Raw genomic sequence first — 57,671 nt, forward strand, 5'->3', positions numbered from 1 at the left:
TTCCCTTATCACAAGGAAGGCCTGCAATAAAATTGCCCGTCTACACAGGATTACCCCCTAAGCTGAATTTATCTCGGCACACTGATAGTTCGTTATTAGCTGATATTTTATCCATTAATAAAACCTTGATCCAGGATTCATTTTGGTCGGCCCAGATAAGCCAGGTGTCAGTTACTCCCTTGAATGAATTTGAAATGGTACCATTAATAGGGGACCATATAATACTCTTTGGGGATGGGAAGGAAAGTGATAAAAAGTTTCGGCAACTGGAAATATTTTACAGGAATGTGATGGTTAAAACAGGATTCAATTATTACAGTGAAATCAATGTGAAATATGATCAACAGGTAATTGGTAAAAGACGAAATGCAATATCCACATCCGTGGATAAAAAAAGATGGATGGTTAATGTTAGTGCAGCACCTTTAGCGGTTAGTAGTAATGCGCAGGCCGCAGAAACTACTGCAGCCAACCTATCCCATCCCCATAGAAAAACTATTCCGGCCCAATCCGCATTGAAACCTGTTGCAATTCACAAGGCGATAATGAATAAACAAAACAACTAAAAACAACATAGCATGAATTACGAACAGCCCATTATTGTTGGACTCGATATTGGAACGACAAAGATCGCTGCCATTGCGGGTCGCAAAAATGAGTTTGGCAAACTGGAGATTCTGGGATTTGGTCGTGCAAACAGCAACGGCGTAAAACATGGCCAGGTATTAAATATTGATGAAACAATAAAAGCTATAGCTGCGGCACTTGAAAATTGTTACGCATCTAATCCTAATCTTGAAATAAGTGAAGTGTATGTTGGTATTGCAGGCCACCATATTAAGAGTCTCCAGACCCGTGGTGATATTGTGCGTCAGACAACTGAGGAAGAGATTTCCCAACGTGAGATTGACCAGTTGATTGCTGACCAATACAAAACTTATATCCCTGCAGGCGACCAGATCATTGATGTGATACCGCAGGAATTCACGGTAGATAATTTTCAAAACATTCCTAACCCCATAGGTTATGGTGGGGTGAAGGTGGGAGCTAATTTCCATATCATTACAGGCGATAAGAATGCCATACGAAATATTAACAGGGCTGTAGAGAAGAGTGGATTACATACAAAAGACCTCGTGCTGCAGCCTCTTGCTTCTGCAGCAGCGGTAATGGGGCAGGAAGATATTGAAGCCGGGGTGGCCATCGTAGATATTGGAGGCGGCACTACAGACCTCGCTGTGTTCTATGAAGGCATTCTAAAGCATACAGCAGTTATACCTTTCGGAGGCGAGAATATCACTAACGATATTAAAACAGGTCTGGGGGTATTAAAAACGCAGGCGGAGCAGATGAAAGTCCAGTTTGGCTCAGCTCTTGCTAATGAAGCAAAGGCGAATGCATTCATAACAATACCGGGTATGCGCGGACTGCCTCCTAAGGAGATCAGCGTAAAGAATCTTGCAAATATTATCCAGGCAAGGATGAGTGAGATCATGGACTTTGTGACCTATCATCTTAAACAGGTGGGTATGGATAGTAGAATGCTCAATGGTGGAATCGTACTTACAGGTGGAGGATCACAACTAAAGCATCTTATCCAATTAACAGAATATGTAACCGGATTAAATGCGCGTATTGGTTATCCAAATGAGCATCTGAAATCCGGACATATTGATGAACTCACCAAGCCTGTATATGCTACCTGCATAGGTCTTATACTTAAGGGATACGATGATTATGAAAGAAATCGTAAGCAGTTTGATCAACGTTACAAAGCAGTTGAGATACCAAATGATCTGCGAAAAGCCATAGAAGAAGATTCAGCAAATGGACAGGAAGATAAAGTTGAAGAAGTAGTGGCAACCGGAAAGCGAAAGGCAGGATTAAATGTAAATGGATTCTGGAACAAGTTCAAAGACAACCTGATTGATCTTTTTAAAGAAGAGGAAGATCATAAACTATAATATCGCCTGATCCATTTTAATTTTCGATTAACCCATTAATAATTGTGAAATGATACACTTTGATTTACCTAAAGAAAAATCATCCATCATTAAGGTGATTGGTGTTGGAGGTGGTGGCAGCAATGCTGTTAACCATATGTTTAGTCAAAGTATTGACGGGGTGAATTTCATCATATGCAATACTGACGCCCAGGCTATAGCGCTGAGCGACGTTCCCAATAAGATCCAGCTTGGTCCGCATCTTACCCAGGGCCTGGGAGCTGGCGCAAATCCTGAAATTGGCAAACAGGCAACTGAAGAAAGTTTAGAAGAGATCAAGCGCATTCTGGAAGTGAATACCAAGATGGCATTTATTACCGCCGGAATGGGCGGTGGCACAGGTACCGGAGGTGCACCTATCATCGCAAAGATTTGTAAGGATCTTGGAGTACTTACTGTCGGTATTGTTACCACACCATTTTCTTATGAAGGAAGGAAGCGGCAACTCCAGGCCGAAGAGGGTATTCAGCAACTAAAACAGAATGTAGATACCTTACTTGTTATCAGCAATGACAAACTCCGTCATCAGTATGGTAACCTGAAAATGAAGGAAGCATTTGAGAAAGCCGACAATGTATTGGCAACAGCAGCAAAATGTATCACTGATGTTATTAGCAGTACCGGTCAGATCAATGTTGACTTTGCAGATGTATGCACAGTAATGCGCAATGGCGGAGTAGCCATACTTGGAAATGCAGCATCTAATGGAGAGAATCGCGCTCAACGTGCCATTGAGGAAGCACTTAATTCACCACTACTTAATGATAATGATATCAGAGGTGCGAGATGGATTCTTATAAATATCAATTCTGCAGAGGGTGAACACGAGTTCACTATGGATGAAGTGGATATCATTCAGAATTATTTATTGAATCAGGCAGGTGAGGACACGGATGTTATACTTGGATTGGGTTATGATAATTCATTAGGTGACAGGATTGGTATAACGCTCATTGCTACGGGGTTTGAATACAAGGATCCATTTAATAAGAGAGAGGTTAAAAAACCGGAGCAGAAGAAAGAAGAGAAGATAGTTATGACATTGGTTTCCCGTACTGAAGAAACAAAGGTTTATGACCAGCCTGTACTGCCTTTTGTTACAGATGAGAAATCAGCATCAGATCCGGTTAAGATCAAAGGTGAAAGAACAACTTCTGTAATCATGCCTGCAATTAAGGATACCCTTGCAGAAGACCTTCAACCGAAGTTGGTAGAGGAAAAACCTCAGATTTCGGAACCTAAAGAGAATAAGGTTCCGGTAATATTTTTCTCAGATGAAGAGTCAGAGGAAATAAAGGGAAACGAAGAAAAGATCGAATTTAAACTTGTTGAAAATAATTCTTCGGTGTCTGCAGCATCCGGAGGATACTTGGCCAAGCCTTCCAATATTTATGCAGAACCGGCTAACAGGCCGGAAACAAATTCCAGGCCCCAATACACGTCTCCTGTGAACGAACAACCAATTGCTCAACAGTTGCCGGCATTGCCACAGAAAGAGGAAGAACCCTCGTTCGATATGCAACTGGTGATCAAGGATCATTCTCCTGCGGCGGATAAGCCAGGGGCACCATCAGCTCAACCTAAAGAACATGTTCCTGCTGAGGAGCCGGCAATGCCGGACGAAGCGGATGAACAAAAAAGGAAAGCCGCTGAAAGAATACAGAAACTAAGAAATCTGTCATTCAACATCAATGCAGCCGACCCTAACAATGAGTTTGACACTGTGCCAGCATATATCCGCCGCAATCTTGAACTCTATAACACTGTTTCACCGGCTGAGAATTTCTACAGCAACTATACTGTGAAAACAGATGAGCATAATAATACCCAGATCAGTACCATCAATACTTTCCTTGATGGTAAAAAACCGGACTAAGCACATGTATTCCGTCTTTGAAAACAAAGTTTGTTTTTAGTTGTTTATCCTTATGGATAGTCGGCCCCACGCTTTTGCGAGGGGCCTTTTTTAATTCCCAACCACCATAATTATATGCAAACCATCCTTATTACCGGCGGTACAGGCCTTATTGGAAAAGCACTGACTGGACTTTTGATCAGCAGACAATACAAAGTGATCATACTAACAAGGGAGCCATCGCGATATAAAAATAAAAAGGTGGAGGGGGTGAGTTATGCCTCCTGGGATGTGGAAAAGGGCGAGATGGATAAACAAGCGCTTTCTTCCGCCGATCACATCGTTCATCTGGCGGGGGCAGGCGTTGCTGATAAAAGATGGTCAACTAGTAGAAAGAGAGAAATTGTGGATAGCAGGGTTAAAAGCGGGGAGCTGATTTGCCGTGTATTAAGAGAAACACCTAATAAGGTTCAGTCCGTTATTAGTGCTTCTGCAATAGGTTGGTATGGTAAGGATCCATCAATCCCTAATGAATTTCCCTTTAACGAAACAGATCCCTCCTCAAATGATTTTTTGGGCGATACGGCGCGTCAATGGGAGAGTAGCGTTCTTCCAGTTGAAGATATGGGGAAGCGACTGGTTATTTTGAGGACTGGAATTGTTTTGTCAGCAAATGGAGGCGCGATGGCAGAATTCATAAAGCCAATCCGGCTTGGTATTGCAGCAATTCTTGGTAGTGGTGAACAGATGATCAGCTGGATCCATATTAATGATATGGTACGTATGTATGCCGACGTTATAGAAAAGCGCGACTATAAAGGCGTTTATAATGCAGTAGCGCCTCATCCTGTAAGTAATAAAGAACTTACATTATTACTTGCCAGGAAAATGAAAGGAAATGCCTTTGTTCCAATTCATGTGCCTGTATTTATGCTTAAACTTATTTTGGGAGAAATGAGTATTGAAGTCCTGAAAAGCACCACGGTTAGTGCATCAAAGATCAGTAAGGCAGGTTTCCAGTTTGCATATCCTGATATAAATGCAGCAATAAATTCACTGATCTAAGGGTTTGTGACAATCTAGAGATCCCTTTTAAAATAAATTATATAATTAAGCAACCAGGTTACCAATATTAATATCACTGTATATATTGTATGGTTTGAAACAGCTTCCAGGCTTGCCTTGTAGGCCGATTCATCAAACCTGCTCAGGAAAGCAGGAGGAGGAAGGATCCGGTCAGAAATTTCAAGTGGGAAAAATTGGCCCATATCATTTTTCAGAAATTTATACTTGAAGAGATTTACAGCTATTGGTTCGGCAACAATGGAATAAAATAGAAAAATTGCCATTGCTATGAATGATTTTTTCACAACCAATCCAACGAGAAATGCTAGTGATAACTGTGAAAATGTCTGCAGAGCAAACAACCCGATATAAGATGATTGTTCCCACTTGTTTGAGCTGATATCACTTGTATTTGCATTGCCGATAATTATCGTCACAATCGTATAAAGAATAGTGAAAATTATTGTTATCAATACAACATTCAGAAGTTTGGCAAGTATAAACTGGTTCCTGCTCCACCCATCAATTATATTCTGCCTGTTGGTTCGGTAAGTATATTCATTTGTAATAAGCATTATCACCACTACCGCCGGAATAAATACTACCATTGATGAAAAGTAAGCAGTGGTGCGCCATACCCCGGGAAAACTAAAGGGATTGCCAATGAACATCTTAAAAACCTGTCCCGCACCTGATTTTTTTTCGCTTATCGTGTGGTAGATATTCAAAAAAATATAATTGACTCCCGGATAGGATAGTATACATAAGCCAATCAATAACCAAAATATTGGATACTTGTTTATTTTGAGCCATTCCGTTCCTAAGAGTGATACCATGATGATCAATTTCCCGTTAATTCAAAGAATCTGGTTTCTAGTTTTTTCTTTTGTATAGAAAGGTGATGTAAAACGATTCCTCTTTCAAAACAAAACTGGTTTAAATCTGCCGGGTTAATTTTTCCCCTCATACAATACACCTGCAGGTAAGGGCCTTCCCGCTTAATGTTTACAATATCTTTATATTGTTCAAGTACTGCTTTTAGTGAGTTGTTGTCAGATGAAGCTATCTCAATTATATCTTCATCTGATAAGACCTCATCCACGGGTCCGGTTGAAACGATTTTACCCGTTTTCAAAATAGCAACATGCGTACAAACTTTTTCCACTTCATTAAGTAGGTGGCTGGCCATGATAATTGTATGCCCTTTTTCCTGTAGTTCTCTGATAAGCCTCCTCACTTCTGCTATACCAACCGGATCGAGCCCATTGGTTGGCTCATCCAAAACCAATACTCCCGGATCTCCAAGGAGGGCCGCAGCTATAGCAAGTCTTTGTTTCATTCCCAAACTATACGTGCTGAAGCGGCTGTTACGTCGATCATGGAGATTAACTGCATACAATACTTTTTCAATATCCTCCGGATTTCCTCTGCCGCTTATGCTTTGTGTGATCTTAAGATTGTTTATTGCTGAGAGATAATGGTAAAAATTAGGCGTCTCGAGCAGAGATCCGATTTTTTTACGCTGATCATTATTGCTGGCTTGTCCAAACCAGGAAAAATTTCCTGCATCCGGATTCAGCACATTGAGGATGATACTTAGTAGAGTAGTCTTCCCGCTTCCATTGGGCCCGAGTATTCCAAATACACTTCCTTTTGGCACCTGCAGACTAACGCCTTGCAGTGCCTTAATTGAGCCATATGATTTGGAGATATTTTCAATTTCCAGAACAGGCATTTCTTTTTTATCAATTTATGCCTTGTATCACAGACAAGAAAACATTTTTATGAATGGCATAAAAAAGCTGGCAATTAATTTCTGACAGGTTTACCTGTTTTCAGAACACCCTGGATTCTCTCTAAAGTTTTTTTCTCACCGCAAAGTGATAAGAAGGCTTCTCTCTCCAGGTCAAGCAGGTATTGTTCTGTCACCAGAGTTGGCTCACTCAGATCACCACCACACATCACATAAGCTAGTTTGCGAGCTACCAGTGCGTCATGATCTGTAGCATAGTTAGCACGCCACATCCCGTTGATGCCCGCGTATAAAGCGCCTAAGGATGAACGGCCAAGCACTCTGATATCTGTTCGTTGTACCGGAGTAATGTAGCCGCTTTCATTTATTTCCAAGACCGACCGTTTTGCTTCTGCAACTCTTCTTCCCTGGTTATAAACTATCTCGTCATTTCCTTTACGAAGAATACCCATATCAAATGCCTCATGTGCTGATGTTGCTACCTTTGCTGTGGCGATTGATAAAAAGCGATTTTTCAGGGTTATATTCTCAGGCTCATCTTCATGCATTTCATCCGCGGCCCTTAGCACAAATTCTTTGGTTCCGCCACCTCCGGGTATTAATCCCACTCCCAGTTCAACAAGGCCAATATAAGTTTCAGCAGCTGCGCAAACCTTATCTGCATGCAGACTAAGTTCACAGGCTCCTCCCAATGTAAGGGCATGTGGCGCTACCACCACCGGAACAGAAGAGTATCGTGCACGCATCATTGTATTCTGGAACATGCGTATTGCCATATCCAATTCATCATATTCCTGTTCAATAGCAAGCATGAAAATCATACCCACATTTGCTCCTGCACTGAAATTAGGTGTGTCATTGGCTATGACCAACCCTTTGTATTTTTCTTCTGCCAGGCCAATGGATCGTTGGATGCCTTCCAGTACTTCCCCACCTATGCTTCCCATTTTAGTATACCACTCTAACCCAAGCACATCATCACCCAGGTGATAGGTTCTGCAGGCACTGTTTTTCCATACAGTCTGTCCTTCAAAATTCTTCATTACAATAAATGCATCTCCTCCCGGAAGTGATTTATATCCTCTGGATGAAACATCATAATATAATCGCTTACCATTTTCGACCTTGTAGAATGTTTTGGCTCCTGACGCAATCATATCTTCAATCCAGGCAGCAACAGAATAACCGGCCTCTTTCATCTTTTTGACAGTCTTTTCCACTCCCAGTACATCCCAACTTTCAAAAGCGCCGATCTCCCATCCAAAACCAGCCATCATTGCGTCATCAACCCGGTACAATTCATCCGAAATTTCAGGAATGCGATGTGATATATATGAAAATAACCCATAATGGAAATGCCGGTAAAATTCACCCGCCTTATCAGTTCCCTGCACCAGCATAGACAACCTTGTTTTCAGATCGTCAACTGGCTTAGCCGCTTCCAGCGTTGCAAATTTTGGTCTCTGGCGCGGACCATATTCCATGGTGGACAGGTTAAGTGTCAGGATCTCTTTTGCCCCATCGGCTCCTTTGGTCTTCCTGAAGAAGCCCTGGCCGGTTTTATCGCCCAACCAATTACTGCTGACCATTTTGTTGAGCCATGCAGGAATATTGAAAACTGCACGCTGTTCATCATCGGGACAATTATCAGCAACCCCGGCAGCAACTTTTACAAGTGTATCAATTCCTACAACATCTGCCGTGCGAAAAGTAGCAGATTTCGGACGCCCGATCACCGGACCCGTTAAGGCCTCAACTTCATCAATGGTAAGTCCGATCTTTTCAACGAGGCCGAATATGGCCATGATTCCATATACTCCAATTCTGTTGGCAATAAATGCGGGGGTGTCTTTGCATAAAACAGTTGTCTTTCCTAATTGAAGACTTCCGAAATCCATCAGAAAATCAACAACTTCCTGGCTGGTATGAGGGGTGGGAATTATTTCCAGCAGTCGCAGGTAACGTGGCGGATTGAAAAAATGTGTTCCGCAAAAATGCTTCCGGAAGTCTTCTGATCTTCCCTCAGCCATCATATGAATAGGTATACCCGATGTATTGGAACTAATGATGGTACCCGGCTTGCGGAATTGTTCCACCTGTTCAAATATCTGTTGTTTTATATCGAGTCTTTCAACCACTACCTCTATGATCCAATCATAGCCACCGATTTCTTTCATATTATCAGTGAAGTTGCCTGTGCTTATCCGCTTTACAACATCTTTGGAATATACAGGAGACGGGTTGCTTTTGAGGGCGGCCTGCAGTGCATCATTTACCAGTTTATTTCTTGCTGCTTTCTCATTGCTGTCAACTGCTTCCTTTGGCACCATGTCAAGTAACAAAACCTGCAAACCAATTCCAGCAAAATGACAGGCAATCCGGGATCCCATGACACCACTTCCTAATACGGCAACTTTTTTGATCTTTCTTTTCATATGGAAAAAATAGTTAGCTAAACAACTAATATGTTCGAAGTTAGGTATTTTTAAATTTCAAACTAGAATTGCTTTATTATAAATTTACCCGAATGAACGGTGCCAGAGATGCTATATCGGTTTTTACGGAGGGCTATATGGCTGTCCATCCTTCCGTATTTATTCCTCTTTTTATTGAAAAAGATAATAGTGGATTCAGAATAGGGGAATCCCATTATAATAATGGAGATTTTAGGAGAATATATGTTGCTGCCGCAGGAAAAGCAGCCTCTGCCATGGCGTTGGAAGTAGAAAGAATTCTTGCAGAATTAGTTAGTGATGCATTGGTTATTACTAAAGATGATCATAGTTTGCCAGGCTCTACCTGGAAAGTATTGGAAGCATCACACCCGGTTCCTGATTACAGGAGTGTAGAAGCCGCAGATGCATTAATAGCCCTTGCTTCAAAAGCGGGTGAAGGCGATCTTTTTATCCTCTTATTGAGTGGAGGTGCTTCCGCATTGATATCAGATCTGCCTGATGGAATCAGCCTTGAAGATCTGCAGACAACTTTCAGTTTATTATTAGGTTCAGGAGCAGGAATTGAGGAGCTGAATACTGTCAGGAAGCACCTTTCATTACTTAAGGGTGGCCAGCTTGCCGGAGTAGTTTATCCCGCAAAACTTGAATGCATTCTGCTTAGTGATGTTCCCGGTGATGATCCGGCCGTGATAGCCAGCGGTATGGCGCATGCAGATCCTACCACTTTCGCAGATGCTATAGCCATTATCCAAAACTATGGCCTATACCACAAAACGCCTGCATCAATACTTAAACGCCTGAATGATGGAATAGCAGGTCTTATTGCAGAAACACCAAAGCCTGGGGATAGAATATTTAAGAATGTAAGCCATCATGTTCTTGCAAGCAATGGCATTGCCCTGACAACCGCGGCTAATAAGGCACGTGAAATAGGATATGATATTGTGATATATCCTCAACTGCTATCGGGTGAAGCAAAGGAGATGGCCCGGAAGTTTCTTACTGAAGCCTATTCAAAATCTATAAATAAGCCAACCTGCTATCTAGCGGGTGGTGAAACTACCGTAACGTTAAAGGGCAAAGGAAAGGGGGGACGTAACCAGGAATTTGCATTATCAGCATTTATTTGGCTGGAGGAACAAAATACCGAACATTGGCCAGTGCTGCTTGCTGCGGGAACGGATGGTACAGATGGTCCTACAGATGCTGCCGGGGCTATGGTTTCAACTGATATTCTTCAGGTATCAAAGGCGAAGGCCCTTGATCCTGGTTATTTTCTTGAAAACAACGATGCCTATAATTTTTTTGATGCCTGTGGCGGACTGCTCAAAACGGGTGCTACCCAAACCAATGTAACGGATCTTGTCATTATGATAAGGATGCCTGATACCAGTCAATAAGGTAATGTAATAAAATGCAGGTGAGCATCACTGATAGTCCCATTAATAAGGTAGCCACAGAGTAATACCTATACATATCTCTGACAGGAATCTTGCCATATTGGTTCACTACCCAAAAATAACTGTCGTTAGCATGGCAGATAGCCATGGCCCCTCCCGATATACTTAATAGAACCAAAACATTTTGTTGTAATGACAATTCGAAGGCCCCAAGTATTGGATAGATCATTGCCGAACAGATGATCATTGCTGCTGTGGAGGAACCTTGCGCCGTTTTGAAAATTGCTGTTAATAAAAAAGCAAAGGGATAGATCGCAATTACAGGTATGTTGCTACCATCCAGAAAGCTTGTTATCTCCTGTTGTAAGGCGGTAGCTTTAAGAATAGCCCCGAAAGCACCACCTGCCGTAGTAATCAGAATGATTGGACCTGACTGAACTAAAGCTGTGGAGATCCATTCTGCCCATTCATGCCTTTGTTTATCTCCGAGCAGCACCATGGCGATGATGGCACTGATGAAGAGAGCTATTGCGGGGTGGCCCAGAAGTTTACTGGATTTTATTAATGCATCATTGCTGGTTAATGTTGGAATGATTACTCCGGAAGTAATAAGTAGTAAAGGAAGTAAAAGAACAAACAATGCTTTTCCTGCATTCTTGTGGTTAGACTTTTGCGGCCGGTGATCAGGAGCATCAGTAACAATAGGAAAATCAATTTTTTTCACCATCCATAAGCCAGTGAAAATGGCTGGTATACTTACAACGATTCCTAACAGTATTACCCAACCGAGTGAAGACGAAAGTCCCAGATTACCTGCCGCAGCCATTGGTCCGGGAGTAGGAGGGATAATCACATGTGACGTATAGAGTCCGGTTGCCAATGCCAACTGCATCGATCCTGCCGGATGACCAGTAACATTAGCCATGGCTTGAACAAGCCTCGTTAGTACGATAAAACCAGAATCACAAAAAACCGGAATACCTACCAGCAACCCTATGGCAGCAGTTGCAGGAAGGATTTTATTTTTACTGACACTCCCCATTAACTTATCGGCAAGCCCGGCAGCCCCGCCTGTTTTTTCAAGGACTTCGCCTAATAAAGTACCTGCTACTATTATATATCCAATTGCCGCAAATACAGCGCCCGCACCATTAAAAATTGTTGTGATTGTTTTATCAGGGCCCAGCCCCGTGGCTAATCCGGTTACTAAGGCTGTCACTAACAAAACCAGCATTGGGTGCCATTTCATAACGGCACAGGCCAGTACTATGAAAACTAATGCTGCCAGAATTATTAATAAAAGTATGCTGCCTGTCGCCATTTAATTTTGCTTTTTATAGGCTCTGATTTTTCTCTCATTATTTTGTAAACCCAGATTGCCTAACAGGCCACTTAAAGCGATCTTACCCCAGAAATTAAAAGTAGATCGGTCACGCATTCTCTTCTGGAAAATGGCCGCGGTTCTGTCATTTTTATTCCGCAATATGGTATTGGCAAGAAAGGTTAATCCACCCTTTCTTTTACCGTCTTCCCCGCTAAGCTGAATCCGAAGGTTGCGGTAGTCGAGATGCATTTTTCCGATGGCCAAATGATCATCTCCATTAACATCCACAATTACACTGTCGGCATGGCCTTTTAATAACTCCAGACCGAATAGCGGTTTCAGCATCGGAGTAAAACTTTTAAGATCCATTTTCCCTAAATGTGCACGCATTTGAAAACGTTGCAAACTATCGGAGTAAGCCTGATTAAAATAGAAACGTATATGACCCTCATCCATTAACCTGGCATTGGCAATTACTTTGAGACTATCGTCCTTCCTCATTGAATTATTCCGGATGTTCAGGATTGTTGCATCCATGTCGGCAAACAATATGCTTCCTTCAGCACCTGTTTTTTCTGAGAGCTCATTATACCTTATCAGTGAATTTTTCAGCGTGATGCTGTCAAGTTCAAATAGAAATGGAATGTTTTGCAGCGTTCTTGCAAGCAGGGGGCGATAGCTGACAGAATCGCGGGGAACTCTTTTATCGCGGTCTACCTGCAGGTTTAACTTAGTAAGATCAAGGCGATTCATTTTCCATACAGTGTCATTTGAAGATGGCAGCATTTCCAGGCCATTGATCACTCCACTTCCACTACTTAATTGGATCAGATCGGTTTGATATGGTTGATTACTAAAAAATTCATCCCGGGTAAGTTCAGTGCTCCACGAAAGACTGTCGAAACGAAGCGTTCCATTAGCGGGATCCAGTTCTAATCCCCTTAGATCTGTTATTCGATCTTTGTTCTTTTGCGAGAAATGAGATACGGTAGCTTCAATTTTCGGCAAGCTTACCAGTAAGGCTTTCATTGAATCACGATGGGAGTTAAATCTCATATCACTATTGAGCTTTCCTGTGATTCCTTCAAGCGTAAAGCTATTGGCTCCCTTGTGGTGCTGCAATGCGGCGTTGTCAACCTCGAGAAAGCCCAGCGTTGATTTAAATGGTTCGCCAGTTGGTATTCCTGCATCATTCATTTTAAAATGCAACAGGGGAAAATTAACTTTAAAATTTCCGGGATTTGCTTTAAAATTCTGAAGCTTCGCATCAATACTCTCGCAGTTCCATTCACCATCCACAAGTGTAAGAGTAGCAGTATTTATCAAACCGCCATCCAGACTTGCTATCTGCTTTTCCTGGCCGTCCTCATGACGACTTAAAAGTATTTTTGGGTCTTCAAGGATTATAGCCGGTATCCGGACTGCTGAAGATGACGATTCTTTATCTGTAGGCGCAGTTAACGGCAGAAGGTGAATTTCGGCACGGGGATTTGAAAATATTAATCTGGAAATCTGTCGGGGTATATCTTTACTGGTTTCTATCTTATGTAGTACACGTGTGTTGGGAAGATTTACAGAAGCATAGATTTTATCAGTAAAAATTTCCCAGTTGCCATTCAAGATTTTATTCTCACTGTTACCACCTAACTCATATTCACCGGTAGAACCTTTTAAATTTTCAAGTTGAATGTTTAGCGTTCTACCTTTCAGGTAAAGATTCTTCCAGGAGAAATTGCCAGCTTCTTCATACAGATCTTCGGCCGAAACTGAATCAGTTATGGCAAGCACATTTATTCCCTTACCAACAATCTTTAATTTGAGTGGACCTGACCGAAACCTGTTGGTATAATATTGCGTATTGCCGGTGGCACTGGAATTTTTTTCTTCGGTGACAGTGATATCAATATTACCCGATCCGATCTCCAATGCTTCCAGCCAGTTTTTCTCTGACCCTCTGATAATACCCGCTGCATTTGTTTTTTCCGCGACTATATCTTTTAAATTAAACTGAATATTTCCATTATTCATATTTCCACGGGCCGAGGAGGCTGATAGAGATTGTCTGCGGTAAATCACTCCTTTCATACTGGCCCATCCTCCGGGTAACTGCATTTCCAATGATGTCAGATCAATGGAGTTGTTGCCATTCATAAGTGCTTCCAGTGTTCGTGAATCCAACAGATTTTTGCCACTGATTACTGCAGAAAAAGCATTTGCCTTTACAAGTGCCGATCGCTGGTCTTCTTTTGTTATCATCAGATCAGCATCCAATATCCTTAAAGTATTTATTTCCAGTTTTCGTGCTATAGCACGTTGAATACGTCGCCATGGTACGCGGTTATTCCTGTTCTCTCTCTGCTGTAGCTGCAATTTTACATTTGCTCCGGAAACAATCAATTCATCGGCTTTTAGTCTTCCCTGTAATAGTTCAGGTATGGAAAGATCCGTGAGCGTTAGTCGTTTTACATCAATCCGGTTATTTCCAAGCATGCTTTTCTGCCGGGTCTGAAGAAAATAATCATATAGTACCAGGTCATTCTTATTTATATTCAGTTCACCAAAGCCCGATGAAAAATTCTTGCTGCTGTCAGATTCGAGGTATGCCTTCACTTTAAGCTGAAGTTCCTTTACCGCGATCTTATTTGGGATGTTTTTGTCTACTACCAGTTCCGTAACATCAAAGGCATTGCCTTCCACACGGAAACTTTCTTTTCCTCTTGGAGTATGCGAATTGCCGATGAATTCAATATCGTCTATACTTAGCTGTTTTACATAAATAGGTCCAATAATATCGAGTAGATTGGCATCTTCTTTTTCATCAGTAGAGTCCTTTTTACGACGGATCCTGAAGTCATTACTTGAAAAGAAACCTTTTGATGCTTTCAGCATGGCGAGTTCCACAACCCCTTCCGTTAGTAGTTTATTCCAGTTCAGTGAATCCAGTTCAATTCCTTCCAGCCTGAAGCCCGTACTGTCTCCTATTGTTGTTATTGTTTTATGGAATCCCAGTCCGTTCAATTCAAATTTTCGTTGTTGATTATCCCAAAGCAACTGATCCAGTTTAACTCTTATGGTTGTATCAGGATATTCAATAAGGGGATTTTGGAGTTCAAAGCGGATATTCACTTCATTGTTGCTATTGTTCCAGTTTGTGACCCGCTTTAAGAGATGAAGATTATTGATATTGAGGTGAAGATTGTTGATGAAATAACGGCTACTGTTATTGTTAAGGTCGGGGTAATAGGCAATGGTTGCCTGGCGTATATCACAATTCTTTACTTCAAGTGATTGCAATACCTCAAAGAAAACCGATTGTATTTTTGAAACTTGTTGGTGAAGGGGGATGGGTACACGATTTCCGATACTGTCCTTTTCATAAACACGCAATTCAAGGGTTGGACGAACTAATGCAAATGATTCAACATTAAGCCGTTTGAACAATAATAGGTTTAATACATCGCGGAGATTAAGCGATATGCTATCGGCCATAAATCGAAACTCATTATTAGCCGTAGCAGGGTGAACAGGGTGAATATCGAAGCGAGCAACTTTTATCGTCATTCTGGTAGGATCTACCCGGATAGCGCTGGCATCCAGGGCGTATTCGCCACCGGATAAGGTTTTTACTAACTGCTTGGCTGCTGCTACGGATCGCAATCTCACAAGTAATCCCACTGATAAGAGAAGGCCGAGGAGCAACAGCCCAACACCATAGAGTATCCATTGTTTCCTCCTAAGCCTGGCCATGGATACAAATTACAATAAAATTTACAAGCGTTAATGAAACGCTTAACTCACTCCTGCACCCGCGTTTATAACGGTGTCGGGTGATACAAAATGAAGCTTGCCCTGCTGGTCTTCTGCCATAAGTATCATTCCATTACTTTCTATACCCCGCATTTTTCTGGGGGCCAGGTTGGCAACAACCACTACCTGCTTACCCACAATTTCTTCGGGCTTAAAATGTAAGGCAATACCACTCACTATGGTTCTTGTTTCAAAACCCAGGTCAATGGATAGCTTAAGCAATTTATCTGCTTTTTCTACTTTTTCTGCTGTTACTATGGTTCCAACTTTCAGGTCTATCTTAGCGAAATCATCAAAAACGATCTCTGCTTTTTGAGGTGCGACTATTGTTTTTGCAACCTCACTCTCAGCAGGAGTTGTGGTTTCGCCCTTTCCTGCAGCATCAGGGGGCATGCTGTTTGCCTTTAACTTTTCAATTTGTTCCTGTATTTCCACGTCTTCAATTTTTCTGAATAATAATTCCGGTGCACGTAAAGAATAACCAACACTTAATAGTTTGGTTTTACCTGCATTTTCCCAGTCGAGCATTTTGTCGACCACTTTCATCATATGCAGCATTTTACGTGCTGTATTAGGAAGGAATGGATTTATGTAAATGGCCAGGTTGGCACATAACTGCAGACTAATGTGCAAACAATTATCGATCTCCTGCTGTAATCTTTCCGGTTCGGTTTCTCCTTCCTGTGTCAGTTTCTTCGCTTTTATCCAGGGCTCTTTTTCCTGCATATATTTATTTCCTTTCCGTGCCATATCGATCACTTCAAACTGCGCTTCCCTGAACTTATAACCTTCAAGCAATTGTTCGATCCTTTGTTTTGATTGCCTGATCTCTTCCAGCATTAGATTATCAGTTTCATCCTGTATGGCTGCATGAAGTGTGGGAACTTTTCCTTTTGTGAGCTTATGCATCAACACGAAAGCCCTGTTCACAAAATTTCCGAAGATGGCTACCAACTCACTATTCACCGCATCCTGAAATCCTTTCCAGGTGAATTCGCTGTCTTTGGTTTCCGGCGCAATCTGCGTGAGGTAATAACGCAATGCATCAGCCATCTGCGGACCGCCATTTTCCTTTTTCACAAAATCATTGATATAATCCTGCATATCCAGTTTCCAGTTCCTGCTGGTACTCATCTTATCACCTTCCAGGTTCAGGAACTCGTTACTCGGAACATTATCCGGTAAGATATTTCCATGCAGTTTTAGCATCACCGGGAATATGATGCAATGGAAAACGATATTATCCTTGCCAATGAAATGCACAAGTTTTGTTTCTTTATCATACCAGTAAGGCTCCCAATCGCGGCCATTGTTCAGTGCCCATTGTTTGGTGGCACTGATATAACCAATAGGCGCATCAAACCATACATATAATACCTTCCCTTCAGCTTTGGGCAAGGGCACTTTTATACCCCAGTCGAGGTCGCGTGTTACCGCGCGGGGTTGTAGACCGCCATCGATCCAACTTTTGCACTGGCCTACCACGTTGGCTCTCCAGTCGTTAGCATGTTCATCAATGATCCACTTGCGCAGAAATTCCTCATGCCTGTTGAGTGGAAGATACCAATGTGTTGTTTTCTTTTTTACAGGGGCTTCACCACTAAGTGTACTTACCGGGTTGATCAATTCATCCGGACTCAGGCTGGTGCCACATTTTTCACACTGGTCACCATAAGCCCCATTGAACCCGCAATTCGGGCAGGTGCCTTTAATGTAACGGTCGGCCAGGAATGTTTTAGCTGATTCATCAAAATATTGTTCTGTTTCCCTTGTTTCCAGTTCTCCGGCGTTGTTCAGCATAGTGAAAAATTCCTGCGCCGTTTCATGGTGGAGTTGAGAACTTGTTCTGTGGTAGATGTCGAAAGAGATTCCAAGCTCGCCGAAATTTTCCTCAATTATGGCGTGGTACTTATCAATAATATGCTGAGATGTTGTGCCCTCTTTCATCGCCTGTATGGGGATGGCAGTTCCATGCTCATCGCTTCCACAGATAAAGGCAACATCCCTTTTCTGCGCCCGCAGGTAACGGACATAAATATCCGCCGGGAGATAACAGCCGGCCAGATGGCCAACGTGTTTTAACCCATTTGCATAGGGGAGGGCAGCCGTTATAAGATATCTTTTTGGTGATTCCATGCTAAATTTCTTTAATGTCTTCGTTTGGAAGGGAGGGCAAAGTTACGTACCAGATATTAAAGTTTATTTTTTCTGTTTCATCTGCTAGTTTTGGGCGATGGCTTTTACAGATGAAATAAAGGATCTCTTTGAGAATGGTCACCACACCTATCTACGGAATGTTTCGGTGGATTGTATCATTTTTGGATTTCATGGAAGTGAACTCAAAGTGCTTTTGCTAAAGGCCAATTATACGGAAGGATGGGCCCTGCCGGGTGGATTTATAAAGCTCAACGAAGACATGGCCGCCTCGGCCCACCGCATCCTTAAACAGCGGACCAACCTCTCAGATATTTTCCTTCAGCAGTTCGGGGTATTTGGAGATGCGAATAGGGCTACCCAGAAAATGAATAAGAAGATCCTCAGGAAATATGGTATCCAATCAGAGAGCAGCTGGTTGTTTGAGCGCTTCATAACGGTTGGTTATTATGCTTTGGTAGATTTTGAAAAGGTGGATCCCAGCAGCGACGAGTTTTCTACCTCATGTGAATGGTTCAATGTATATAATCTTCCACCCCTCATGATGGATCACGCAAATCTTGTACAGGAGGCTCTTGCTTACCTGCGCATGCAGCTTAATTATCATCCCATCGGACATAAATTATTGCCGGAAAAGTTCACCATGCCGGAACTGCAGAAATTATATGAAGCAATACTTGGCCGCAAACTCGATCGCAGGAATTTTCAACGTAAGATACTGGGTGTTGGAATCCTTAAAAGGCTTGAGGAAAGAAAGGAAGGCGTTGCACATAAATCACCCTACTATTACAAATTTGATCTGAGGAAATACCAACGTGCCGCCCAGTCGGGATTAGGATTTCAGCTCTGATCTAATCTTTCTCCGGCCATCGGAACTCTATCGTGGCATTACGGCTAAGGTCAGCCGAAAGAAAAACCTGGACCAGTTTGCCATCAATGATCATGCTTAATGTACCCGTATTGGGGGGAATACTGCCAAGGTTATGCGCTATGAAAGAAAGTTTGTTTACCTCCAGGTTCCTGTCGGGATAAATGGTAAAGGATCTCATAGATGCAGTGATGGGAACCCGTACTGCAATAGGTTGGCCATTGAAGATCAGGGAAACTGTATCACCATCAACCTGCCCGTTATCATAGAGTTTTACAAGGATGCTGTCATTGTCGATCTCAAGGCTGCGAATGGTAAAATCTGACCGGCCCATTGCCATTTTCAGGTAAGCAGCGTCGGCATTGAAAGCGGCACTGCCAGGAAGAGGCATCGGTGAAGGAATGAATTTCGTTAATTCATATTCTGCATCTGCACATTTGATCTTTAGTAATCCTCTTGATTTGTTTTCGGCTGATCCCCTGAGTTGGGTTCCCAGGCTTGATTCAGAAATACGGAAACTGTACATGCTAAAACAATTCACGTCAATGGCAGGTTTAATAGACCCAAGCAGTTTGATCTCTTTGAGAATTATTACTGAATCAAGCGGTGAATAACTCCCTTCCAGTGAATATCGCTGGAAACGGTTATCTGCGAAAATGTATAGGGATTCACCCTTGATTATATTATCGGTCTGTTCAAGTTTAAGTTCAACATAAGCCGACTCGCAGGAGGTCCACCCGAGCCCTTTCCATGTTCCATTCAGCAGCTGCGCCTGGAGAACGCAGGAGAAGAGGGTCAGAAAACATAGAAAAACGGGCCTCATGGCTTATTATTTATAGTAATTTACTCAACATCAGGATCATTTAACTATGGAAAGAAAGGAATTTATCAGAAATGGTTTTTTTGCAGCTTTATCGCTGCCTGTTGCTACCCGCATTAAAGAACCCGACCCCAATTCATTGGCCCTGAAAAGGCCGCCCTACCTGAAAGCAGGAGACACCATAGCTATAAGCTCACCCGCCGGCTATATCACATTGGAAGAGCTTGAACCCGCCATCAGGCAGATCTCTTTATGGGGACTAAAAGTGAAGCTGGGTTCTTCAATTGGCAGGAGAGACGGTACTTTGGGGGGGACGGATACGGAAAGACTGGAAGATCTGCAGGCTTTGCTCGACGATCATTCAGTTAATGCAATACTATGTGCAAGAGGAGGGTATGGCCTGGTTCGGATCATAGATCATATTGATTTCAACAGATTCCGCCGACATCCTAAATGGCTTATCGGATTCAGCGATGTAACTGTACTGCATGCTCACCTGAACTCCGTGGTTCGTGTTGCTTCCATTCATTCCAAAATGTGTAACAGCTTTCCTGATATATGGGAAGAGGCAGACCAGTTGCAGAAAGATTCCATATTATCGATCCGTGATCTGCTCATGGGAAAAAGCATGTATTTCAATGTACCCCCTTCTGAGTATAACCGTTATGGACAAGCGAAAGGAGAACTGATTGGGGGAAACTGTAAGACCATTGAATCAATCACCGGATCAAGCTCTGACCTCATTACAAAAGGAAAGATTCTTTTCCTGGAAGATACCGGTGAATATCTCTACAGTATCGACCGGATGTTCTGGAACCTGAAGAGAAGCGGTAAGCTGGATCATCTTGCCGGCCTCGTGATAGGTGGATTTAAGTTCAAGCCATCCGAAGATCCGGAAGAAGAATTCAACAGGAACATTTTCCAAATTATCATGGAGAAGCTTGTTGACTGCCATTACCCGGTTTGTTTTGAATTCCCGGTAGGCCACCAGAAGAATAATTTTGCCCTGAAATGCGGTGCTATGGTTAAACTGGATGTTAATGCCACAGGATCAGTTCTTCAGGAATGATTTTTATGCTATTTTTATTGCATGCTGACACTATTAGTTTGGCTTGTCCTTTTTATACTTTGCTGGCCATTGGCCATTGTCGCTTTGATAATGTATCCTATCGTGTGGATCCTCTTAATTCCTTTCCGGATTCTGGGGATAGCAGTGGATGGCATACTCGAAGCAATCAAAGCCTTGTTTCTTTTGCCTGCACGTCTCCTGCGTAGTTAATAGCCGGGAAAAATCATTGGCCTTTTTTTCTTGCAGTTCTCCTTCCCATCCTTTGAATGAGTGTGTCCAACTCCAGTTGCTGTTCCGGATTGCACATAGCCCTCAGTTTCCGGAAATGCTCATAATTATTGATGGTGAGTTCTGTTTCTATTTTCCCAATTGTATTTGCATAGCTAAGGATCACTGAATCAGGTTGAGGTTCTGCTTTTAGATTTTTATAAAGGGATTCCCTGCTTGTTCTCATGGAATCCAATAGTGGTTTATTCTTTTGTTTTACTGTATCCAGCATTTCTTTAAATGCTGCAGCCTGTTTATCATCGAGTGACAATTCTTTCACCATGAACTCAATGGGAGATCTTTGGGTCCTTACTCTTGGTCGGCGTTCCTTAGTTCCGAACAGATACATACCTACCATCACAAGATTAGAGATCAGCAATACGCCAATTATAAACAGAAGAGATTTATTTTTTATACTGGTCATGGCAGAATGGTGTTTTGGTCAATCATGGAATTTCGTTCAAAATGGTATTCCTGTGCCAGGGCGGTCATATTATCAACACTATCCTCTGGAGGGGTATCCTTATTGCTGAATAGTATAAATAAATTGATTGCCAGCAACAGAACGATAAAGGTTAGTGCTACAGTTGGGCGGCTGATATACGCAGCAAGGTTTGTCCATACACCTTCATCATTCCCCATCCTGCTTCTCAGTCGGGTATAGAAATGTGCCTTTGTTTCGGCTTTAAGAACATTGTCTAAACTACCGAGCACCTCTTCCACTCTTTTTTCAGTATGCTCTTTGGATGTCATGGTCATTTATTTTATTTCAAAATATTCAATCAATTTCTTTCTCAGGTTGGCTTTGGCCCTTTGCTGTAACGATTCCACTGCACCGATGGTTGTTTGCAGTATTAGGGCTATTTGCTCATTTCCCAATCCTTCCAGTTTCTGCAGACTGAATACCACCATTTGCTTTTCGGGCAGTTGCCGGATGGCTTTAAACAGTAAAGTTGCATCCTGTTTTTTTTCCAGTGCCACGCCGGGATGGTAAAAATCAGATGCCTCTTTTTCCTCCTTACCTCCCCCCGCCCAGAATGATCGGATAAAATCCAGTCTGTTTCTACGGGTCTTTTTTCTGATCAGGTCCAGTGAACGATTCACCGTCATCCGGTAAAGCCATGTACCGATAGATGCATCTGCACGAAATCCATCTATAGAGTTCCAGGCGGCCATGAACACTTCCTGGCTCAGGTCTTCCGCGTCTTCTGCATGCTGTAACAGCCCCAGCGCAGTGTTGTAGACCTTATCTTTCCAGCCATCCACAAGTTCCCTGAAAGCAGATTCCTCCTTCCTTTTCAGCCTTATGATGAATTCAGTTTCGTTGAATGATCCCATGTTGTTGCGCTGGTACTATCCTGCTAAAATTACGGATCTGTATTTCATCATTCCATAATGATGTCGCTATTGGCTTGCCCCGCCCCACCTGGTCTAACAGGACCTCCAGGAGCACCAGGACCCATTGGATTCATAGGTCTTTGCATTCTTCTTTCTGCAGGGGCCGGCGCCTTGCCAAAATTTCTCAGCCGGTAAGAAAAGGTTAGCATGAAATATTGCTGCAGCACCTGTGTCCAATTGTCTTCAATGCCATCACTCGATACGGTTCTGCTGATACTTCGGTTCTGTTTCAACAGATCAAATACGGAGAGCCGAAGATCTCCTTTCTGGTCTTTCAGGAATTTCTTTCCAATAGCCGCATTCCACAACCAGAAATCCTGGTTGAATTCAGCTGTCAATCCCCGGTACAACATATTGTTCAACTCGTTATCTATATACCATCCCGATTTGCTTAGGAGATTAAGTCTTACTCCTGCAGACTGTGAGAAATACTTATTGTTGAGGTTCTGCTGAAGATCATTTTTTACAATGCTCCTGCTTGCGTTGTAGTTGATATTGAAATCAACATACTCACTAATATTGCTCGCCAGGATTATACCACCGCTAAAAGTTGAGTTCCTGGTTTCATTCAGAATATTGTTTATCAGTCCAGGTGTCTTCACATAATTGTAACCACCATTAAAAGTAAGATTCGATTTTATAGATTTAAAAGGAAATGAGTAGGTGGCAAAAGTCCGAAGGTTCCAGAACCCATCAAGGTTTACGGGCTTGGAAAGACGAGATCCCTGTTTTAGTGTGAATGTTGGCGTTAGTACAGAATCAGAAGTTGCAGTATAAGTTGCATTTGTTACATAGTCCATCGTATTGGTAGCAAACAGGTTGAAGAAAAAGCTGTTTCCTTTTCTTGAATCCGAATAGGTATATCTTGTGCTGAGGGTATTAGAATATGATTGGTCGAGGTTTGGATTACCAGTTGTGGGAAATAGTACATTGTTGATATTGATAACGTTCTGTAACTGGTTTACCGATGGGGTGCTGGTAGAAGCTCGGTAGAACATCATGAGGTTGCTTTTTTGTCCGATCTTTCCCCTGAACATTGCGTTCGGCAGAATATTGCTGAATGATTTCTTTAAATTTCCTTTTGCAGGATAGGTCTGATCATTATCCAGCTCCGTATTTTGCAGGTCAACACCAATGGCAAACATTCTCTGCCGGTCGCCCACCCGGTAATTTACACCACCTCTTTGTGTGGTAACATTATTGGTGAACACATTAGAAAGGGAGGTGTCAAGTATGCTGTACTTACCTGCATTGTCATCAAAGCGGTAGGCCCGGGTATCTGCTTCGTTTTTGGAGAAACCAGGATTGTAGCGGAATTGTAATGATCCTTTTTTACCTATCGGTTCTGAGTATTCGAGATTGGCGCTGTAATTCTGGTTTCTTGTTTCGGATAAGGATTGCTGGAAGGTGCTGTCATATTCAGGCGTCAGTGCCTTAAAAAAGGTAGAGATCGTTTGCTGGTCACGCGTACTGTTGCGGTTACTGAATCCGGTAGTCAGTCCAATTCCAAAACTCCTTCTTGTTTTACCCAATGCCTGGCGGTAAAAGATATTGTTATTGAAATTATAACCATTGCCTTTTACCCTGTTCGGATCAACGGTTCTGCTGGTAACAGTACCATCCAGGTTCCTTTGTTCACCGCTTGTATAGGATCTTATATCATTTTCCTGGTAGCTAAGGCTGGGGGTTATGATCAATGATTTCTGGGAGTCAATTTTATATTGCATCCGCATGTTGAAGCGGTGGCTGGTGGATGTATTTATGGATTCAGAATTCTCTGAATAAAAACTGTTGGGAACATTGGTGTTGAACTGCTCCCTGTTGGTACGCTGGCTTCTGTTATTGGTATTGTTATTAAAGAAATAGCTTCCACTGGTTTCAAGTTTTTTACCCCAGAGATCGCTGTAGTTGAGCCCTAATGCATTTGTTTTTGTGATACCGTTCTGCTGGCCTGTCTGGAAGTTACCTGACCCACCTCTGCCCCTTCCTCCGCCTCTTCCACTATTGCCACCTGAAAGACCAAGCATATCCGTAGAACTGAAGTTCTGCTGGTTAATATTATTGAATAGTCCAACTACAGAGATCCGTCGGTTTTTATTAAAGAAGTTCACCGCACCGCCGGCCTGGTAGCGGTCATCAGTACCATATCCTGCATATACCCGTCCGAACTGTCCGTTTCTCCGGTCTTCCCTGGTTACAACGTTTATGGCTTTAACACTGTTGCCATCATCAACACCTGTGAGTTGTGCCTGGTCGCTCAGCCTGTCAAATACCTGTATCTTATCAACAACTTCTGCCGGCAGGTTTCGAAGTGCGGCGGTAGCATCATCACCAAAAAATTCACGACCATCAATAGTTACTTTTCGAACTGTTTCTCCCTGCGCTTTTACTTCACCATTTTCGATCTGTATCCCTGGCATTTTTTTCACCAGGTCTTCCACGTTCGCATCAGGGTTCACTTTAAACTGGTTGGCATTAAATTGAACCGTATCGCCTTTTTGCTGGGTAGGAGGGGTGGTTGCCTTGATCACTACCTCTGTAAGGGTTTTGCCCGATTTTCCCAGTTCAATATTACCGAGGTCAATATTATTTCCCTGTAGCGTGATCGTTTTTTCATAATTATCAAATCCCACAAAGGTGACCGTTAGTTTATATGACCCATCGGGAATTTCAGCAAAGCTGAATTCACCTGATATTGCAGATACGGTAGTTCTCGAAAAACTGGTATTACGTAACTGGATTGTTGCACCAGAAAGGCCAGTCCTGGCGGTACTATCCTGAATTTTTCCTTTTACTGTAGATTGCGAATAAGCACAAAACGATAAGGTTAACCCGGTCAGCAGAATCATAAAAATCTTCATATAGATAAGCTTGTCTTACTCATTAGACGAACAGTAATCAGTATTCCTACGGAGGCTTCGCGATTTATTTTTATTTTGCAGCATGCGCATCCCCCCATATCTAAAAAAAGGTGATACCATTGGAATGGTTTGTCCCGCCGGCTATATGCCTCCTGAAAAATGGCAGACTGCTGTAGATGTATTGCAACAGGAAGGCTATTCTATCAGGCTTGGGACTACCATGAACAGCAAGTCGGAGAATTATTTTTCCGGTACCGATGCTGAGAGGCTGGCAGATCTGCAGGCGATGCTGGACGATAGTTCTGTAAAAGCAATCTTTTGCGGAAGGGGAGGGTATGGTATGGGAAGGATCATCGATCAACTGCAGTTTAAAAACTTTCGCAAACATCCCAAGTGGATAATAGGTTTCAGTGATATTACCGTTCTCCATGCCCATGTGAACAGGCAATTAAAGATCGCGAGCCTGCATGCTCCCATGGCAGCAGCCTTCAATGAAGGTGAGTATGCGAATCCTTATGTACAGAGTCTTCTTGCTGCTGTAAGAGGTGAAAAATCCGTTTACAGGAAAGCCCCCCATCCATACGACAAAAAGGGAAAAGCCAGCGGCAGACTGGTGGGAGGAAATCTTGCCCTGGTAAGCCATCTGATCGGAACGCGATCTGCCTATAAAACAAAGGATCGGATTTTATTCCTGGAAGATGTGGGAGAGCAATTATACAATATTGACCGGATGATGATTCAACTTAAGCGCTCGGGAATGCTGGAGAATCTTTCAGCACTTATTCTCGGTGGCTTTACCGATAACAAGGATACGGACCGGCCATTTGGAAAAGATATAGAAGATATTTTTAAGGATTTGCTGGATGAATATGATTATCCTATCTGTTATGGATTCCCCGTAAGCCATGATAAAGAAAATTATGCACTGAAAGTAGGCGTCAACCATACGCTAATTGTAAACGAGGAGGGATCCATTCTATCAGAAAAATAATCCAAGGATCTCTTCTATTACCTATTGCCTATTGGCTATTGCCCCCCAACACCGAATCCATCACCATCCTGTATTCCGGATAGGTGGTGAGATCATTATGGGTGCCGCCTTCTATAGTAATAAATCGGTCCTTGGGTTTCAGCAATGGTATTAGTTTTTTTGCATTGCGATAAGGTACCACACCATCATCCGTTCCCTGGAAAATAATGACCGGCATCAGTACTTCGGGAAGGTATTTATAAGTGGGAAGTTCATAGTGGATCATCCTGCCGATCGGGTAAAAAGGCAGATAATAACTGAAGAGGGAATGGATGCTATAATAAGGTGTTTCCAGCAACAATAATTTGGCATGATGGGTGGCAGCAACCTGTGCTGCTATGCCAGTGCCCATGCTCTTTCCATAAAGAATAATACTATCTCCTGAATAGTTGCTTTTGGCGAGCCGGAATAACTGGTCGGCATATTCATATAATCGTTCTTCTGTAAGCGGACCGGTGCTTTTGCCAAAACCAGGATAATCTATCATCCATACCTGATAACCTTTTGCTGTTAATGAGGGAACGTATTTCGCATACCAGGATATGTTTTTCCTGTTACCATGAAAATAGAGAATGACGCCTTTGTTTCCTTTGCTGCTATCTGCTAAGAACTGTATTATATTAAGATTGCTTTCTTGATCGAAGGGTATATTGATTTCCTTATGCGGCAGACCAAAATTATAATTATCCGTTTTCAGCAGCGGCTCGGGATGGAAAAGGAATTTATCCTGCAGGTAAAAGATGCCGATACCCAGTAGTGCATAAATAAGGGTGATGATCTTGATCCAGCGTGATAATTTCATGGGAGCAAAGCTAAAGCAACTGCCCATTAATTAGTTAACCTGCCAATGAAACGCCGATGAGTTTTCCAATACCAAAAGTTATGGCAGCCGCAGCAAGTCCAAACAAAACCTGGCGGAATCCTGAAAACCATAGATTCTTCCCGGTAAACAAGGTAATGGCCGCTCCTATCAGGAAAAGGCCAATTGCGCTGAATGTAACACTGAGCCATATAGCATTCATACCGGTAAGGAAGAAGAAAGGAATCACAGGTATTATGGCCCCAACGGCGAATAGTCCAAAGGAATATAAAGCAGCCTCCACAGCAGAACCTTTCAATTCTTCTGCATTAATTCCAAGCTCTTCACGTACCAGCAATTCATGTGCATGGTCTTTGTTTTTCAGTATCTCTGTAGCCATTTCATGTGCCTGCTCCTCCGGAATACCTTTTGCCATATAGATCAAGGCTATTTCTCTACGCTCCCCTTCAGGATTGGTTTCGAGTTCTTCCATTTCGAGCTGCATCTGGTTTTCATATAATTCCTGACTACTTTTTACCGAGATCCACTCACCCAATGCCATTGATAAGGCACCAGCCAGTAGTCCCGCCAATCCGGCCATCAGCACTGTATCCTGGCCGGTGGTAGCGCCTGCTATTCCCATCACCAGACTGAAATTGGAAACCAATCCGTCATTGCCTCCCAGCACACCCGCCCTGATAGCATTGCCACCAACAGAACGGTGTTTTTTTTCAAAGCGGGTAAACTGTGCACCGGTTACCCTTCCTTCCTGTTCCAGTAATGAACGAAGGATCTTTACATGGTATGTTTCACTGCCGGTTATCTCCTTTTTATTTTTTTTCTTAGCAACAATCATTGCGTTGGAAATACTTTTCTCTGTATCCATCAATACTCCCAACACATATTCATAGCCGAATATCCTGCCGATCCGGTTGATTGTTCTTGCACGCCAGGAAGGTGGTGGTAGTTTAGCGGCGTCAATCTTTTCACGGGCTGCAAAAGCCAGCACATGGCTGTTTTCAATTTCACTCATTTGCCTGAACACATTGGCAATGGTGGCATCTTCTTCATTTTCCGCAAGTTTCTGATAGAGCCAGGACGCGTCGATTTCTGTTTGAAGATTCTTTAAGCTCATGGCCAGGGTTTTATTGGTTAGTATTTCAGAATATCTCTTATAAAATTATGGTATTCCGGAAAGGAAGTGAGGTTATTGTGGCCACCCCCATGAATGCGAATCAGTGTGATCTTCGATGGATTGATACGCTGCAGCTTCTCACTGTGATATAAGGGGATGAGCCAGTCGCGCGTGCCATGTATTATATAAGTGTGACAGTTAACATGTCTTATCCATTTGTCGGTTCGAAGATGGTATCGTAAAACCAGGCTCACCGGAAGAATAGGCAGAAATCGTTCCACCACTTTTTTGAAACTATAATAAGGTGCATCCAGGATCAGGTAGCGGGGTTTATTATCTGATGCGATCTTGGCAGCAAAGCCACTGCCGATACTTCTTCCATACACGATTATATGATGTTCGGGATATTCAGCTGCCAGTGTATCATACACAAACTGGATATCCTGTAACATATCTTTCTCGCCACGTTTACCCGTGCTCTTACCAAAGCCCCTGTAATCAACCAAAACAACATCATAGTTATAGCGGTAAAAATCCTTTGCATATTTTGCCCATCCCTTTATACTTCTTGAATTGCCATGAAGGTATAATACAAGCCCAAGAGGCTTTTCACGCTGAAAGTGCAGACCGTTTATCCGTACACCCACGCCAATATCAAAATTCAATTCTTTAAACGGGATATCATACTCAAACTGAAAATCCTGCTTAAGTTTCTCCGGCTTGAAGATGAATCTTTCCTGCAGAAAATATCCAAGGATACTCAAAGCCGCAATGCCAATAATTATATAGAGATAAAGGGACATTATTTTTTCCACTCTTCGGGCCCGCCCCTGAGGTCATGATCTTTTCTCCCTTGCTAAGCAGGTCACTTAATTCACCCGGACTAAGCTGGGCTATCAAAACTGGTGGTGTTCTTCATGGAAGATCCTTTTCAGCCTGATTGAAGTAACAGGTGCTACTATCAGCGGGAATTTCTCCACTACAACATTCGAGGGATCCAGTCCAAAACCTCTTTCCTCTGAAAGGCTGATCTCTTTTAACCAGAAATAAAACTTCATGATGATCCGCTCAAAGAATGGAAGTTCATTATCCTGGCTCAGGTATTTTTCCATAACAATAAACTGGAAATCGCCTACTACATTGTTTCGCTCCAGACTTTCATAACGGCTATAGATATTCACTTCTTTATTGGTCACCAGTTCTTCCACAACTTTCCTGAAAAGGAGATTGATCTTGGGCTCCATCCTGAAGCCCAGTCTGAACTCAACCCGTATGATATCATTTGGGATGATATGGTCAACCACATATTCACAGGTATAGGGATCATCTAATGTGTCCACATGAATGAACCAATAGATATCTGCTCTTTTGGGTTTTTTATTCAATATTGAATAGATGATCTTATGCTCAATTTCCTTGGGGTTATTGGCACTGGTCATATACACCAGGTGAGTGGCATGTTTGGGAACTGTTTTGTCGTTGCTCAATTCCTGGATCATGGGAACATAATGTTCCATCCGTACAAATTCAACATAGCGGTTCTTGATCTTCCTGCTTCTGTAAGAAACATACATCACGATGAACATGGCTGCGCCGATGAGGAGCGTGATATAACCACCGTGCGTGAATTTCTCGAGCAGGGCTATCAGGAATGTTATCTCGATCACAACATAGGCAACTATAAAAAGATATATAAGGGATGATGGAACTCTTTTGGCTACCATGTAATTGGCGAATAGCATAGTGGTGCTGATAAAGGTAACGATGATGGCCAGTCCGTAGGCTGCTTCCATCCGCGATGATTCTTTGAAATACAGCACTATGCCCACACAGCCTATGAACATCATGGTATTGATACCCGGAATGAAGAGCTGTCCTTTTTCTTCGGAGGGATACCTGATCTTAAGTTTAGGCCAGAGGTTAAGGCGCATGGCCTCACTTATCAGGGTGTAGGCACCGGAGATCATTGCCTGGCTGGCGATGATGGCGGCCGTGGTAGCGATGATCACACCCGGAATGATGAACCACTGTGGCATGAGGTCATAGAAGGCATTGATACCGAGGGTGGCTTTCATGTCGGGGGTAACGGTGATGCCTGTGCGGTTTGCCAGCAGGTATGCGCCCTGTCCGAAATAGTTCAGCAGCAGGCAGATCTTTACATAGATCCAGGAGACCCTGATATTATCGCGGCCGCAGTGGCCAAGGTCACTATATAATGCTTCAGCCCCCGTAGTACAGAGGAAAACCGCGCCCAGCAGCCAGATGGCCTTGGGATAGGTTGCCAGAAACTCGATAGCATAGTAGGGATTAACCGCTTTAAGAATAGAAAAATCATCAGAGATATGCATCACCCCTAATATGCCGAGCATGGTAAACCATACCATCATGATGGGACCAAACATCTTTCCGATAGAGGCAGTACCAAACTGCTGCATAAAAAAGAAAGCAGAGATGATCCCCAAAACGATATAAACAATTGTGTTGGTCTGCAGGTGATGAAAGATGGGTAATTCTTTTAGTCCCTCAATGGATGAGGTGATGGTCATGGGAGGGGTAATGATACCATCCGCTAAAAGTGAGGCGCCACCTATCATAGCTGGTATAACGAGCCATTTCTTTTGTCGCCTTACCAGTGCATAGAGTGCAAAGGTTCCACCTTCACCCCGGTTGTCGGCCCTCAGTACGAGCCATACATATTTTACGGTAGTGATAAGTGTTAGCGTCCAGATGATACAGGATAATGATCCGATAATAAGATCATCAGTTACCTCTCTCCCGGAAATAATGGCGTTGTAAACGTAAAGGGGTGAAGTACCAATATCACCATAAATGATCCCAAGCGCAATCAATAATCCCGCCGTTGAGACCTTATTAAGATTTTTTCCCACAGTTGATCAAATTTTGCCAGGCAGGCCCCGGCAGGTAAGAAACAAAAAAAGCTCGGTTTCCCGTAGCCGCATTGCAAAGGTATAGTTAAAAATATGATACAATGAGTATATGTTATCCCCTTAACCAACCAGCATGTTCGTAAAATTGTCTCTGTAATGTATTTATAGGATATTAACTTTAATAAAAGCGTACGTCATGAAAATCAGGCTTAGTGTTCTGGGCTTATTCCTGCTTGTTGGTTCCATCCTGCAGGCCCAGGCTCCCCGTGTAATATACTCTGAACCTGAAAAAGAGGATAGCCGCCGCACCAATTTTGAGATACTCGGAAAACTGGGTAATAACTTTCTTATATATAAAAATAACCGGAATGAGCATGACATCAGTTTATATGATGCTGACATGAAGCTCACAGAAAGGGTTCCCCTTGATTTTATGCCTGACAGGGTTATCAACCTCGACTTTATCAGTTTTGCCGACAAGATCTATCTGTTTTACCAGTACCAGAAAAAGCGGGTCATCTATTGTGATTATGTGGCCATCAATGAAAAGGGAAGGCCCATGGCAAATCCGGTAACCCTGGATACTACTGAGGTCAATTACTCTTCCAATAACAAGATCTATTCGCTGATCAATAGCGATGATAAGCAGCGTATCATGCTTTTTAAAGTGAACAGCAGTGATCCGAAGAAATTCTTCATCACCTCATTTCTCTATGATGACTCCATGAACCTGCTCACAAGGAATTTCACCATGATGAACATGGAAGGCAAGAATGAGAATTTTGCCGATTTCCATCTCACCAATGCGGGTGAACTGGTAACAGCCAAATATACCCGTGCAGGCAACAACAGCGATTTTATCACGGGGGTGAATATGCTCGTTAAGCATCCTGATTCACTCGGATTCAGCATCCGTAATGTTGATATTGGTAAGCAGATCCTGGATGATATCATTCTGAAAGTTGATAATAATAACCACCGTATTCTTTTGGCCTCATTCTTCTCGCGTCAGAAAAGGGGGAATATGGAAGGACTTTATTTTGTGAACTGGGATACCCGCAGTAACCAGAAGATCAGTGATACGGCCATTGTATTCAATGATGAGTTAAGGGTATTGGCAAAGGGCAGTGAAACCAACAAGAAAACGGCTTTCAATGATTTCTTCATCAAGAATATTTATACCCGCAAGGATGGCGGTTTTGCCATTGTAAGTGAGGTTCTGTATACAACATCTCGCTATAATAATTTCAACCGGTGGGATTATATGGGATGGGGTAATCCATGGATGGGCCCCATGAATTACAATTACTGGAGTCCTCTTTATAGTCCCTGGCGGATGCCATGGGGAAGATATGGATGGAACAATTCCACCGCCCAACGCTACTTTGCAGAGAATGTAATGTTGTTGTCTTTTGATCGTGATGGCAAGTTGGAATGGAGTAACATGATTGCAAAGAACCAGTTTGATGATGAATCGGATAACCTTATTTCTTACGGAAATATGAATACAGGTGGTGAAGTACACTTTCTTTTTAATACTTTCGAAAGGCGGACTTTCGTGCTGACCGATCAAAGTGTTGATGCAACAGGTAAGATCACACGATATCCGACGTTGAAAAACCTTGACAAGGGGTACGATTTCATGCCACGATTCGCCAAACAGGTTAGTGCCAGGCAGATGATCATACCTTGTTTATACAGGAATTACCTGTGTTTTGCCAGGGTTGACTATTAAAAAACTAACCCATTGTGATAGGAGTCTTTAAGCAAAAGAACCCGGCCAACGCGTTCGTATTGCTGATCTATGCATTGATCCTGAAATTCCCGGTTTTCCTGAATTACCCTGCTCCTTTACGGCAGGAGGAAGATAACTATCTCTATAAGCTTTTACTCAATATCCTGGCACCTGTAGGGGGGAAGGAAGGTATTCTCTATGGGATGCTGGCATTTATTTTTCTTTTCCTGCAGGCCAGTCTGCTGAATCGCATTGCCAATACCATCAGGCTGTTGCCCCGGCATAATTACCTGGTGGGGATGGCCTTCCTCCTGGTAAGTTCTCTTTTACCCGAATGGAACCAGTTCTCCAGCACCATGATCGTCAATTTTCTGCTGACCTGGATCTTTTACGGAATGTCGGGATGGTATAATAATAACAGGCCCCTTTCCGCCATTTTCAATATCAGTTTGCTGGTGGGCATATTGCCATTGATCTATAAACCGTCGGTTGCCTATATTGTCCTGATCTTACTGGCCATCATCATCACCCGGCCCATGCGCATCGGAGAGTGGGTGGTAGCCATCATCGGGTTCCTGTCCCCCTATTATTTCCTGCTTATCATCCTGTTCCTCACCGACCAATGGGAGCCGGGGGCCCTGGCGCCCATGGTGAATTTTCACCTGCCAAGGATACCATCATCACTCTGGGTCACCGGTGGTATATTGTTTATGGTGGCCCCTTTCCTCACCGGCGCATGGTTTGTTCAGGATAATCTTACCAAGATGCTAATCCAGGTCAGAAAATGCTGGAGTCTGCTGCTTTCCATGCTGCTGGTAGGGCTACTCATCATTCTTGTAAACCCCGGGAATAATTACCAGCATTGGCTTTTATGCATAACGCCCATCGCCTGTTTTCATGCCGCCACCTATTATTATCCCGGCAACAAGTGGTTTCCGCTGGTGGTTCACTGGGTGATTTTTGCCTTTGCCATCATCGTCAATTATTTCCCCCACCTCACCTAGGGGCATTTGCGGTCAATGGACTAACTTTGCGGGCCTGACAGATCCATATTTTCACCTTTTGATCTATTATATATGAAATTCGGTGTAGTAGTTTTTCCTGGTTCCAACTGTGACCGCGATATGCAGGATGCGCTTCAGAACGACCTCGGTCAGGAAGTGATCATGCTCTGGCATAAGGATAAGGACCTCAGCATGTTTACAACAGACGATTGTATCGTTCTGCCGGGAGGCTTCTCCTATGGCGATTATCTTCGCTGTGGCGCTGTTGCCAGGTTCAGTCCTATGATGGAATCAGTGATCGAATTCGCCAACCGCGGCGGTAAGGTACTGGGCGTATGCAATGGATTCCAGGTTCTCTGCGAAGCACACCTGCTGCCAGGGGCGCTATTGAGGAATGCCAACCAGCAATTCATTTGCAGGAATGTTTACCTCAAAGGCCTGGATACTGATAAGCCCCTGATGATCCCCATTGCCCATGGCGAAGGAAGATATTATGCTGATGAAACTACGCTCGATAAGCTTGAGGCAAACGACCAGGTTATCTTCCGCTATTGTGACGAAAACGGTGAGATAACTGACGACGCCAATCCAAATGGTGCGAGCCGGAATATAGCAGGTATCAGGAATGAAGCCGGTAATGTATTCGGGATGATGCCTCACCCCGAAAGAGCCTGCTCTGCTGAACTCGGAAATATTGACGGAAGGCTGATACTGGAGGCGCTCCTGATGGTCAAACAACCTGCCTGATCATTCTTAACAAAAGCTGTAAGGCAAACTGGATAATTTTAGATTTTCATTAGAACTAATTGATGGATTTTTGCTTCATGAAAAAAATCTTCGTTACAGTCCTTGCCCTGGTAGTAACCGTAGCCCTTTTCGCCCAGAGCGATAAGCAGGTAAAATGGTCTTTCCAAACGAAAAAGATCGCTGAAAACACCTATGAAGTGCGTATGACCGCTGATATCGGTGGTAATTATCATATCTATGCGCAGGACGGTGGAGATGGGCCCGTGTCAACTTCTTTTAATTTCACCAAGAATCCACTGCTTTCTCTTAACGGTAAAATTGCTGAGCAGGGTAAAGTGAAGAAAGTGTTTGAAGAAGCCTTTGATTCTGATGTTCGTTATTATGAGAAGAAGGTTGAGTTCATACAGGTGGTGAAAGTGAAGGGAAAGGCCAAGACCAACCTTGCCGGTAAGGTGGAGTTCATGGTTTGTAATGAAAAAGAATGTCTTCCTCCTGCCGTTGTGAATTTTAAAGTTCCCTTAGGAGGATGAACCTCATAGTATAAATAATGGAAACGAGTTCTGACCAGGACTCGTTTGTTTTTTTTTAATTGCTAACCCTACTCTGATGTATAGCCGAATTCTACTCGCCCTTTTTTCTCTTTTCGCATTTCTGTCTTCAGGAGCCCAGGAAGTTGCCACCGGAACATCATCCGTGGTGAACTGGACCTATGACGCCACTGCCGGATCGGCTCAGGGCGAATACACCCTTCGTTTTCGGGCGGCAATACAACCAGGATGGAAACTGTTTTCCACCACTATGACCGATGATGAACCTAATACCAGGATCATTCCCGATTCAGCATTCAGCGGCAAAGCCAGTGCGGTAAAAGAGAGCGGAAAATTGGTGGAGAAAGCCGAGCCCCTATTTGACAATATGCAGATCCGCTATTTTGAAGGAGAAGCAATATTTGAGATGACCGTTTCGGGTGTAGAGCCGGGCAGGGATATCAAAGGCAGCATCCTCTATATGGCTTTAAAGGGAGAAGAAGTTGCCGGTCCGGAAGAAACGCCATTCCGTTTCACTGTTTCTGAAAGCGGGGCAATAAGCAGCAAGGCGGCGGGGCCGCAGGAATCTTCAGAAGCCAGTAACCAGATCAGGCGAACTGCCATTGACCTGGAGAACCCGGTTGCTGATTGTGGTGGAACAGGATTGGAAGAGAGCGGTGATAAGGGACTGCTGAATATTTTTGTACTCGGTTTTCTGGGTGGACTCATTGCCCTATTCACCCCCTGTGTATTCCCCATGATCCCACTCACCGTTTCATTTTTTACCAAGAAATCTCAGGACCGTAAAAAAGGAATTGCCAATGCATTACTCTATGGCTTCTTTATCTTCCTGATCTATATTTTACTGAGTGGACCCTTTCATTTTCTCGACAGCCTTAACCCCGAGATCCTGAATAATATCTCCACCAATGTTTGGCTCAATCTCCTGTTCTTTGTGATCTTCGTTGTATTTGCCCTCTCTTTCTTCGGGCTTTTTGAGATCACGCTGCCCAGCAGCTTCTCCAATTCGGTTGATCATAAAGCAGGGATCGGCGGTACATTAGGCATTTTCTTTATGGCGCTAACCCTGGCACTGGTCTCCTTCAGTTGTACAGGTCCCATTTTGGGATCGCTGCTGGCAGGATCACTTTCTACCGATGGTGGCGCCATGCAGCTTACCGTGGGGATGGGTGGATTCGGACTGGCGCTTGCACTACCTTTCGCCCTCTTTGCCCTCTTCCCGAACTGGTTGAATGCGATACCTAAATCAGGGGGATGGCTTACCACGGTTAAAGTGGTGCTGGGTTTCCTCGAACTTGCCCTCGCTATTAAGTTCCTCTCCAATGCCGACCTGGTAAAACATTGGGGACTCTTAAAAAGAGAAACATTCTTCGCGATATGGATATTGATAGGCGTTGCGCTTAGTCTATACCTGTTTGGACTGATACGCTTCAAGCATGAGGGACCAGTTAAGAAACCTGGCAAACTGCGGATTGCTACTGCCATATTCTTTACATTGTTCACCCTTTACCTGGTACCCGGACTCACTAATACAAAATATGCAAACAGGGCCCTGATAAGCGGCTTCCCTCCACCATTGAATTATAGTTTATATGCTCATGAAGAAGGGGAAGGAAAAGGTGTAGAGGCCAATGTGGTGAATGATTATGAGAAAGCATTAAAAATGGCAAAGGAGCAGAACAAGCCACTGCTGATCGATTTCACGGGATGGGCATGCGTTAACTGCCGGAAGATGGAAGAGAATGTGTGGACAAAGCCGGAAGTGAAAGAGATGATCGAAAAAGAATTTATCCTTGTTTCGCTGTATGTGGATGACCGTCAGAAACTTCCGGACGACGAACAATTCATTTATACCAATGAGAAAGGGGAAAAGAAAAATATCATAACTATCGGCGATAAGTTTGCCACCATGGAAACGGAGAATTTCCGCAATGCCTCCCAGCCGTTATACGTGATCTTGAATGGTGATGAAAAGCTGCTCAATAAGCCGGTGGGATATATGCCGGATGAGGTGGAGTATCTGGAATGGCTGAAGTGTGGATTGGGAGCGGAGAGATAGAGGGATGGAGAGATGGAATAAAAAAAGCCCGCTCGGTGAGAGCGGGCTTTTTAATTAGGCGTCATTCTGCAACAACCTTCTAACGGGCAAGCGAATCGATTTGTTAGAGGGAGCCACAGAATGACAATATTTTAAAGAGCAATATTTTTTTCAGCCATCATCTTTCGAAGATTGATCAATCCATAGCGCATACGGCCGAGAGCAGTGTTGATGCTGCAATTGGTGAGTGCTGCTATTTCTTTGAAGCTAAGCTCAGCATAATGACGCAGTATGATCACCTCGCGCTGATCTTCGGGAAGAAGGTCCAGCATTTTGCGAACGCGTTCATGACTCTGTCGCTTCATCATGGTAACATCGGCTCCATCTTCAGTGAAGTTGATCACTTCAAAGATATCACGCTCATCACTGGTTTTAATAGCAGGAGTGCGTTTAACCTTGCGGAAATGATCTACACAAAGATTGTGTGCAATACGCATTGCCCAGGGAAGGAATTTTCCTTCTTCGGTGTAACGGCCTACACGCAATGTGTCGATGATTTTGATAAGCACATCCTGGAAGATATCTTCGGCAAGGTATTTGTCCTTAACCAGGAAGAGGATGGATGTGTAAAGCTTGTCTTTGTGACGCAGGATAAGTGTTTCCAGTGCGCCCATGTCGCCATCCATAAACATATGGATCAGCTCATTGTCTGTTTTGATAGAAAGTGATTTCATAAACTTCTACGGTTTTTAAAAGGATTTAAGCAAAAAAGGGATATTGGGAAATTGTCTAGGGAAAAATACGGTCAGTGTAGTAGATGTACTATAGGCGTGAGTTTTAGGTTTTTCTAATAGGACGTAATTGAATACCAAGATAATATTTTTTTATATAAAACAAGATTTTGTGAAAACTTTTTTTCTGCGGCCATACTAAATTAAATTTTCGCTTCTGCACAATAAATAACCAAACCCTTTTTCTGCTGTTATCATAGGCATAGTTTATTCCAATACTTTTGTGATCTAGTATGAAGCAAGCAGTGTTACCTCCCGTTATAGCTACCAATGATATATTCATTAAAGGTGCAAGGGTTCACAACCTTAAAAATATAGACGTTACCATTCCGCGTAATAAGCTGGTTGTTGTGACCGGCGTTTCTGGTTCAGGAAAATCATCTCTAACCATCGATACACTTTTTGCAGAAGGGCAGCGCCGCTATGCCGAAAGTCTGAGCGCATATGCAAGACAGTTCATGATGCGGATGAATAAGCCCGATGTGGATTATATCAAAGGTCTTTGTCCCGCCATTGCCATCGAACAAAAAGTGATCACCCGAACACCCCGCTCTACAGTTGGCAGCATGACAGAGATATATGATTACCTGCGGCTGCTATTCGCCAGGGCAGGAAAAACAATATCACCGGTATCGGGCCGCGAAGTGCGCAAGGATGATGTAACAGATGTTGTGAAGGCCATCCAGGGAGGAAAAGAAGGCGATAAGATATTGGTACTCGTTCCTTTCCGCCAGCACCATAACAGGTCAGTGGAAGAGGAGTTGAGCATTCTCTTACAAAAAGGATTCAGCAGACTTTATAATGGTGAAGTACTTCGCATTGAAGATCTGCTGGAAAGTTATGCGGCAGGGAAGCCATGGAATCCCACACCAAAGAAGCCGGCATTCCTGCTGGTAGATAGGCTTGTTGTGAAAGAATTTACAGAGGATGATCTGCATCGTATGGCTGACTCCGTTAGTACAGCATTTTATGAGGGGGAAGGTGAAATGTTACTACGCATTAATGAAAAGGAATCTCTTCCATTCAGTAACAGGTTTGAACTTGACGGACTTGTTTTTGAAGAACCCGTTCCCAACCTTTTCTCTTTCAATAATCCATTTGGTGCCTGCCCAACCTGTGAAGGGTTTTCTCAAGTGCTTGGCATAGATGAGGACCTGGTTATTCCCGATAAACGGTTAAGTGTATACGAAGGCGCCGTTGCCCCCTGGAAGGGAGAGAAACTTGGATGGTGGAAAGAACAATTCATCAAGGCGGCCCGCAGTACCGGGTTTCCTATTCACAAAGCCATAGCCGATCTCACCAAAGAACAATACCGTCATTTATGGAAGGGCGTTAGTCCCGCCCTGGGAATAGATGATTTCTTTAAAGAGGTAGAACAGAATCTTTATAAAGTTCAGTACCGTGTACTACTATCGCGTTTCCGCGGCCGCACTACCTGCCCCGACTGTGAGGGTTACCGACTTCGTAAAGAAGCGCTCTACGTGAAAGTTGGGGGAAAACATATTGGTGAACTCTGTGAATTGCCGGTGCGCGACCTGCAGCAGTGGTTTAAGGAACTCGAACTGAGCGACTATGATAAGCAGGTGGCAAAAAGGATATTGCTGGAGATTGAAACAAGGGTAGGCACGCTGATGGATGTTGGACTTGGATACCTCACCCTGTCGCGACTAGCAAATTCACTCAGTGGTGGTGAAAGCCAGCGTATACAGCTAACCCGCAGCCTGGGAAGCAATCTCACCAACTCATTGTATATTCTGGATGAGCCCTCCATCGGGTTGCATTCCAGGGATACAGAAAGACTTATCACTGTACTGAAATCGCTTCGCGATCTTGGCAATACGGTAGTGGTGGTGGAACATGATGAAATGATGATGCGGGAAGCCGACCATATAATAGATATGGGTCCACTCGCCAGTCACCTCGGTGGCGAAGTGGTTGCCGCCGGCGATTATAATGCCATCGTAAAAAACAAGGAAAGCCTAACCGGTAAATACCTTACCGGCAAACTGGCCATCGAGCCACCTGCAGCAGTTAGAAAATGGCGGCGGTCGATTACCGTGAAAGGCGCGCGTCAGCATAACCTGCAGAATATTGATGTTGAAATTCCGCTGGGTGTTTTCACCGTTGTGAGTGGGGTTAGTGGCAGCGGAAAGACCACCCTGGTAAAACAGATCCTCTATCCCGCCCTGCTGAAGATAAAAGGAGAGGCTGCTGAGAAAGTGGGTATGCACCGATCAATAGAAGGCGATATTGATTTCATCACACAGGTGGAGATGGTAGACCAGAACCCCATCGGTAAGTCATCACGCAGTAACCCGGTAACATATATCAAGGCATGGGATGGCATCCGCGATCTCTATTCTTCACAGGGCCTCAGCAAAACGCGGGGCTTTTTGCCCAAGCATTTTTCATTTAACGTTGACGGAGGCAGGTGTGATGCCTGCAAAGGAGAAGGCGAACAGGTAGTGGAAATGCAGTTCCTCGCCGATGTTCATCTTACCTGCGAAGTATGTGGGGGAAAAAGGTTTAAGGAAGAAGTGCTTGAGGTAACGTATAAAGAAAAGAATATTTACGAGGTGCTGGAGATGAGCGTGGAAGAAGCGCTTGAATTTTTTGCCGATGAAAAAGATATATTAAATAAGATCAGGCCACTAAGTGAAGTGGGGTTGGGTTATGTGAAACTTGGACAATCGTCGGACACCTTATCAGGTGGAGAGGCGCAGCGTGTGAAGCTTGCCTCTTTCCTGGGAAGGGGAAGGGCGCAGGGGCATATACTTTTTATATTTGACGAGCCTACTACCGGACTGCATTTTCATGATATCAAAAAACTCCTGGCTTCCTTTAATGCATTGGTAGAGCAGGGACATACCATACTGGTAATTGAACATAATACCGATGTTATCAAAAGCGCCGACTGGGTGATTGACCTTGGTCCGGAAGCCGGTGACGGTGGAGGAACGCTTGTGTATGCCGGATTACCGGCGGGATTAAAAAAAGTTAAGGAAAGTAAGACCGGACAGTTTCTCTAAAGATGAGATCCCCGCGCAAAAAAAAACTGGCATATGGAACATATGCCAGTTGAAATCAGAAAGGTCAATGGTGTTCTGGTATCTGCGCTTATTCAAGCGGGAATTTTATGAAGTTGCTTAGTGAAACATAGTAACGATCATGCTTTTCATCATGCCACATATTATAGGCAGATGGATAATAACCCGGTTCAGGGTACGCAAGTGGTGTTGGGAAAACATTGTTCATACTGTTATTGGCCATAAGATAATCGAGTGTTATCATGGGCTCAATAAAATGCACTTTTCCTGCATAGGAACCATAGATCATGATTTTATTGAAAGGTAAAAAAGCGCCCAGGTTTACCGGAACCCAATGTGCGCCCATCTGGGGTTCAGCGGTTCCGCCAAAAGGAGGATTAAAGTATTGTTGCGGCGCATAATCTCCCTCGGGCTGGTCATCAAATCCTGTTGGATCAGAAGCATACGTTGGGATAGCCATTCTTTCCTCATTGGTGATCATATAAAAATGCAAATCAAAATGGGGAACTGTAAATACTCCTGGGGGAAGGTGACCCTCCGGGTTCCAGTTGATGCCGATATGCTCAAAGGCAGTGGCGGCAATAGCTTTCTGGTGAAGAGGGAGAACCGTGGTGTGGTGATTTTCAATAGCATCGGGATCTGTGCCGAGGGTATTGATGGCATCGCCGGTTATTTCAACACCAATTTCAACCGGAACACCGTCGTGGGTAAGCGTAATCCATGATCTTGCATGGCCATGACCCCAGTCAACCTGTGGCCCTTTGAAAGTGTTGGATTTAGTTTCCGACTGGTTTAGGAGGGAGCCGTCTTCTGACAGCCGCACTGAACTTTCAAGTGATTCTTTCTGGCAGGAAGCAAACATAATTCCTCCGCAGAAAAGCATTAGAAACGGCTTTAAATTAAAATGATTCATAACCATTTGGTTTAAAAAGATGAATGATAAGGTAGTAAAAAGAGGGAGGGATATTGTTGAGGGATCAAACGGTTCGGAATACTTCTAAGTTATACAATATAATTATCATATCAAAATAACCCATAAAGGTGAGTGCTTAAATAATTTTTTCCTCAATAGCCCTGGCGATGGCTTCTTTTGCTGATGTTACCTGCAGTTTCAGGTAGATATTTTTTATGTGTACACGAACTGATCCTATTGCCATATTCAGTTCTTCAGCGATCTGTTTGCTGCCGTGGCCCCTTGAAAGTAGTTTAAGAATGCAGTGTTCGTGGTGTGAAAGTTTATAGCTGTTTTTTTTGTTTGCATCCTGGAAACTATTGAAGAGTTTTATGGCCAGTGTCTGGCTCATAGGGGCCCCACCATCAAGCACCATCTTCATGGCGCTGTTCAAAGCATCCGGTGTTGTTGATTTGTTGAGATGCCCATTGGCCCCAGCGCATAGACAGAGGAATATTTTATCTTCTTCTTCCACAGATGAAAAACTAATAATGGAAGTATCGGGACATGCATCTTTGATCTGCTGAATATTGGTGATGATGTCTTTTGTATGCATGTCGAGGTCAAGCAGAACAATGGCGGGTTGCTTTATGTGGGTGATCACAAAAATATCCTTGCAGCTTTTGTAATGGCCTGTCAATTCATATTCCTCCATTTCCAGAAGCAATGAATCAAAGACTTTCCTGATGGCAGTATCGCTTTCGAATATGATTATTCCTTTGCGCATTAACGGAAGTTATTACCGGAAATGCCTCAAAGAAATCCTCCAAAGGGGGATAAATTTTTTATTGCAGGGTAGATCCTATTACCTGAGGCGATCGAGACTTTTGATCAGCTTCTCATCTTTACGAATACCGCCTGATGCCAGGAAGAGAAAGATCATCATGGCGATGGGTAATAATCCACCCCACTGATAAGTTCCCTGAATGATGGCGTTCTCTTTTTTAAAATCTTCGATGTACCAGACCTGTAATCCAATCACTATGGCCGAGAGAAACGCGCCTATGATCGCCATCTTATATTGTGTCTTACGATTCTTGTACATGAAAATTGCCACGGTAGAAAGAACAGCAATTCCTACGGCCAGCGCAAAGGCCAGCAGGCTTTCTGCGGCAAGAATGCTTCGCTTTGACTGGTCGGCAAGTGTTGCAGTAAAAAGAGGAGTATTGGCCATGGCAAAACCACAAATGGCGGCCGCGGCCAGCCAGATCGTTTGTACACGTTGAATCATAGGTCTTTATTATTGGGCGTAAAGATATAGAAAATGCCCTTCAGCGGATATGCTGTTGTAACTGGTAATAATAAAGGGCCACCTCTGCATAATTATACCGGTCATTGCTCAGGGCCGTGGTCTTATAATGCTGACGCTGCATAATACCCTCGATATAAGATTCGGGATGCCAGTAACCGCAGTTATAGGCACCTGCGGTTCTGTTGTATGAATTAATTAATTGCGGGGATGAATTGATCAGCCCAGTTCAGGATAGAGGGGGAACTGCTGCATGAATTCAGTCACTTCCATCCTGATATTGCCCAGCAGCGCTTCATCATCGGGGTTCATCAATACCCTGTCGATAGCGTCAACCACAAACTCCATATGCTCTGCTTTCATGCCCCTGCTGGTGATAGCAGGTACGCCTACCCGAATACCGGAGGTAACGAAGGCGCTTTTATCATCAAAGGGAACCATATTCTTATTCAGGGTGATCTCTGCCTTTCCGAGAGCCTGCTCGGCTTTTTTACCACTGATATTTTTATTGCGGAGATCTATCAGCATGAGGTGGTTATCGGTTCCATCGCTGATGATCTTATAATCACGGCTCACCAGTGCTGTCGACATGGCCTGCGCGTTCTCCACGATCTGTTTTGCATAGCTGGTGAATTCATCACTGAGCAGTTCACCGAAGGCAACAGCTTTAGCGGCAATAACATGTTCCAGCGGACCACCCTGGGTGCCGGGGAAAACAGCCATATCGAGCAGGTTGCTCATCAGGCGGATATTGCCTTTTACATCTTTGAGCCCAAGTGTGTTTTCAAAATCCTTGTGCATAAGGATGATACCCCCTCTTGGTCCGCGGAGTGTTTTATGGGTAGTGGAAGTAACAAAATGACAATGTTCAAAAGGCGAGTTCAGCAGGCCTTTGGCGATGAGTCCGGCGGGGTGGGCCATATCGCACATTACAAATGCACCAACTTCATCGGCAACTTTCCTGATGCGCGCATAATCCCAGTCGCGGCTATAAGCAGAAGCACCACAGATGATCAGTTTGGGTTTTACAGCGCGGGCCTGCTGCTCCAGCATATCATAATCCACCAGCCCGGTTTCTCTTACCACGCCATAGAAATGCGGATTGTAGAGTTTACCGGAAAAGTTCACTGCTGATCCATGGGTGAGGTGACCGCCCATGCTGAGGTCGAGGCCCAGGATATTATCGCCGGGTTGAAGGATGGCCAGCATAACGGCGGCATTGGCCTGGGCGCCGCTATGGGGTTGCACATTCGCATATTCACAACCGAAGGCTTCTTTGATGCGGTCGATAGCCAGTTGCTCAGTCTGGTCAACGATCTCGCAGCCGCCATAATAGCGCCGTCCCGGATAACCTTCAGCATATTTATTGGTAAGAACACTTCCCATTGCCTGCATAACCTGCAGGGAGGTGAAGTTTTCAGAAGCGATCAGCTCAATACCATGACGTTGGCGTTCCAGTTCCTTGCGGATGAGATCAAAGACTACAGCATCTTGTTGCATGAATAAAAATTTGGCGCAAAAATACGGCATCCGCTGCAGAATAATAAGACAAAAGGCCGTCCCGAAAGGGATGGCCTTTTTATTTAACCAACTGCAACTATCAACGAAGTGTAAAGGTGCATCATTAAGATCCTTAATATGCTTACAATGGTCAGGCGATCAACTGATTTTGCTCATGGCTGGATATTTTTTTCCTATTTTTACCTCCGCATGAAAGCGATCATTCCCGTAGCCGGTGCCGGCACCAAGTTGCGACCCCATACATATACCCAGCCAAAGGCACTTATTCCACTCGCGGGAAAAAGTATCCTGGGCATCATTATAGACCAGCTGGTTGATGCGGGCGTTAACGAATTCATCTTTATCATAGGCTACCTGGGCGATAAGATCCAGGATTTCGTAGAAGAGAAGTACCCTCATCTCAAGACGCATTTTATACAGCAGAACGACCGCCTTGGCATTGGCCATGCCATCCTCCTCACCCGTGAGAAAGTGGCAGATGATGAGGTGATCATTGTGCTGGGCGATAGTATCTGTGAATATGATGTTCGTGGTGTTATTGAGAGCAGCCAGAGTGTGCTCTGTGTGAAAAGGGTTGATGACCCCCGCGATTTCGGGGTTGCCGAGATCGGTGAAGACGGTATCATCACCCGGGTGGTGGAGAAACCACAGATCCCTAAGTCTAATATGGCGCTGGTAGGTATCTATCGTATCCGCGAAACACCGCTGATGTTTGAATGCCTGGATAATAATCTCAAACAGGGACTCACTTCTTATGGGGAGTTCAACCTCACCGATGCCCTTGAGTGCATGATCGGCGGGGGAACACTCATCAAGGCGGTGAAAGTGCAGAACTGGTTCGACTGTGGCAAGAAGGAAACCCTCCTTGAAAGCAATGCCACATTGCTCAGGAAGATGGGTCAGAATATTTCGGCCGAGCACCAGTTTGAAAATACCATCATCATCCCTCCTGTAAGTATTGCATCGGGATGTGATATCACCAATAGTATCATTGGGCCCAATGTTTCCATCGGCGAATGTGTTACCATAACAGATTCCATCATCAAGGATTCGATCATAGGAAGTTTTGCCGACCTGAAAGATATCGTGCTTACCCATTCGCTGATCGGGTCTGATACCGAGGTAAGAGGTGAGAGCAGGAGTCTGAATATTGGTGATAATACCGAGATAGACCTGGGAAAAAGATAGTGGACAAACCTTCAACCATGGACCTTTCCAATAACCGCATTGTTTCCCTTTTCGGAATTGAATATCCGATCATCCAGGCCGGAATGATCTGGGCCAGCGGATGGCGATTAGCCTCTGCCGTTAGTAATGCCGGCGGGCTTGGACTCCTTGGTGCCGGCAGTATGTATCCTGATGTGCTCATACATCATATCCGCAAATGCAAAGAAGCTACCGACAAACCTTTCGGGGTGAATGTGCCGCTGCTCTATCCCGATATAGAAAAGCTGATGCAGATCATTATTGCGGAGGGTGTGAAGATCGTTTTTACCTCTGCGGGTAATCCCAAAACATGGACATCCATATTGAAAGAAAAAGGTATCACGGTGGTGCATGTGGTGAGCAGCAGTAAGTTTGCGCAGAAAGCAGAGTCGGCGGGATGTGATGCCGTGGTGGCGGAGGGTTTTGAAGCGGGGGGACATAATGGTAGGGAGGAGACCACCAGTTTTGTGCTGGTGCCTGCGGTAGCATCGGCAGTGAAGATACCCGTTATAGCCGCCGGTGGAATAGCAACCGGGCGACAGATGTTTGCCGCCATGGTACTTGGGGCAGATGGTGTTCAGGTGGGAACAAGATTTGTTGCCTCCGAGGAAGCATCCAGTCACCCCGATTTCAAAAAAGCGGTGATCAGTACCAGTGAGGGCGATACCATGCTGAGCATGAAAAAGCTGGTGCCGGTTAGGCTGATGAAGAATAAGTTTTTCCAGGAAGTATTTGAGGCAGAGCAAAGGGGCGCGTCGGATGAGGAACTGAAGACATTGTTGGGCAGGGCGAGGGCGAAGAAGGGTATGTTTGAAGGTGATCTGCAGGAAGGAGAGCTGGAGATCGGGCAGGTGAGTGCGCTGGTAAAAGATATTCTTCCGGCTAAAGAAATTATCCGAAATTTATGGAGAGGCTTTGAAGATGCTGTGAGGACGCCATTCAACTATCAATAAAACGGAGCTGATGAGAATTCGAAACATCGTGGGACTGTTAGGTTTGTTATTCCTTAGCCAGGGCGTTTATGCAACAGGTGGTAATGGCAAACCAAATGAGGGAGTGGTTCATGGATATGTAGTTGATGGCAATACAAAAAAGCCGGTGGCGGGAGTGGTTGTGTCTGCCAGTTCAGCATCCAGGAAAGGAGCAGCAGTAGAAGTGGCAACAGATGCGGATGGTTATTTCAGGTTAAAGCAGGTTCCTACCGGTGATGTATCGCTGCAGTTCGAGAAGAAAGGATATCGCATGATCCGCAAAGAGCCTGTGGCCGTTAAGGAAGGATTCCTGCATAAGCTCAATGTAGATATGTATATGGATAAATCAGGTATCATTCCCGATATTGAGATGGAGTATCCTGCATTGCGACTGATCGATGGAATTTTATAAGCCATCAATTCCCTTCAATAAAAAATCAGCTTTCGTCTTCCACTTATCCGGTTCCAGTTGGAGCAATGTAATTTTATGCGCAGTAAAGTTTGCGTTGTAGTTAATGCTATTGAAATAAGCAAATGCATCTTTAAATCCGCTTAGAGGTATATCGCGATTGGCAATTGTAATATGCGGATGGAAACGTCTTTTCTCCAGCCTGATCAATTCGGGTAACTGTGCATGCATTTCATGATTCAATTTATTATAACAGGAATTGAGTAAGTGGTTCTCTTTTACTTTCAGGAAGATCACTCTCTTATCAAAACTGCCGAATCCACCCACTTCAATCTCCAAGGGAATTTGTATCTGCACAAAATTTTGCAGCAATGCCTCCACGTTTTTTAAAGTATCGGCGTCAGTAGAAAAAGGAGCAACCAGGGTTATATGAGCGGGTGATTTCATCGCCACTTTACAACCATAGTGCTCCTTCATCCAATGTTTATATTGGCTGACCTGCTCCTCAATTTCTTGTGAAGCCAAAATCGCTATAAAAAACATCTGCATTTCTTAGTCTCTTCCATCCCTCCATCTCTCCATCCCTCCATTCCATCCCTCCACCACTCCATCACTCCCCCCTTGCCGCCCACTTCCACATCTCCTTCCACGTGGGCTTCTTACCATACATCAAAATAGCGGTACGATAGATCCTTGCGGCAAGCCATGTTGTTCCGAGGAAACCCAGTACCAGCAAAGCCAGTGAGAGGGCGATCTGCCATCCCGGAACGCCATAGGGAAGGCGGGCCATCATTACGATAGGTGATGAAAGTGGAAACAGACTTCCGAAAAGTGCGAGTCCGCCATCAGGTTTATTAATAGCCTGTGTCATGATCACGAAAGAGAAGATGATGGGCATGGTGATGGGCAGCATCAGTTGCTGAGCATCCTGCGGATCTTCATTCACGGCACTACCCACTGCTGCAAACAGGGAAGAATAAAGCAGGTAACCGCCCATGAAATAAAATATGAAGAGCACCAGTATCATTCCGATATTCACTTCATTGAGGTTGTTCATGATAGAACGCACCATTTCCAATTGTTTAGAATTACCACCCATAGCCTGCATGCCGCCTACCTGCGATGCGGCTGTGTCGAGCAGTTGGGGGAAGATAACGGGAAGCAATAGCTGCAGGGCCATCATGAGTACTCCCCATATCAGAAACTGAACCAGTCCCACTGCGCCGATACCCAGAATCTTTCCCATCATAAGCTGGAAGGGCTTTACGCTGCTCACCATCACTTCGGCAATTCGACTGGTCTTCTCTTCCATCACGCCGCGCATAACCATGGCACCATAAATAAATAGTATCATATAGATCAGGATGCCGCTGATAAAACCAAGTCCATAGGCGAATCCTGTATTACCTGTTTTACCACCTTCTTTTGAAACCTTCAGATCGATGCCGGCCTTTGAGCTGTCCACCTGCTGAACCGTAACGCCGGGAGCAAGCAGGTGCTGGAGCCGCACCTTATCAAGGGCAGCGTTAAGTTTGTCTTCAATTTTATCCTGGGTCATCAGTCCAACACTAGAATTGCTGGAGTACACCAGGCTATCGCCTTTATTGCCTTTGAAGCCATCGGGAACAATAATATAGCCGGTATATTTTTTTTCATTCACTTCCTTCTGCAAAACTGCCACGTCGGCGCTGGGGAGAAAACTGAATTTAAGATTGCTGTCGTCTTTCAGGTATTCTTTCAACTGGCCGCTGTTGCCGGCAACGGCAACATGAAGTTTGTCGTCAGATTTCACGCTGAAATAAATGATCATGGCATAAAAGCCAAAGATCAGGACGGGTAATAGTATGGTGGAAAGCAGGAAGGTCTTTTTCTGTACCCTGCTTAAAAATTCCCTTTGTATGATGATCAATATCTTGTTCATGGATTTCGGTTAGTGTTAAACGTTGGTTGACTGGAATTCTCTAGATGCTACATGACTTCCTTTTACCAGCCTGATGAAGATATCATTCAGGGTGGGCAGCTCTTCCTGGAATCCGCGGATGGGAACACCGGCATTTATCAGTTGCTTCAGAACTTCGTTTGTATTTGCCTGTGGTTGAAGCTGTATCACCCATTCTTCGCCCTCCTGTTGCAGAATTTTAAATCCTTCTGTTGCGTTCACGGGGTGCGGACCGTCGGTGGTAAGCCTGAAGAGGTTTTCCTTGTACTGCTGGCGAATGGCATCAACTTTTCCATCCAGTATCTTCTTTCCCTTGTTTACCAGGATGATCTGGTCGCAGATCTCTTCCACCTGTTCCATGCGGTGGGTGCTGAAGATAACGGTAGCGCCTCTTTTAGCGAGTTGGAAGATCTCTTCTTTGATAAGGTTGGCGTTCACGGGATCGAGACCGCTGAAGGGCTCATCGAGAATGATCAGTTTGGGTTCATGCAGTACGGTGGTGACGAACTGAAGTTTTTGTCCCATGCCCTTACTGAGGTCTTCCACCTTCTTACCCCACCAGCTCTGCATCTCGAATTTTTCAAACCAGTGCTTAACTTTTTCGATGGCTTCTGCTTTTGGTAATCCCTTAAGCTGGGCCAGGTATACGGCCTGGTCGCCGATCTTCATCTTTTTATAGAGACCTCTCTCTTCTGGCATGTAGCCGATCTTGAGGATATCATCGGTAGCATGAAAAGGCTTGCCATCAAAGATGATAGAGCCCTCATCCGGATAGAAGATGCCGGTGATCATGCGGAGCAGGGTTGTTTTACCAGCGCCATTTGGTCCAAGTAAACCAAAGATGGTTCCACGCTCGATGGAGAAGCTGATATCATCCACCGCTTTTTGCGTAGCATAAAATTTTTTGAGATTGCGAACTTCCAGTAAGGACATAGTCTAGGTTTAGGTTCAAAAGTAAAAGGAACAATCTGTTAGATGCAGATTGGGAAGATATATTACATAAATGGTCAGGAATCTTTTCTGGTGAATAATTCCACCAGTTGAAGGGCGATCTTTTCACCGTCCATGGCCGCGCTCACGATACCGCCTGCATAACCGGCACCTTCGCCAGCAGGATACAATCCCTTTATTTGCGGGTGTTCTAATGAAAGCGGGTGTCGGGGAATGCGAACAGGCGAAGAGGTCCTTGATTCAGTAGCCACTACGATGGCTTCCTGGCTATAGTAGCCGCGCATCTTCTGTCCGAAAGCTTTGAAACCCTCTGCCAGGCTCTTGTAAACAAAGCCGGGGAGAACATCCCAGAGCGGTGCTGCATGCACGCCGGGTAAATAGGAGCAGGGGGGAAGGGTGGAAGAGATTTTCCTGGTGATGAAGTCGGGCATTCGCAGTGCCGGCGCAACAAATTTTCCACCGCCGGCATCAAAGGCCTTTTTCTCTACCTGCTGCTGGAAATGCATGGCAGAGAGGGCTCCGGCCTGGTTGCCATAATCCTTTTCCTCTATAGAAACCACCATGCCGGAGTTTGCATAGGGGTTATTTCTTTTAGAGGGGCTCCATCCATTAACTACCAGTTCACCGGGACTGGTGGCAGCGGGAGCAATGATACCACCGGGACACATACAGAAAGAAAATACGCCGCGGCCACCTACCTGCTGAACAAGATTATAAGAGGCGGGGGGAAGAAATTCTGAGCGCGTGGAACAATGATACTGGATACTGTCGATCAGCTCCTGCGGGTGTTCTATGCGAACACCCAGCGCAAAAGGTTTGGCCTCGATGAGTATCTGCTGCAGATGGAGCAATTGAAAAATATCGCGGGCGGAGTGACCAGTGGCGAGGATCACTGCAGCGGCATCAAAGCGGTTGCCCGAAGCTGTTAGTACACCGGTTATCCTTCCCTCTTTAATATTGAAAGCGCTCACCTTTTGTTCAAAATGGAACTCCCCGCCGGCAGCCAGTATTTGCTGGCGCATGGCCACCATGATATTCGGTAATTTATTAGTGCCGATATGCGGATGGGCTTCATAGAGAATTCTCTCATCGGCACCAAACTGAACAAAGAGGTTAAGGATGCGGTCGATACTGCCACGTTTATTACTGCGGGTATAAAGTTTTCCATCGCTATATGTACCGGCACCGCCTTCTCCAAAACAATAGTTGCTGTCGGGATTCACCTCTCCCTCCTTATTGAGTGCAGCAAGATCACGACGCCTTGCCCTTACATCTTTTCCCCTTTCGAGGATGATGGGGCGGATACCTTTTTCAAGTAGCTGCAGTGCAGCAAATAGTCCGCAGGGTCCGGCACCAACAATAATAACAGCATGCCGCGCCTGCCGAACATCAGGAAAAGAAATAGTATTTATGCTGCGCTGGTGGAAGGGCTCATCAATAAAAACGTTGAGGGTAAGATTGATGCGAACCTGCCGGCCGCGGGCATCGATCGATTTGCGGAGTATATGGAAACCTGTAATTGCTTCCCGTTTTTTTCCTGCCGCCGTGGCAAGATAGGCGCTGATATGCTGGTGGTTCTCTGCTTCGGCAGGACTCACCTGTATCGTGAATTGTTGTTGCATGGTTAGGTATTTATCCTAAAACAGCAAAATTAATCTTTCGGCGAAATTGGTTGGCAGGAAAAAGATAATAAGCATAATATTTGTACCTTTTAACACGAGTATGCAATATTCCCTCCGTAAGAAATTTATCGTATATATAATGCCGTTGGCGGCAATCCTGGTTTCCTGCAGTACCTATTACCAGCCGGCCAGCGTTGCTTATGAGAAAGTGCAGGTGAAACCCGCTGCCGGAACTTCAAAAGAAATGCAGCAGATGCTGGAGCCCTATTCAGCAACAGTGGGACAAAGCATGAAGAAGGTGATCGGTCAGATGGGGGAAGTTCATGAGAAGGCATTACCGCAAAGCAGGTTGGGCAATCTTATGACCGATGCGGTGAAAGCAGAGGCCACCCGCTTGTATGGAGTACCGGTTGATGTTGCCTTTATTAATTATGGCGGCATCAGGGTTAACCAGATGCTTCCGGGCGATGTTCATCTCGGCAATGTATATGAGTTGATGCCCTTTGACAACCTGCTGATCATACAGCGACTGCCAGGCACTGTATTCAAAGAGATGATGGATAATATCGCCAAAAGAAATGGATGGCCTGCCAGTGGTATCACCTATACTATTAAAGACAAGAAGGCGGTGGATATAATGATCGGCGGACAGCCATTTGATATTTCAAAAACATATGTGGTGGCCAATTCAGATTATGTAGCCAATGGTGGTGATGATATGGAAATGCTGAAAGCCATCAGGCAGGAGAACAAGGGCTATCTTCTAAGAGATGCGCTGATAAAATATTTCAGTGCTTTTGCAGAGAGAGGAGAAAAAATTAACGGACCAGCGGAAACAAGGATTAAATATGCTGACTAGAAGAAATTTTATACAGAAGACGGCACTCACGGCCGGTGCGCTTGTTGCGGGCAATTCATTGATGAGTGAGGTGATGGCGGAAGAAGCGGCGCAGAAGCTGGTGATATTACATACCAATGATGTACATAGCAGGCTGGAACCATTTCCGATGGATGGCGGTCGCAACCAGGGTCTTGGGGGTGTGGCTGCGCGGGCTGAACGGATAAAGCAGGTGAGGGCAGAAGGAAGCCAGGTATTATTATTGGATGCGGGTGATATATTCCAGGGCACACCCTATTTTAATTTCTATAAGGGCGAGCCCGAGATGAAAGCAATGGCGGCGATGGGATATGATGCGTGTACCATGGGCAATCATGATTTTGATGCGGGGCTTGAGAACTTTGCCAATCAGTTGATGCATGCAAATTTTCCGGTGCTGCTGAGTAATTATGATTTTAGTCATACTCCAATGGAGCATAAGGCGATACCTTATAAGATATTTAAGAAAGGCAAATTAAAAGTAGGTATAACGGGTGTAGGAATTGAGTTGAAAGGTCTTGTGCCTGAAAACTTATATGGTGCAACGCGATATCTCGACCCGGTGAAAGAGGCGACAAGGGTTGCGGAGCATCTTAAGAAGAAGGAGGGATGTGATATGGTGATCTGTCTTAGTCATCTTGGCGCAAAATACAGAGATAATAAAGTGAGTGATGAAGTGTTTGCGAAGGAGAGTGACCACATAGATTTAGTAATAGGCGGTCATACACATACGTTTTTTGATGCACCTGTTGTGTATAAAAATAAAAGCGGGGATGATGTGATAGTGAACCAGGTAGGGTGGGGTGGAATCGTTCTAGGCCGCATGGACTTTGCGTTTCAGCGGAATAAAAGAAAAAATTTGGAGGCTTCGCACACTGTTGTTATTGGCAAAAAAACAAGTGAGTAAAAAATTTTTTTTTCAACGAAAATATTTGATATTCGTCCCCCTACGTTACTTTTTTCTATAACATTTTTTGTATGTTGTAGAGGATGAAATTCGGAGAAATAGTTTGCAACACATTATTAAAACTGCTCGTTCAGAAATGACCAAAACCTTAGATACAGTCTGGAATAGTTGTCTGGAGATCATCAAGGATATCGTGGAGTGGCAGCATTTCAAAACATGGTTCGAGCCAATTAAGCCCGTTGAACTCAAGAGCACCGTATTAGTGATCCAGGTACCCAGTCAGTTTTTTTATGAGTATCTCGAAGAACATTACGTTAACCTGTTAGCAAAAACATTGCGCAGGGTTTTGGGTAAAGATGCGCAATTGGAATATCGGATCATGGTTGATAGTGGCAATCATAAGAATAAACCTTTGACGATGGACATACCCGCGCACGGGTATAAAACTTATTCGAACAATGAGATGGATTTTCCATTGGTGATCAGCAATCCGGTGAAGAATCCTTTTGTTATTCCCGGTCTGAAAAAAATGCAGATCGATCCGCAGTTGAATCCTATCTATACATTTGATGCCTATATAGAAGGAGATTGCAACAGGGTAGCCCGCAGGGCCGGTAAAACGGTAGCGGAGAAGCCTGGTGCCAATTCCTTTAATCCGCTGGTGATATATGGAGGGGTTGGATTGGGTAAGACGCATCTTGCCCAGGCCATCGGAAACGATGTAAAGCGATCCAATCCAAACAAGGTAGTATTATATGTGAGCTCGGAGAAGTTCATCAACCAGTTTGTAGATCATAGCCGCAATAATGCCATCAATGATTTTATTCATTTCTACCAGTTGATAGATGTGCTCATCATTGATGATGTACAGTTCTTCAACCGGGCGGAGAAATCACAGGATGCCTTCTTTGCGATCTTCAACCATCTTCACCAGAGTGGCAAGCAGCTTATCCTAACTTCAGATAAGAGTCCCAAGGATCTTGAAGGAGTACAGGAGCGCTTGCTGAGCAGGTTCAGGTGGGGGCTTTCGGCCGACCTGCAGGTTCCTGATTATGAGACCCGTATAGATATATTGGAGCGGAAGATGAAGAATGACGGGTTGGATATGCCAAGGGAGGTAGTGAAGTACCTGGCGTATAATATCAACAGCAATGTGCGGGAGCTGGAGGGGGCGCTGATATCACTTTTGGCACAGTCTTCGCTTAACCGAAGGGAAATAGACCTAGACTTGGCCAAGAAAGTGCTCCGTAACTTCGTGAAGACCTCTTCAAAAGAGATCACCATAGAAGCCATTCAGAAGATGGTATGCGATTATTTCGATGTTTCTTACGACAAATTATTGCAGAAGACCCGGAAGCGCGAGATCGTGCAGGCCCGCCAGATCACTATGTTCCTGGCAAAATCATTTACTAAGAATTCACTCAAAACAATCGGCGAGCATTTTGGGGGAAGGGATCATACTACGGTGATACATTCCTGCCAGACCGTCAAGGATCTTATGGATACAGACAATGTATTCAGGGAGAATGTGATGGAGTTGCAGCAGAAGGTACAGCTGGCGGCATTGTAATTGCATATACGGGTGACGGCATTTACAATGCCGATAAAGCACTAAAAATATAGCGTAAAATTTTGGGAGATAAATAGTTAAATCCCTATTTTTGCGTCCCCTTGAACCCGTTTCAAGGCAGGTAGGTGAGGTGCCTGAGTGGCCGAAAGGGCCGGTTTGCTAAACCGTTGTACGAGCTTAAACTTGTACCGAGGGTTCGAATCCCTCCCTCACCGCCAGCGACCGCCGAAGCTTGCGCCGCCGCTAAAGCTCTGGCGCACGCAGACAGCGAAGGCGGTCATTCTTCAATATTCGCGAAACGCAGATCTAACTAGGGTTTGCGTTTTTTTAATTCTATAGTTGTTATAGTGTAAGAATATGTGGTTATTTTTTTACATAATGCAACTCGCACCTCAATTTGATATTATGATTTTATAGATGTACCTTTTCTAAATAATAATAAAAGTGAAAGGATTTAATTATAAAAAGTCAGTGCAAGCATTGGCTTTAATTGCTTTGTCTGAACAAGGGGTAATGAACAAAATGAAAGCAATTAAATTGATTTGGCTTGCTGATCGGCTTCATTTAAGACGTTACGGCAGAACAATAACTGGCGATACTTATTTTGCTTTAAAATTAGGACCGATTGCGTCTAACACAAGGGATATACTTGAAGCAAGTTCATTTGCAAGTGATGAGGAAACGGCATATTCAAATAATTTCATAAAGCAAGAAGGGAAAAATTATTATAGACTTATTGGTGATTTTAACGCTAAAGTTTTTTCCAAGACTGATGTTGAGGTTTTGAAAATGATTATTGCTGAATACGGGAAAATGGATCAATTTGACCTAAGTGATTTTAGTCACAGATTTCCAGAATGGAAAAAGTGGGAGCTTGAATTAAAAAGAGGTAACCCTTCCAGGTATCCAATGGAAATTGAAGATTTTTTTATTGATCCGGTAGAGAATCCTAAAGTATTTCAAGAAGATCCTGAAATGCTTGAAAATATTAAAGATATTTTTTTGAAGAAACATTATTCTGAAGATGCCACCACAGTTGATTAATAGGGCGCAATTTTTGGAAGCTATCGTGGCAAAAGCAATTTTTCGGTTCGCAACTCCTGAGTTAAATACTATAACACCTCACTTTTTCATATGTATTGTCGTACAACCAGACGACATCGTTGTTTTATCTTGTTGTACTTCCCAATACCAAACTGTTAAAAGGATAATTGCAAAGAATCGATTTCCTGCATCTACACAAGTTTTGATTGATCCTAGTGATCCAGCAAATCCATTCAATCGCGAGACATACATAAATTGCAATGAATATTTTCCATTTGGGATTGATGAATTGATGGACTTATATGATAAAAGCTTAATTGAATATTGGGGTGCATTACCTGAACATTCATTTCATGAGATAATTCAGGGTTTTTTAGATAGCCCGCAGATCGAAGAGGAGTTAAAGGAATTATTAAATGCTATGTAATAATATATTATTACATAGCATTTAATAATTACAAATAGGTGGCTACTAATCAGCAATCCTGTATAACGTCTTATTTTTGATACTAAATTTCGAAGCATTCCCCCAATAATTTGCAACGGCCTAGGTCTCAATCTGGCCTTATTTATAGTTATTTAAAATAGTTAGGATTTCTTGTTTAGTTGATGGATCCGGTCGGTGGTATGCCTTTTCAAATACGTCATACATATATAAATCATTCATAGTATATTTTTTTTTCTTATCTAGGCTTGTATACTCTCCGGATAAATGAAAATAATAATTCCAACGAGGTTGATTTTGAATTCGTTTAATTAAAAATATTTTTTCGTGCTGTTGATCCACTGGAAACACTTCATTTTTGTATAGTACCATGTTCCCACGATAATGGTAACCAAATTGATCCCTGACAAGCGCATCTAACCTAGATTCAACTACGTGTACAGCTGCAAATTTTGCTAAAACATCAAATTTAAAATAATCACTTCCATTGCTATCAAGCATTTCATGACCAACATGAGGGGCAAAGCCAAAATAGGGTGGGGTTTGGTCATAATAATTATCATTTCGAATTGCAGAATCTCTGATAAGTGCACTTATTTCATTTTTTGTAGAATCATATTTTAAACCATATCTGGCAAAACCTTCTGCAAAGTTTCTCAAAGTTTCAGCTTGAGCTTTTGCCAGTTCAATTTTATGTATTGAGTCCCTTGCCTTCAAGGTTGAATCAGAAGCAATCCTATGTTGGATTTCCAAACTTTCCTTCAGGTTTGATTCTCTTTGCGCATTAATATCTTTACAGAAGCCAGATAGTAACACAATTATTGTACAAAAAAGAATGGAAACGACCTTTGGGTTTTTGATATTTACATCCCGCTCAGAAATCTTCCAACGCATTGGCAAAATGATAGCCAAGGCAGTACAGACAATTGAAATAATATTAAATATAAAATCCGGGATCCAAGGTATAAAGTCCGTCATTTGGAGAATTTACAAATAATACCCCAGCCATAGAAATGATTCAAAGTAATTTTATGCGAAGCCATTATTTTAATGCTGGTAATCTACTATCTAGTCGGCGCTACAGATAGAAAATGGATGTTTTTGAAGTAGGATAAAATTGCAACTACTCAATTAATGGCAGATTTT

The 57,671-nt window shown here is 43.8% G+C and carries 48 protein-coding genes and 1 tRNA gene (1 of these 49 only partly in view); 24 read left to right on the forward strand and 25 right to left on the reverse strand.

Going from position 1 to position 57,671, the window contains the following annotated elements; genetic code table 11:
- From HY58_RS18685 to HY58_RS03035, 4 genes are all read left to right on the forward strand, one after another.
- Nucleotides 1-566: the 3' portion of a cell division protein FtsQ/DivIB gene (locus HY58_RS18685; RefSeq protein ID WP_052323799.1), read on the forward strand. 415 nt of this gene lie to the left of the window's left edge; the window shows 566 of its 981 coding nt (coding positions 416-981); the start codon falls outside the window, past its left edge; the stop codon is at nucleotides 564-566.
- 12 nt (nucleotides 567-578) lie between these two features.
- Nucleotides 579-1,964 carry a cell division protein FtsA gene (gene ftsA, locus HY58_RS03025; RefSeq protein ID WP_039127367.1) on the forward strand — a complete coding sequence of 462 codons (1,386 nt, stop codon included), beginning with the start codon at nucleotides 579-581 and terminating at the stop codon, nucleotides 1,962-1,964.
- 49 nt (nucleotides 1,965-2,013) lie between these two features.
- Nucleotides 2,014-3,879 carry a cell division protein FtsZ gene (gene ftsZ / locus HY58_RS03030; protein ID WP_039127370.1) on the forward strand — a complete coding sequence of 622 codons (1,866 nt, stop codon included), beginning with the start codon at nucleotides 2,014-2,016 and terminating at the stop codon, nucleotides 3,877-3,879.
- Nucleotides 3,880-3,993: 114 nt separating this feature from the next.
- The gene (locus tag HY58_RS03035) at nucleotides 3,994-4,923 is read left to right on the forward strand and encodes a TIGR01777 family oxidoreductase (protein ID WP_039127373.1); all 930 of its coding nucleotides are present in this window, start codon (nucleotides 3,994-3,996) and stop codon (nucleotides 4,921-4,923) included.
- Nucleotides 4,924-4,937: 14 nt separating this feature from the next.
- Here HY58_RS03035 and HY58_RS03040 read toward each other — a convergent pair whose 3' ends face one another.
- The 3 genes from HY58_RS03040 to HY58_RS03050 all read right to left on the reverse strand — a co-directional run bounded on the left by HY58_RS03040 (nucleotide 4,938) and on the right by HY58_RS03050 (nucleotide 9,111).
- Nucleotides 4,938-5,759 (reverse strand): ABC transporter permease, encoded by an 822-nt coding sequence (locus tag HY58_RS03040; RefSeq protein ID WP_039127376.1) that lies wholly within the window; start codon nucleotides 5,757-5,759, stop codon nucleotides 4,938-4,940.
- Between the two features lie 5 nt (nucleotides 5,760-5,764).
- Entirely contained in the window at nucleotides 5,765-6,658 is an 894-nt protein-coding gene (locus tag HY58_RS03045) for an ABC transporter ATP-binding protein (protein WP_039127379.1), read from the reverse strand.
- Nucleotides 6,659-6,732: 74 nt separating this feature from the next.
- Entirely contained in the window at nucleotides 6,733-9,111 is a 2,379-nt protein-coding gene (locus tag HY58_RS03050; RefSeq protein WP_039127382.1) for a 3-hydroxyacyl-CoA dehydrogenase NAD-binding domain-containing protein, read from the reverse strand.
- A 92-nt stretch (nucleotides 9,112-9,203) separates the two neighbouring features.
- On the opposite strand from HY58_RS03050, the gene HY58_RS03055 reads away from it, so the two are divergent.
- Nucleotides 9,204-10,532: a glycerate kinase gene (locus HY58_RS03055; protein ID WP_039127384.1), complete on the forward strand. Its 1,329-nt coding sequence runs from the start codon at nucleotides 9,204-9,206 to the stop codon at nucleotides 10,530-10,532.
- Here HY58_RS03055 and HY58_RS03060 read toward each other — a convergent pair.
- Genes HY58_RS03060 through metG form a run of 3 tightly spaced genes read right to left on the reverse strand, consistent with a single transcriptional unit; the run spans nucleotide 10,501 to nucleotide 17,799 of the window.
- Nucleotides 10,501-11,853: a GntP family permease gene (locus tag HY58_RS03060; RefSeq protein WP_039127386.1), complete on the reverse strand. Its 1,353-nt coding sequence runs from the start codon at nucleotides 11,851-11,853 to the stop codon at nucleotides 10,501-10,503. The two genes, HY58_RS03055 and HY58_RS03060, sit on opposite strands and share 32 nt — an antisense overlap.
- Nucleotides 11,854-15,603, reverse strand: coding sequence for a hypothetical protein (locus tag HY58_RS03065; RefSeq protein ID WP_039127388.1), 3,750 nt, complete (start codon nucleotides 15,601-15,603; stop codon nucleotides 11,854-11,856).
- Nucleotides 15,604-15,645: 42 nt separating this feature from the next.
- Nucleotides 15,646-17,799, reverse strand: a complete 2,154-nt coding sequence (gene metG, locus HY58_RS03070; protein WP_039127392.1) for a methionine--tRNA ligase — start codon at nucleotides 17,797-17,799, stop codon at nucleotides 15,646-15,648.
- Nucleotides 17,800-17,896: 97 nt separating this feature from the next.
- Here metG and HY58_RS03075 point away from each other — a divergent pair, with 97 nt between their 5' ends.
- Nucleotides 17,897-18,667, forward strand: a complete 771-nt coding sequence (locus HY58_RS03075; protein ID WP_039127395.1) for an NUDIX domain-containing protein — start codon at nucleotides 17,897-17,899, stop codon at nucleotides 18,665-18,667.
- 1 nt (nucleotide 18,668) lies between these two features.
- Here the strand turns inward: HY58_RS03075 and HY58_RS03080 are convergent, their stop codons facing one another.
- Nucleotides 18,669-19,508, reverse strand: coding sequence for a hypothetical protein (locus tag HY58_RS03080; RefSeq protein WP_039127399.1), 840 nt, complete (start codon nucleotides 19,506-19,508; stop codon nucleotides 18,669-18,671).
- Nucleotides 19,509-19,554: 46 nt separating this feature from the next.
- On the opposite strand from HY58_RS03080, the gene HY58_RS03085 reads away from it, so the two are divergent.
- Together HY58_RS03085 and HY58_RS03090 are read left to right on the forward strand one after the other, a co-directional pair.
- Nucleotides 19,555-20,574: an LD-carboxypeptidase gene (locus HY58_RS03085; protein WP_039127404.1), complete on the forward strand. Its 1,020-nt coding sequence runs from the start codon at nucleotides 19,555-19,557 to the stop codon at nucleotides 20,572-20,574.
- A 21-nt stretch (nucleotides 20,575-20,595) separates the two neighbouring features.
- Nucleotides 20,596-20,784: a hypothetical protein gene (locus HY58_RS03090; RefSeq protein WP_039127406.1), complete on the forward strand. Its 189-nt coding sequence runs from the start codon at nucleotides 20,596-20,598 to the stop codon at nucleotides 20,782-20,784.
- A 13-nt stretch (nucleotides 20,785-20,797) separates the two neighbouring features.
- Here the strand turns inward: HY58_RS03090 and HY58_RS03095 are convergent, their stop codons facing one another.
- Genes HY58_RS03095 through HY58_RS03110 form a run of 4 tightly spaced genes read right to left on the reverse strand, consistent with a single transcriptional unit; the run spans nucleotide 20,798 to nucleotide 25,100 of the window.
- Entirely contained in the window at nucleotides 20,798-21,265 is a 468-nt protein-coding gene (locus HY58_RS03095) for a Spy/CpxP family protein refolding chaperone (protein WP_039127409.1), read from the reverse strand.
- Nucleotides 21,262-21,594, reverse strand: coding sequence for a hypothetical protein (locus HY58_RS03100; RefSeq protein WP_156123547.1), 333 nt, complete (start codon nucleotides 21,592-21,594; stop codon nucleotides 21,262-21,264). The genes HY58_RS03095 and HY58_RS03100 overlap by 4 nt, the downstream gene beginning before the upstream one ends.
- A gap of 6 nt (nucleotides 21,595-21,600) precedes the next feature.
- Nucleotides 21,601-22,179: an RNA polymerase sigma factor gene (locus HY58_RS03105; RefSeq protein ID WP_039127413.1), complete on the reverse strand. Its 579-nt coding sequence runs from the start codon at nucleotides 22,177-22,179 to the stop codon at nucleotides 21,601-21,603.
- 47 nt (nucleotides 22,180-22,226) lie between these two features.
- Nucleotides 22,227-25,100 carry an outer membrane beta-barrel protein gene (locus tag HY58_RS03110; RefSeq protein WP_039127416.1) on the reverse strand — a complete coding sequence of 958 codons (2,874 nt, stop codon included), beginning with the start codon at nucleotides 25,098-25,100 and terminating at the stop codon, nucleotides 22,227-22,229.
- An 82-nt stretch (nucleotides 25,101-25,182) separates the two neighbouring features.
- On the opposite strand from HY58_RS03110, the gene HY58_RS03115 reads away from it, so the two are divergent.
- Nucleotides 25,183-26,091, forward strand: a complete 909-nt coding sequence (locus tag HY58_RS03115) for an LD-carboxypeptidase (RefSeq protein WP_039127420.1) — start codon at nucleotides 25,183-25,185, stop codon at nucleotides 26,089-26,091.
- A gap of 28 nt (nucleotides 26,092-26,119) precedes the next feature.
- Here the strand turns inward: HY58_RS03115 and HY58_RS03120 are convergent, their stop codons facing one another.
- The 4 genes from HY58_RS03120 to HY58_RS03135 form a co-directional block, all read right to left on the reverse strand.
- Nucleotides 26,120-26,932, reverse strand: a complete 813-nt coding sequence (locus HY58_RS03120; protein ID WP_039127422.1) for an alpha/beta hydrolase — start codon at nucleotides 26,930-26,932, stop codon at nucleotides 26,120-26,122.
- Nucleotides 26,933-26,966: 34 nt separating this feature from the next.
- Nucleotides 26,967-28,064: a VIT1/CCC1 transporter family protein gene (locus tag HY58_RS03125; protein ID WP_039127425.1), complete on the reverse strand. Its 1,098-nt coding sequence runs from the start codon at nucleotides 28,062-28,064 to the stop codon at nucleotides 26,967-26,969.
- 17 nt (nucleotides 28,065-28,081) lie between these two features.
- Nucleotides 28,082-28,867 (reverse strand): alpha/beta hydrolase, encoded by a 786-nt coding sequence (locus HY58_RS03130; RefSeq protein WP_039127427.1) that lies wholly within the window; start codon nucleotides 28,865-28,867, stop codon nucleotides 28,082-28,084.
- Nucleotides 28,868-28,960: 93 nt separating this feature from the next.
- Nucleotides 28,961-30,952: a KUP/HAK/KT family potassium transporter gene (locus tag HY58_RS03135; protein WP_039127428.1), complete on the reverse strand. Its 1,992-nt coding sequence runs from the start codon at nucleotides 30,950-30,952 to the stop codon at nucleotides 28,961-28,963.
- Nucleotides 30,953-31,148: 196 nt separating this feature from the next.
- Here HY58_RS03135 and HY58_RS03140 point away from each other — a divergent pair, with 196 nt between their 5' ends.
- The 5 genes from HY58_RS03140 to HY58_RS03160 all read left to right on the forward strand — a co-directional run bounded on the left by HY58_RS03140 (nucleotide 31,149) and on the right by HY58_RS03160 (nucleotide 37,045).
- Entirely contained in the window at nucleotides 31,149-32,687 is a 1,539-nt protein-coding gene (locus HY58_RS03140; protein WP_039127431.1) for a hypothetical protein, read from the forward strand.
- A gap of 14 nt (nucleotides 32,688-32,701) precedes the next feature.
- Complete coding sequence (locus HY58_RS03145; RefSeq protein WP_039127434.1) at nucleotides 32,702-33,691, forward strand: hypothetical protein; 990 nt, start codon at nucleotides 32,702-32,704, stop codon at nucleotides 33,689-33,691.
- 72 nt (nucleotides 33,692-33,763) lie between these two features.
- A complete protein-coding gene (gene purQ, locus HY58_RS03150; protein WP_039127437.1) occupies nucleotides 33,764-34,438 on the forward strand; it encodes a phosphoribosylformylglycinamidine synthase subunit PurQ in 675 nt (224 codons plus the stop codon).
- 77 nt (nucleotides 34,439-34,515) lie between these two features.
- Complete coding sequence (locus HY58_RS03155; protein ID WP_039127441.1) at nucleotides 34,516-34,968, forward strand: protein-disulfide reductase DsbD domain-containing protein; 453 nt, start codon at nucleotides 34,516-34,518, stop codon at nucleotides 34,966-34,968.
- A 76-nt stretch (nucleotides 34,969-35,044) separates the two neighbouring features.
- The gene (locus HY58_RS03160) at nucleotides 35,045-37,045 is read left to right on the forward strand and encodes a protein-disulfide reductase DsbD (RefSeq protein ID WP_039127444.1); all 2,001 of its coding nucleotides are present in this window, start codon (nucleotides 35,045-35,047) and stop codon (nucleotides 37,043-37,045) included.
- A gap of 131 nt (nucleotides 37,046-37,176) precedes the next feature.
- On the opposite strand, the gene HY58_RS03165 is transcribed toward HY58_RS03160, so the two are convergent.
- Nucleotides 37,177-37,758 (reverse strand): RNA polymerase sigma factor, encoded by a 582-nt coding sequence (locus tag HY58_RS03165; protein WP_039127448.1) that lies wholly within the window; start codon nucleotides 37,756-37,758, stop codon nucleotides 37,177-37,179.
- A gap of 290 nt (nucleotides 37,759-38,048) precedes the next feature.
- Between HY58_RS03165 and uvrA the strand changes: the two genes are divergently transcribed.
- Nucleotides 38,049-40,844, forward strand: coding sequence for an excinuclease ABC subunit UvrA (gene uvrA / locus HY58_RS03170; protein ID WP_039127452.1), 2,796 nt, complete (start codon nucleotides 38,049-38,051; stop codon nucleotides 40,842-40,844).
- A gap of 88 nt (nucleotides 40,845-40,932) precedes the next feature.
- Here uvrA and HY58_RS03175 read toward each other — a convergent pair whose 3' ends face one another.
- The 4 genes from HY58_RS03175 to glyA form a co-directional block, all read right to left on the reverse strand.
- Nucleotides 40,933-41,775 (reverse strand): DUF5602 domain-containing protein, encoded by an 843-nt coding sequence (locus tag HY58_RS03175; protein ID WP_156123548.1) that lies wholly within the window; start codon nucleotides 41,773-41,775, stop codon nucleotides 40,933-40,935.
- Nucleotides 41,776-41,911: 136 nt separating this feature from the next.
- Nucleotides 41,912-42,541 (reverse strand): response regulator transcription factor, encoded by a 630-nt coding sequence (locus HY58_RS03180; RefSeq protein ID WP_039127460.1) that lies wholly within the window; start codon nucleotides 42,539-42,541, stop codon nucleotides 41,912-41,914.
- A 78-nt stretch (nucleotides 42,542-42,619) separates the two neighbouring features.
- The gene (locus HY58_RS03185; protein WP_039127463.1) at nucleotides 42,620-43,045 is read right to left on the reverse strand and encodes a DUF4293 domain-containing protein; all 426 of its coding nucleotides are present in this window, start codon (nucleotides 43,043-43,045) and stop codon (nucleotides 42,620-42,622) included.
- Between the two features lie 237 nt (nucleotides 43,046-43,282).
- Nucleotides 43,283-44,563 carry a serine hydroxymethyltransferase gene (glyA, locus tag HY58_RS03190; RefSeq protein ID WP_039127466.1) on the reverse strand — a complete coding sequence of 427 codons (1,281 nt, stop codon included), beginning with the start codon at nucleotides 44,561-44,563 and terminating at the stop codon, nucleotides 43,283-43,285.
- 147 nt (nucleotides 44,564-44,710) lie between these two features.
- On the opposite strand from glyA, the gene HY58_RS03200 reads away from it, so the two are divergent.
- Genes HY58_RS03200 through HY58_RS03210 form a run of 3 tightly spaced genes read left to right on the forward strand, consistent with a single transcriptional unit; the run spans nucleotide 44,711 to nucleotide 47,173 of the window.
- Nucleotides 44,711-45,772 (forward strand): sugar phosphate nucleotidyltransferase, encoded by a 1,062-nt coding sequence (locus HY58_RS03200; protein ID WP_253271491.1) that lies wholly within the window; start codon nucleotides 44,711-44,713, stop codon nucleotides 45,770-45,772.
- A 17-nt stretch (nucleotides 45,773-45,789) separates the two neighbouring features.
- Nucleotides 45,790-46,743: a nitronate monooxygenase family protein gene (locus HY58_RS03205; RefSeq protein ID WP_039128007.1), complete on the forward strand. Its 954-nt coding sequence runs from the start codon at nucleotides 45,790-45,792 to the stop codon at nucleotides 46,741-46,743.
- Nucleotides 46,744-46,753: 10 nt separating this feature from the next.
- The gene (locus HY58_RS03210; RefSeq protein WP_039127475.1) at nucleotides 46,754-47,173 is read left to right on the forward strand and encodes a carboxypeptidase-like regulatory domain-containing protein; all 420 of its coding nucleotides are present in this window, start codon (nucleotides 46,754-46,756) and stop codon (nucleotides 47,171-47,173) included.
- On the opposite strand, the gene HY58_RS03215 is transcribed toward HY58_RS03210, so the two are convergent.
- The 4 genes from HY58_RS03215 to HY58_RS03230 form a co-directional block, all read right to left on the reverse strand.
- Entirely contained in the window at nucleotides 47,168-47,695 is a 528-nt protein-coding gene (locus HY58_RS03215) for a 2'-5' RNA ligase family protein (protein WP_072037563.1), read from the reverse strand. The genes HY58_RS03210 and HY58_RS03215 overlap by 6 nt on opposite strands.
- A gap of 85 nt (nucleotides 47,696-47,780) precedes the next feature.
- Nucleotides 47,781-49,091, reverse strand: a complete 1,311-nt coding sequence (locus HY58_RS03220) for an ABC transporter permease (RefSeq protein ID WP_039127481.1) — start codon at nucleotides 49,089-49,091, stop codon at nucleotides 47,781-47,783.
- A 15-nt stretch (nucleotides 49,092-49,106) separates the two neighbouring features.
- Nucleotides 49,107-50,042 (reverse strand): ABC transporter ATP-binding protein, encoded by a 936-nt coding sequence (locus HY58_RS03225; RefSeq protein ID WP_039127485.1) that lies wholly within the window; start codon nucleotides 50,040-50,042, stop codon nucleotides 49,107-49,109.
- Nucleotides 50,043-50,116: 74 nt separating this feature from the next.
- Nucleotides 50,117-51,682, reverse strand: a complete 1,566-nt coding sequence (locus tag HY58_RS03230; RefSeq protein ID WP_039127488.1) for an NAD(P)/FAD-dependent oxidoreductase — start codon at nucleotides 51,680-51,682, stop codon at nucleotides 50,117-50,119.
- A 100-nt stretch (nucleotides 51,683-51,782) separates the two neighbouring features.
- Here HY58_RS03230 and HY58_RS03235 point away from each other — a divergent pair, with 100 nt between their 5' ends.
- The 6 genes from HY58_RS03235 (at nucleotide 51,783) to HY58_RS03260 (ending at nucleotide 56,507) form a co-directional block, all read left to right on the forward strand.
- A complete protein-coding gene (locus HY58_RS03235) occupies nucleotides 51,783-52,541 on the forward strand; it encodes a 5'-nucleotidase C-terminal domain-containing protein (protein ID WP_052323801.1) in 759 nt (252 codons plus the stop codon).
- A complete protein-coding gene (locus HY58_RS03240) occupies nucleotides 52,531-53,466 on the forward strand; it encodes a metallophosphoesterase (RefSeq protein ID WP_039127491.1) in 936 nt (311 codons plus the stop codon). The genes HY58_RS03235 and HY58_RS03240 overlap by 11 nt, the downstream gene beginning before the upstream one ends.
- Before the next feature lie 136 nt (nucleotides 53,467-53,602).
- On the forward strand, nucleotides 53,603-55,036 hold the full coding sequence (dnaA, locus tag HY58_RS03245; RefSeq protein ID WP_039127492.1) for a chromosomal replication initiator protein DnaA: 1,434 nt from the start codon (nucleotides 53,603-53,605) through the stop codon (nucleotides 55,034-55,036).
- Nucleotides 55,037-55,160: 124 nt separating this feature from the next.
- A tRNA-Ser gene (locus HY58_RS03250) sits at nucleotides 55,161-55,254 on the forward strand.
- A 226-nt stretch (nucleotides 55,255-55,480) separates the two neighbouring features.
- A complete protein-coding gene (locus tag HY58_RS18690; protein WP_156123549.1) occupies nucleotides 55,481-56,080 on the forward strand; it encodes a Panacea domain-containing protein in 600 nt (199 codons plus the stop codon).
- Nucleotides 56,061-56,507: a hypothetical protein gene (locus HY58_RS03260; RefSeq protein WP_039127496.1), complete on the forward strand. Its 447-nt coding sequence runs from the start codon at nucleotides 56,061-56,063 to the stop codon at nucleotides 56,505-56,507. Before HY58_RS18690 ends, HY58_RS03260 begins: the two co-directional genes overlap by 20 nt.
- Nucleotides 56,508-56,645: 138 nt before the next feature.
- Here the strand turns inward: HY58_RS03260 and HY58_RS03265 are convergent, their stop codons facing one another.
- A complete protein-coding gene (locus tag HY58_RS03265) occupies nucleotides 56,646-57,503 on the reverse strand; it encodes a hypothetical protein (RefSeq protein WP_156123550.1) in 858 nt (285 codons plus the stop codon).
- Between the last annotated feature and the right edge of the window lie 168 nt (nucleotides 57,504-57,671).

The sequence above is a fragment of the Flavihumibacter sp. ZG627 genome, from assembly GCF_000814325.1.
Lineage (GTDB): Bacteria > Bacteroidota > Bacteroidia > Chitinophagales > Chitinophagaceae > Flavihumibacter.

Coding starts and splice junctions, on each gene's coding strand:
- ftsA (WP_039127367.1), top strand. CDS start 579: ATGAATTACGAACAGCCCATTATTGTTGGACTCGATATTGGAACGACA.
- ftsZ (WP_039127370.1), top strand. CDS start 2,014: ATGATACACTTTGATTTACCTAAAGAAAAATCATCCATCATTAAGGTG.
- HY58_RS03035 (WP_039127373.1), top strand. CDS start 3,994: ATGCAAACCATCCTTATTACCGGCGGTACAGGCCTTATTGGAAAAGCA.
- HY58_RS03040 (WP_039127376.1), bottom strand. CDS start 5,759: ATGGTATCACTCTTAGGAACGGAATGGCTCAAAATAAACAAGTATCCA.
- HY58_RS03045 (WP_039127379.1), bottom strand. CDS start 6,658: ATGCCTGTTCTGGAAATTGAAAATATCTCCAAATCATATGGCTCAATT.
- HY58_RS03050 (WP_039127382.1), bottom strand. CDS start 9,111: ATGAAAAGAAAGATCAAAAAAGTTGCCGTATTAGGAAGTGGTGTCATG.
- HY58_RS03055 (WP_039127384.1), top strand. CDS start 9,204: ATGAACGGTGCCAGAGATGCTATATCGGTTTTTACGGAGGGCTATATG.
- HY58_RS03060 (WP_039127386.1), bottom strand. CDS start 11,853: ATGGCGACAGGCAGCATACTTTTATTAATAATTCTGGCAGCATTAGTT.
- HY58_RS03065 (WP_039127388.1), bottom strand. CDS start 15,603: ATGGCCAGGCTTAGGAGGAAACAATGGATACTCTATGGTGTTGGGCTG.
- metG (WP_039127392.1), bottom strand. CDS start 17,799: ATGGAATCACCAAAAAGATATCTTATAACGGCTGCCCTCCCCTATGCA.
- HY58_RS03075 (WP_039127395.1), top strand. CDS start 17,897: ATGGCTTTTACAGATGAAATAAAGGATCTCTTTGAGAATGGTCACCAC.
- HY58_RS03080 (WP_039127399.1), bottom strand. CDS start 19,508: ATGAGGCCCGTTTTTCTATGTTTTCTGACCCTCTTCTCCTGCGTTCTC.
- HY58_RS03085 (WP_039127404.1), top strand. CDS start 19,555: ATGGAAAGAAAGGAATTTATCAGAAATGGTTTTTTTGCAGCTTTATCG.
- HY58_RS03090 (WP_039127406.1), top strand. CDS start 20,596: ATGCTGACACTATTAGTTTGGCTTGTCCTTTTTATACTTTGCTGGCCA.
- HY58_RS03095 (WP_039127409.1), bottom strand. CDS start 21,265: ATGACCAGTATAAAAAATAAATCTCTTCTGTTTATAATTGGCGTATTG.
- HY58_RS03100 (WP_156123547.1), bottom strand. CDS start 21,594: ATGACATCCAAAGAGCATACTGAAAAAAGAGTGGAAGAGGTGCTCGGT.
- HY58_RS03105 (WP_039127413.1), bottom strand. CDS start 22,179: ATGGGATCATTCAACGAAACTGAATTCATCATAAGGCTGAAAAGGAAG.
- HY58_RS03110 (WP_039127416.1), bottom strand. CDS start 25,100: ATGAAGATTTTTATGATTCTGCTGACCGGGTTAACCTTATCGTTTTGT.
- HY58_RS03115 (WP_039127420.1), top strand. CDS start 25,183: ATGCGCATCCCCCCATATCTAAAAAAAGGTGATACCATTGGAATGGTT.
- HY58_RS03120 (WP_039127422.1), bottom strand. CDS start 26,932: ATGAAATTATCACGCTGGATCAAGATCATCACCCTTATTTATGCACTA.
- HY58_RS03125 (WP_039127425.1), bottom strand. CDS start 28,064: ATGAGCTTAAAGAATCTTCAAACAGAAATCGACGCGTCCTGGCTCTAT.
- HY58_RS03130 (WP_039127427.1), bottom strand. CDS start 28,867: ATGTCCCTTTATCTCTATATAATTATTGGCATTGCGGCTTTGAGTATC.
- HY58_RS03140 (WP_039127431.1), top strand. CDS start 31,149: ATGAAAATCAGGCTTAGTGTTCTGGGCTTATTCCTGCTTGTTGGTTCC.
- purQ (WP_039127437.1), top strand. CDS start 33,764: ATGAAATTCGGTGTAGTAGTTTTTCCTGGTTCCAACTGTGACCGCGAT.
- HY58_RS03155 (WP_039127441.1), top strand. CDS start 34,516: ATGAAAAAAATCTTCGTTACAGTCCTTGCCCTGGTAGTAACCGTAGCC.
- HY58_RS03160 (WP_039127444.1), top strand. CDS start 35,045: ATGTATAGCCGAATTCTACTCGCCCTTTTTTCTCTTTTCGCATTTCTG.
- HY58_RS03165 (WP_039127448.1), bottom strand. CDS start 37,758: ATGAAATCACTTTCTATCAAAACAGACAATGAGCTGATCCATATGTTT.
- uvrA (WP_039127452.1), top strand. CDS start 38,049: ATGAAGCAAGCAGTGTTACCTCCCGTTATAGCTACCAATGATATATTC.
- HY58_RS03175 (WP_156123548.1), bottom strand. CDS start 41,775: ATGAATCATTTTAATTTAAAGCCGTTTCTAATGCTTTTCTGCGGAGGA.
- HY58_RS03180 (WP_039127460.1), bottom strand. CDS start 42,541: ATGCGCAAAGGAATAATCATATTCGAAAGCGATACTGCCATCAGGAAA.
- HY58_RS03185 (WP_039127463.1), bottom strand. CDS start 43,045: ATGATTCAACGTGTACAAACGATCTGGCTGGCCGCGGCCGCCATTTGT.
- glyA (WP_039127466.1), bottom strand. CDS start 44,563: ATGCAACAAGATGCTGTAGTCTTTGATCTCATCCGCAAGGAACTGGAA.
- HY58_RS03200 (WP_253271491.1), top strand. CDS start 44,711: ATGGTCAGGCGATCAACTGATTTTGCTCATGGCTGGATATTTTTTTCC.
- HY58_RS03205 (WP_039128007.1), top strand. CDS start 45,790: ATGGACCTTTCCAATAACCGCATTGTTTCCCTTTTCGGAATTGAATAT.
- HY58_RS03210 (WP_039127475.1), top strand. CDS start 46,754: ATGAGAATTCGAAACATCGTGGGACTGTTAGGTTTGTTATTCCTTAGC.
- HY58_RS03220 (WP_039127481.1), bottom strand. CDS start 49,091: ATGAACAAGATATTGATCATCATACAAAGGGAATTTTTAAGCAGGGTA.
- HY58_RS03225 (WP_039127485.1), bottom strand. CDS start 50,042: ATGTCCTTACTGGAAGTTCGCAATCTCAAAAAATTTTATGCTACGCAA.
- HY58_RS03230 (WP_039127488.1), bottom strand. CDS start 51,682: ATGCAACAACAATTCACGATACAGGTGAGTCCTGCCGAAGCAGAGAAC.
- HY58_RS03235 (WP_052323801.1), top strand. CDS start 51,783: ATGCAATATTCCCTCCGTAAGAAATTTATCGTATATATAATGCCGTTG.
- HY58_RS03240 (WP_039127491.1), top strand. CDS start 52,531: ATGCTGACTAGAAGAAATTTTATACAGAAGACGGCACTCACGGCCGGT.
- dnaA (WP_039127492.1), top strand. CDS start 53,603: ATGACCAAAACCTTAGATACAGTCTGGAATAGTTGTCTGGAGATCATC.
- HY58_RS03260 (WP_039127496.1), top strand. CDS start 56,061: ATGCCACCACAGTTGATTAATAGGGCGCAATTTTTGGAAGCTATCGTG.
- HY58_RS03265 (WP_156123550.1), bottom strand. CDS start 57,503: ATGACGGACTTTATACCTTGGATCCCGGATTTTATATTTAATATTATT.